Annotated in this window: 49 protein-coding genes, 1 tRNA gene and 1 pseudogene (1 of these 51 cut by a window edge); 32 read left to right on the top strand and 19 right to left on the bottom strand. The window is 61.4% G+C overall.

Features of this window, described 5'->3' with window-relative positions; all coding sequences use genetic code 11:
- Positions 1-149: 149 nt before the first annotated feature.
- Complete coding sequence (locus PTE30175_RS19995; protein WP_150698823.1) at positions 150-1,478, bottom strand: C4-dicarboxylate transporter DctA; 1,329 nt, start codon at positions 1,476-1,478, stop codon at positions 150-152.
- A gap of 284 nt (positions 1,479-1,762) precedes the next feature.
- Between PTE30175_RS19995 and PTE30175_RS19990 the strand changes: the two genes are divergently transcribed.
- The 6 genes from PTE30175_RS19990 to PTE30175_RS19965 all read left to right on the top strand — a co-directional run bounded on the left by PTE30175_RS19990 (position 1,763) and on the right by PTE30175_RS19965 (position 9,030).
- Positions 1,763-2,533: a FadR/GntR family transcriptional regulator gene (locus PTE30175_RS19990; RefSeq protein ID WP_150698822.1), complete on the top strand. Its 771-nt coding sequence runs from the start codon at positions 1,763-1,765 to the stop codon at positions 2,531-2,533.
- Positions 2,534-2,736: 203 nt separating this feature from the next.
- Positions 2,737-3,879 carry a glutamine-hydrolyzing carbamoyl-phosphate synthase small subunit gene (gene carA / locus PTE30175_RS19985; protein ID WP_150698821.1) on the top strand — a complete coding sequence of 381 codons (1,143 nt, stop codon included), beginning with the start codon at positions 2,737-2,739 and terminating at the stop codon, positions 3,877-3,879.
- A 60-nt stretch (positions 3,880-3,939) separates the two neighbouring features.
- Positions 3,940-4,608, top strand: coding sequence for a leucine efflux protein LeuE (gene leuE / locus PTE30175_RS19980; protein ID WP_150698820.1), 669 nt, complete (start codon positions 3,940-3,942; stop codon positions 4,606-4,608).
- Between the two features lie 17 nt (positions 4,609-4,625).
- Entirely contained in the window at positions 4,626-7,868 is a 3,243-nt protein-coding gene (carB, locus tag PTE30175_RS19975; RefSeq protein ID WP_150698819.1) for a carbamoyl-phosphate synthase large subunit, read from the top strand.
- A 198-nt stretch (positions 7,869-8,066) separates the two neighbouring features.
- Positions 8,067-8,543 (top strand): transcription elongation factor GreA, encoded by a 477-nt coding sequence (gene greA / locus PTE30175_RS19970; protein ID WP_150698818.1) that lies wholly within the window; start codon positions 8,067-8,069, stop codon positions 8,541-8,543.
- Positions 8,527-9,030, top strand: a complete 504-nt coding sequence (locus PTE30175_RS19965; protein ID WP_150698817.1) for a DUF4149 domain-containing protein — start codon at positions 8,527-8,529, stop codon at positions 9,028-9,030. The genes greA and PTE30175_RS19965 overlap by 17 nt, the downstream gene beginning before the upstream one ends.
- 117 nt (positions 9,031-9,147) lie before the next feature.
- On the opposite strand, the gene PTE30175_RS19960 is transcribed toward PTE30175_RS19965, so the two are convergent.
- Positions 9,148-9,630, bottom strand: a complete 483-nt coding sequence (locus tag PTE30175_RS19960; RefSeq protein WP_150698816.1) for a YhbY family RNA-binding protein — start codon at positions 9,628-9,630, stop codon at positions 9,148-9,150.
- Positions 9,631-9,796: 166 nt separating this feature from the next.
- On the opposite strand from PTE30175_RS19960, the gene PTE30175_RS19955 reads away from it, so the two are divergent.
- The 11 genes from PTE30175_RS19955 to phoR all read left to right on the top strand — a co-directional run bounded on the left by PTE30175_RS19955 (position 9,797) and on the right by phoR (position 21,999).
- Positions 9,797-10,441 carry an RlmE family RNA methyltransferase gene (locus PTE30175_RS19955; RefSeq protein ID WP_150698815.1) on the top strand — a complete coding sequence of 215 codons (645 nt, stop codon included), beginning with the start codon at positions 9,797-9,799 and terminating at the stop codon, positions 10,439-10,441.
- A 118-nt stretch (positions 10,442-10,559) separates the two neighbouring features.
- On the top strand, positions 10,560-12,434 hold the full coding sequence (ftsH, locus tag PTE30175_RS19950; protein WP_150698814.1) for an ATP-dependent zinc metalloprotease FtsH: 1,875 nt from the start codon (positions 10,560-10,562) through the stop codon (positions 12,432-12,434).
- A gap of 339 nt (positions 12,435-12,773) precedes the next feature.
- Positions 12,774-13,553, top strand: coding sequence for a dihydropteroate synthase (gene folP / locus PTE30175_RS19945; RefSeq protein ID WP_224788884.1), 780 nt, complete (start codon positions 12,774-12,776; stop codon positions 13,551-13,553).
- A 105-nt stretch (positions 13,554-13,658) separates the two neighbouring features.
- A complete protein-coding gene (glmM, locus tag PTE30175_RS19940) occupies positions 13,659-14,996 on the top strand; it encodes a phosphoglucosamine mutase (RefSeq protein ID WP_150698812.1) in 1,338 nt (445 codons plus the stop codon).
- Between the two features lie 241 nt (positions 14,997-15,237).
- On the top strand, positions 15,238-16,266 hold the full coding sequence (gene pstS, locus PTE30175_RS19935) for a phosphate ABC transporter substrate-binding protein PstS (protein WP_150698811.1): 1,029 nt from the start codon (positions 15,238-15,240) through the stop codon (positions 16,264-16,266).
- 97 nt (positions 16,267-16,363) lie between these two features.
- Positions 16,364-17,353: a phosphate ABC transporter permease PstC gene (gene pstC, locus PTE30175_RS19930; RefSeq protein WP_150698810.1), complete on the top strand. Its 990-nt coding sequence runs from the start codon at positions 16,364-16,366 to the stop codon at positions 17,351-17,353.
- On the top strand, positions 17,350-18,246 hold the full coding sequence (gene pstA, locus PTE30175_RS19925) for a phosphate ABC transporter permease PstA (RefSeq protein ID WP_150698809.1): 897 nt from the start codon (positions 17,350-17,352) through the stop codon (positions 18,244-18,246). Before pstC ends, pstA begins: the two co-directional genes overlap by 4 nt.
- A 45-nt stretch (positions 18,247-18,291) precedes the next feature.
- On the top strand, positions 18,292-19,074 hold the full coding sequence (gene pstB, locus PTE30175_RS19920) for a phosphate ABC transporter ATP-binding protein PstB (protein WP_150698808.1): 783 nt from the start codon (positions 18,292-18,294) through the stop codon (positions 19,072-19,074).
- A 30-nt stretch (positions 19,075-19,104) separates the two neighbouring features.
- Complete coding sequence (gene phoU, locus PTE30175_RS19915; protein WP_150698807.1) at positions 19,105-19,812, top strand: phosphate signaling complex protein PhoU; 708 nt, start codon at positions 19,105-19,107, stop codon at positions 19,810-19,812.
- A gap of 35 nt (positions 19,813-19,847) precedes the next feature.
- Complete coding sequence (gene phoB / locus PTE30175_RS19910) at positions 19,848-20,552, top strand: phosphate regulon transcriptional regulator PhoB (RefSeq protein WP_150698806.1); 705 nt, start codon at positions 19,848-19,850, stop codon at positions 20,550-20,552.
- Positions 20,553-20,661: 109 nt separating this feature from the next.
- The gene (gene phoR / locus PTE30175_RS19905; RefSeq protein ID WP_150698805.1) at positions 20,662-21,999 is read left to right on the top strand and encodes a phosphate regulon sensor histidine kinase PhoR; all 1,338 of its coding nucleotides are present in this window, start codon (positions 20,662-20,664) and stop codon (positions 21,997-21,999) included.
- A 42-nt stretch (positions 22,000-22,041) separates the two neighbouring features.
- Here the strand turns inward: phoR and ppk1 are convergent, their stop codons facing one another.
- On the bottom strand, positions 22,042-24,141 hold the full coding sequence (ppk1, locus tag PTE30175_RS19900) for a polyphosphate kinase 1 (RefSeq protein ID WP_150698804.1): 2,100 nt from the start codon (positions 24,139-24,141) through the stop codon (positions 22,042-22,044).
- Between the two features lie 152 nt (positions 24,142-24,293).
- On the opposite strand from ppk1, the gene ppx reads away from it, so the two are divergent.
- Positions 24,294-25,799, top strand: a complete 1,506-nt coding sequence (gene ppx, locus PTE30175_RS19895) for an exopolyphosphatase (RefSeq protein WP_420819662.1) — start codon at positions 24,294-24,296, stop codon at positions 25,797-25,799.
- Between the two features lie 90 nt (positions 25,800-25,889).
- Here the strand turns inward: ppx and PTE30175_RS19890 are convergent, their stop codons facing one another.
- The gene (locus PTE30175_RS19890) at positions 25,890-26,714 is read right to left on the bottom strand and encodes a GNAT family N-acetyltransferase (RefSeq protein WP_150698802.1); all 825 of its coding nucleotides are present in this window, start codon (positions 26,712-26,714) and stop codon (positions 25,890-25,892) included.
- A gap of 143 nt (positions 26,715-26,857) precedes the next feature.
- Entirely contained in the window at positions 26,858-27,334 is a 477-nt protein-coding gene (locus PTE30175_RS19885; RefSeq protein WP_150698831.1) for a SixA phosphatase family protein, read from the bottom strand.
- Positions 27,335-27,600: 266 nt separating this feature from the next.
- Between PTE30175_RS19885 and PTE30175_RS19880 the strand changes: the two genes are divergently transcribed.
- Together PTE30175_RS19880 and rpsU are read left to right on the top strand one after the other, a co-directional pair.
- A tRNA-Pro gene (locus tag PTE30175_RS19880) sits at positions 27,601-27,677 on the top strand.
- 590 nt (positions 27,678-28,267) lie between these two features.
- The gene (rpsU, locus tag PTE30175_RS19875) at positions 28,268-28,480 is read left to right on the top strand and encodes a 30S ribosomal protein S21 (RefSeq protein WP_150698801.1); all 213 of its coding nucleotides are present in this window, start codon (positions 28,268-28,270) and stop codon (positions 28,478-28,480) included.
- Positions 28,481-28,627: 147 nt separating this feature from the next.
- Here the strand turns inward: rpsU and PTE30175_RS19870 are convergent, their stop codons facing one another.
- A complete protein-coding gene (locus PTE30175_RS19870) occupies positions 28,628-28,888 on the bottom strand; it encodes a DUF4148 domain-containing protein (RefSeq protein WP_150698800.1) in 261 nt (86 codons plus the stop codon).
- A 198-nt stretch (positions 28,889-29,086) separates the two neighbouring features.
- Here PTE30175_RS19870 and PTE30175_RS19865 point away from each other — a divergent pair, with 198 nt between their 5' ends.
- Positions 29,087-29,560 (top strand): WbuC family cupin fold metalloprotein, encoded by a 474-nt coding sequence (locus tag PTE30175_RS19865; protein ID WP_150698799.1) that lies wholly within the window; start codon positions 29,087-29,089, stop codon positions 29,558-29,560.
- A 45-nt stretch (positions 29,561-29,605) separates the two neighbouring features.
- Here PTE30175_RS19865 and PTE30175_RS19860 read toward each other — a convergent pair whose 3' ends face one another.
- From PTE30175_RS19860 to PTE30175_RS19835, 6 genes are all read right to left on the bottom strand, one after another.
- Entirely contained in the window at positions 29,606-30,262 is a 657-nt protein-coding gene (locus PTE30175_RS19860) for a GntR family transcriptional regulator (protein ID WP_150698798.1), read from the bottom strand.
- A gap of 112 nt (positions 30,263-30,374) precedes the next feature.
- Complete coding sequence (locus PTE30175_RS19855; protein ID WP_224788882.1) at positions 30,375-31,175, bottom strand: ABC transporter ATP-binding protein; 801 nt, start codon at positions 31,173-31,175, stop codon at positions 30,375-30,377.
- Positions 31,176-31,222: 47 nt separating this feature from the next.
- Entirely contained in the window at positions 31,223-31,966 is a 744-nt protein-coding gene (locus PTE30175_RS19850; protein ID WP_150698796.1) for an ABC transporter permease, read from the bottom strand.
- Positions 31,967-31,990: 24 nt separating this feature from the next.
- Positions 31,991-32,533 carry a VOC family protein gene (locus PTE30175_RS19845; protein ID WP_150698795.1) on the bottom strand — a complete coding sequence of 181 codons (543 nt, stop codon included), beginning with the start codon at positions 32,531-32,533 and terminating at the stop codon, positions 31,991-31,993.
- A 51-nt stretch (positions 32,534-32,584) separates the two neighbouring features.
- Positions 32,585-33,586 carry an ABC transporter substrate-binding protein gene (locus tag PTE30175_RS19840; RefSeq protein WP_150698794.1) on the bottom strand — a complete coding sequence of 334 codons (1,002 nt, stop codon included), beginning with the start codon at positions 33,584-33,586 and terminating at the stop codon, positions 32,585-32,587.
- A gap of 56 nt (positions 33,587-33,642) precedes the next feature.
- Positions 33,643-34,566 (bottom strand): fumarylacetoacetate hydrolase family protein, encoded by a 924-nt coding sequence (locus tag PTE30175_RS19835; RefSeq protein ID WP_150698793.1) that lies wholly within the window; start codon positions 34,564-34,566, stop codon positions 33,643-33,645.
- 293 nt (positions 34,567-34,859) lie between these two features.
- Between PTE30175_RS19835 and PTE30175_RS19830 the strand changes: the two genes are divergently transcribed.
- The gene (locus tag PTE30175_RS19830) at positions 34,860-35,528 is read left to right on the top strand and encodes a GntR family transcriptional regulator (protein ID WP_150698792.1); all 669 of its coding nucleotides are present in this window, start codon (positions 34,860-34,862) and stop codon (positions 35,526-35,528) included.
- On the opposite strand, the gene PTE30175_RS19825 is transcribed toward PTE30175_RS19830, so the two are convergent.
- Positions 35,461-36,441: a dihydrodipicolinate synthase family protein gene (locus PTE30175_RS19825; RefSeq protein WP_150698791.1), complete on the bottom strand. Its 981-nt coding sequence runs from the start codon at positions 36,439-36,441 to the stop codon at positions 35,461-35,463. The genes PTE30175_RS19830 and PTE30175_RS19825 overlap by 68 nt on opposite strands.
- Positions 36,442-36,471: 30 nt before the next feature.
- On the bottom strand, positions 36,472-37,431 hold the full coding sequence (locus tag PTE30175_RS19820; RefSeq protein WP_150698790.1) for an alpha/beta hydrolase: 960 nt from the start codon (positions 37,429-37,431) through the stop codon (positions 36,472-36,474).
- A gap of 182 nt (positions 37,432-37,613) precedes the next feature.
- On the opposite strand from PTE30175_RS19820, the gene PTE30175_RS19815 reads away from it, so the two are divergent.
- From PTE30175_RS19815 to PTE30175_RS19795, 5 genes are all read left to right on the top strand, one after another.
- Complete coding sequence (locus PTE30175_RS19815) at positions 37,614-38,045, top strand: VOC family protein (protein WP_150698789.1); 432 nt, start codon at positions 37,614-37,616, stop codon at positions 38,043-38,045.
- The gene (locus PTE30175_RS19810; protein WP_150698788.1) at positions 38,042-39,001 is read left to right on the top strand and encodes a 2-hydroxyacid dehydrogenase; all 960 of its coding nucleotides are present in this window, start codon (positions 38,042-38,044) and stop codon (positions 38,999-39,001) included. The genes PTE30175_RS19815 and PTE30175_RS19810 overlap by 4 nt, the downstream gene beginning before the upstream one ends.
- A gap of 248 nt (positions 39,002-39,249) precedes the next feature.
- On the top strand, positions 39,250-40,290 hold the full coding sequence (locus PTE30175_RS19805; protein ID WP_150698787.1) for a porin: 1,041 nt from the start codon (positions 39,250-39,252) through the stop codon (positions 40,288-40,290).
- 120 nt (positions 40,291-40,410) lie between these two features.
- Positions 40,411-42,204, top strand: a complete 1,794-nt coding sequence (locus PTE30175_RS19800; RefSeq protein WP_150698786.1) for an LVIVD repeat-containing protein — start codon at positions 40,411-40,413, stop codon at positions 42,202-42,204.
- A gap of 159 nt (positions 42,205-42,363) precedes the next feature.
- Positions 42,364-44,070 carry an LVIVD repeat-containing protein gene (locus PTE30175_RS19795; RefSeq protein ID WP_150698785.1) on the top strand — a complete coding sequence of 569 codons (1,707 nt, stop codon included), beginning with the start codon at positions 42,364-42,366 and terminating at the stop codon, positions 44,068-44,070.
- A gap of 65 nt (positions 44,071-44,135) precedes the next feature.
- Here PTE30175_RS19795 and PTE30175_RS19790 read toward each other — a convergent pair whose 3' ends face one another.
- From PTE30175_RS19790 to PTE30175_RS19775, 4 genes are all read right to left on the bottom strand, one after another.
- Positions 44,136-45,539, bottom strand: coding sequence for an amino acid permease (locus PTE30175_RS19790; protein WP_150698784.1), 1,404 nt, complete (start codon positions 45,537-45,539; stop codon positions 44,136-44,138).
- A gap of 506 nt (positions 45,540-46,045) precedes the next feature.
- Positions 46,046-46,402, bottom strand: coding sequence for a hypothetical protein (locus tag PTE30175_RS19785; RefSeq protein WP_191629150.1), 357 nt, complete (start codon positions 46,400-46,402; stop codon positions 46,046-46,048).
- 126 nt (positions 46,403-46,528) lie between these two features.
- Positions 46,529-47,566 (bottom strand): CDF family Co(II)/Ni(II) efflux transporter DmeF, encoded by a 1,038-nt coding sequence (dmeF, locus tag PTE30175_RS19780; RefSeq protein ID WP_150698830.1) that lies wholly within the window; start codon positions 47,564-47,566, stop codon positions 46,529-46,531.
- A gap of 8 nt (positions 47,567-47,574) precedes the next feature.
- A complete protein-coding gene (locus PTE30175_RS19775) occupies positions 47,575-47,853 on the bottom strand; it encodes a metal/formaldehyde-sensitive transcriptional repressor (RefSeq protein WP_150698783.1) in 279 nt (92 codons plus the stop codon).
- A gap of 63 nt (positions 47,854-47,916) precedes the next feature.
- Here PTE30175_RS19775 and PTE30175_RS19770 point away from each other — a divergent pair.
- Positions 47,917-48,246, top strand: a pseudogene (locus PTE30175_RS19770) (SDR family oxidoreductase); the annotation flags it as partial.
- 104 nt (positions 48,247-48,350) lie between these two features.
- Here the strand turns inward: PTE30175_RS19770 and PTE30175_RS19765 are convergent.
- Positions 48,351-49,115, bottom strand: a complete 765-nt coding sequence (locus PTE30175_RS19765) for an SDR family oxidoreductase (protein WP_263596292.1) — start codon at positions 49,113-49,115, stop codon at positions 48,351-48,353.
- 21 nt (positions 49,116-49,136) lie between these two features.
- On the opposite strand from PTE30175_RS19765, the gene PTE30175_RS19760 reads away from it, so the two are divergent.
- The 4 genes in view from PTE30175_RS19760 to lhpI are tightly spaced (at most 53 nt apart) and all read left to right on the top strand, a layout consistent with a single transcriptional unit that may run on beyond the window.
- A complete protein-coding gene (locus PTE30175_RS19760) occupies positions 49,137-50,012 on the top strand; it encodes an MFS transporter (protein ID WP_263596291.1) in 876 nt (291 codons plus the stop codon).
- A gap of 5 nt (positions 50,013-50,017) precedes the next feature.
- Positions 50,018-51,274: a metal-dependent hydrolase family protein gene (locus tag PTE30175_RS19755; protein ID WP_150698780.1), complete on the top strand. Its 1,257-nt coding sequence runs from the start codon at positions 50,018-50,020 to the stop codon at positions 51,272-51,274.
- 53 nt (positions 51,275-51,327) lie between these two features.
- Complete coding sequence (lhpH, locus tag PTE30175_RS19750; RefSeq protein ID WP_150698779.1) at positions 51,328-52,335, top strand: trans-3-hydroxy-L-proline dehydratase; 1,008 nt, start codon at positions 51,328-51,330, stop codon at positions 52,333-52,335.
- Positions 52,336-52,372: 37 nt separating this feature from the next.
- A protein-coding gene (gene lhpI / locus PTE30175_RS19745) for a bifunctional Delta(1)-pyrroline-2-carboxylate/Delta(1)-piperideine-2-carboxylate reductase (protein WP_150698778.1) crosses the window boundary here: on the top strand, positions 52,373-52,557 show its beginning. The gene runs 772 nt beyond the window's last position; the window shows 185 of its 957 coding nt (coding positions 1-185); it begins with the start codon at positions 52,373-52,375; its stop codon lies off the right edge, out of view.

Below are 52,557 nucleotides of genomic sequence, written 5' to 3'. Positions count from 1 at the left end.
CCAGGCGCGGGTCCGCCAGATTCACGTAGCGGCGCACGAAATCCGGTGCGTTCGGGTCTTGAGGGGCGATGGCCATGCAAATTCTCCTAAAGCTGATGATCACAGGGTAATCGATACGAAATGCTGCCGTATCGGGTAAGCGTTGCAGCTCAATGCGTGGCCGGCGCTGCGCCAACCGACGCAACCGTGCCGTTTTCCGTCAGGACGAGACCCGGCTCGAACGGCAGTGCGCCGTCCAGCACGCGATGCGCACGGGCCTTGTCGACGTCGTTCTCCCATGCGGCCACGACGATCGTCGCCACGCAGTTGCCCAGAAGATTGGTCAGTGCACGGGCGATGCCGACGAACCAGTCCACCGGCAGGATCAGCACCAGCCCGATCACCGGAATCGCCGGGATCGCGGCCAGCGTGGCGGCCAGGATCACAATGGCCGAACCGGGAATGCCGTGCGCGCCCTTGGACGTCAGCAGCGACACCAGCACCACCAGGATCAGGTCATGCATCGACAACGGCGTATTCGTGGCTTGCGCGATAAACAGCACCGCCAGCGTCAGATAGATCGAGAACCCGTCGAGATTGAACGAATAGCCGGTCGGAATCACGAGGCCGACGGTCGAATCCTTGACGCCCATCCACTCCAGCTTGCGCATCACTTGCGGCAGCACGGCGTCCGACGATGCCGTGCCGAGCACGATCGACAACTCTTCGCGGAAGTACTTGATGAACTTGAAGATATTGAAGCCGGCCAGGCGCAGCACGCTGCCGAGCACCACCACCACGAACACCACGCAGCTTGCATAGAACACCAGCACCAGGAGCCCCAGCTGCTTGAGCGATGTCACGCCGTACTTGGCCGTCGTGAACGCTACCGCACCGAGCACGCCGAGCGGGGCAAGCTTGATGATGAAGCCCATCACACGGAAGAACACCTGGCCGAGATCGTCGATGAAGCGCGCCACCGGGCGCCCCTTCTCGCCGATCAACGACAGGGCGCAGCCGAACAGCACCGAGAACACCAGAATCTGCAGGATGTCGCCCTTGGCGAAAGCATCGACCACCGTGTCCGGAATGATCTTCAGCAGGAATCCGGCCGTGTCCTTGAGGCTCTTTGCGTGCTCCGTATACGTGGCCATGGAGGAAGCATCGAGTGAACGGATGTCGATGTTCATGCCGGCGCCCGGCTGGATCAGATACGCCAGCGCCGCGCCGATCACCAGCGCGAAGGTGGTGATGATCTCGAAATACACGACTGCCTTGACGCCGACGCGCCCGACTTTCTTCAAGTCGCCCGCGCTGGCCATGCCGCCGACCACCACGCAAAACACGATCGGGCCGATCACCATCTTGATCAGCTTGAGGAAGCCATCGCCGAGCGGGCGCAGCGCCTCACCGAGATGGGGGAACCAGACGCCGAGGGCGACGCCGATCACCAAGGCGATCACGACGCGGCCGAATAGCGATTTGAACAGCTTGGGCATGGCTTGTCTCCTGTCCTGTAGTTTGACACATCATACCGGTCTGACCAGTGATGTTATATGGGATATTAGGAAGTCAATATACTGGGGTCAAGGACTACGTTGTGAGGGGATTCCCTAGGCGGGGGCGGGCACGATCGATGCCGGATTGACGGACGGTATTGTGTCCGGCGAACGTCGCATGGGTCCGGACAGGGCCGGTCAGGCTCCGCTGGACCAACGGACAACCAGCGCGGGGCAGGGGCGTCGTACAATGCCGTAAAGCATTCAAGGAACAGCGAGGACTCATGAAGCATTCGGCGCATGCCGTCACCGACGCGGCGGTCGCGACCATTCGTGAACGCATTGAACGTCAGGTCTACCCGACGGGCGCGATGCTGCCGTCGCAGCGCCAGTTGGCGGAGGAGCTGTCCATCAGCCGCGCGTCCCTGCGCGAGGCCCTGTCGACGCTCGAAGCGCTGGGCATGGTTGCCATCCGGCCCGGCAAGGGCGTGTATGTCAGCGATGCCTCGGCCCGCGTGGGCGTGGCGTGGCGTTTCGCCGACCAGATCTCGCTTGCCGACACCTACCAACTGCGTTATGCCCTCGAAGGCTTTTCCGCGCGGCTGGCCGCTCTGGCATCAAGCGCCGACGAGATCGCCTGGCTGGCCGACAATATCGAGTCAATGAGAACCGCCCTGATCGATGGCGACGTCGATTCGGCCGCGCAGCTCGACTTCGCGTTCCACCTGCGCATCGTGGGGCTGGCCGGCAACGGCGCCATCGCCGACATCCTGCGCGGCAGCACCGAAATCGTGATGGAAAGCCAGCGGCTGCCGTTTTACCAGCGCGAGCTCGTCCTTTCCACCTATCATGAACATCTGGATATTCTCGAGGCCCTGCGCCGGCGCGACGGCGCGGCGGCGGGCGCGGCGATGGAGCACCATATCGTGATGGCCGCCCAGCGGGCCGGCATTCACTTTCCGGTGCCGAATGTCCCCTCTGCGTATTTGTCAAGGGATGCGCAAAGCGGGCATGAGGACGCAGAGCGTACTTCCACCCAAGACTTTCGGCTTTGAGAATATCCCGTTTTGCGCTATACTTTGAAGGTTTAAGTCATTCAACCCTCACCCTAGCGCCTACCCGCCCTGACATCTCGTCCGCAGCCCGACCTCTGTTGCGCGCCGCTTTTGCGTGCGCGCCGAGACAGACAAGTCGGCGCTGATGTCATCGCGAGCGGACGATGGGCTGGCAGCCGGGGTGAATCCTTCAGGAGTTTCCCGTGCTGCCGTCTTTCCCACCCGCCATTCTCGCGCTTGCCGACGGCACGGTCTTTCGTGGCTACGCCATCGGCGCAGCCGGCCACACCATCGGCGAAGTGGTGTTCAACACGGCCATTACCGGTTATCAAGAGATCCTCACCGACCCGAGCTATGCGCGCCAGATCGTCACCCTGACGTATCCGCACATCGGCAACACGGGCGTCAACGGTGAAGACGTCGAAGCCACGAAAGTCCATGCCGCCGGCCTGATCATCCGTGATCTGCCGCTTCTCTCGTCGAATTTCCGCGAAGAAAAAACGTTGTCGGAGTATCTGGTGGCCGAGGGCATCGTCGCCATCGCCGGCATCGATACCCGCCGCCTGACCCGCCTCCTGCGTGACAAGGGCGCCCAGAACGGCTGCATTCTCGCCGGCGAGGAAGTCGACGAAGCCAAGGCCGTCGCACTGGCCAAATCCTTCCCCGGCCTGGCCGGCATGGATCTGGCCAAGGTCGTGTCAACGGCTGAGCGCTACAGCTGGACCGAAACCGAATGGACGCTGGGCGAGGGCTACGGCGAGCAGACCGCGCCCAAGTATCACGTGGTCGCATTCGACTACGGCGTGAAGCGCAACATCCTGCGCATGCTGGCCGAGCGCGGCTGCAAGGTCACCGTCCTGCCGGCCCAGGCGAGCGCCGAGGACGCGCTGGCGCTGAATCCGGACGGCGTGTTCCTGTCGAACGGCCCGGGCGACCCGGAGCCTTGCGACTACGCAATCGCGGCGACCAAGGTTTTCCTCGAGCGCCGTATTCCGACCTTCGGCATTTGCCTGGGGCACCAGATCATGGGCCTCGCCGTCGGCGCCAAGACCCTCAAGATGAAAACGGGCCATCACGGCGCGAATCATCCGGTCAAGGATCTGGAAACGGGCCGTGTCGTGATCACGTCGCAGAACCACGGTTTCGCCGTCGATGCCAACAGCCTGCCCGCCAATGCGCGCGTCTCGCACGTGTCGCTGTTCGACGGCACGCTGCAAGGCTTCGAGCTGACGGATCGCCCGGCATTCTGCTTCCAGGGTCACCCGGAAGCCTCGCCGGGCCCGAGCGACATCGGTTATCTGTTCGACCGTTTCGTGAAGTCCATGGGCGAGACGCGTGCCGCGTAAGCGTGCACTGCTGCAAGACAGAAGAGAACTGCAAGGCACTGAGGAATAAGGGAGCGCGCCATGTTCGTGGAATCGCTGGGCGTCATCAACATCTGGACCTATCTGGCCGGGGTGATCGTGATCATCCTGTTGCCGGGCCCGAACTCGCTGTACGTCCTGTCGGTCGCCGCCCAGCGTGGCGTGCGTCAGGGCTACGCGGGAGCGTGCGGCGTGTTCCTGGGCGACACGGTGCTGATGGTGCTGTCGGCGGCGGGCGTCGCATCGCTGCTGCACACGAACCCGGCCCTGTTCATGGGCGTCAAGTCCCTGGGCGCGGCTTACCTGTTCTGGATGGGGTTCAACATGCTGCGCGGCGCCATTCGCCGTGCGCGCCAGCGTGGTGAAGACGCCGAGGCGCAGGCGGCGGTGACGAAGCGTGTCGATGCCGACACGCCATTTCGCCGCGCGCTTACGATCAGCCTGCTCAATCCGAAGGCGATCCTGTTCTGCGTGTCGTTCTTCATCCAGTTTGTCGATCCCGACTACGCCCATCCGGCCGTGTCGTTTGCGGTGTTGGGCGCGATCGTGCAGTTTTTCAGTTTCCTGTATCTGAGCACGCTGATCCTGGCCGGTTCCCGTCTGGCTGAGCACTTCCGGCGCCGCCGCCGGTTGAGCGCCGGGGCAACCGGTGGCGTGGGCGCGCTGTTCGTCGGCTTCGGTGTGAAGCTGGCGACCGCGACGCTGAATTAATTTTTGTTGAGAACGTTATGCCAAAGCGCACAGACATTAAAAGCATCCTCATCATCGGCGCCGGCCCGATCATCATCGGTCAGGCATGCGAGTTCGACTACTCCGGCGCGCAGGCCTGCAAGGCGCTGCGAGAGGAAGGCTACAAGGTCATCCTGATCAACAGCAACCCGGCCACGATCATGACGGATCCGGATACGGCCGACGTGACCTACATCGAGCCGATCAGTTGGGAAGTCGTCGAACGCATCATCGCCAAGGAGCGTCCGGACGCGATCCTGCCGACCATGGGCGGCCAGACCGCGCTCAATTGCGCGCTCGACCTGCACCGTCATGGCGTGCTCGACAAGTACAAGGTCGAACTGATCGGCGCGTCGCCGGAAGCCATCGACAAGGCCGAAGACCGCCAGAAGTTCAAGGACGCCATGACCAAGATCGGTCTGGGTTCGGCCAGGTCGGGCATCGCGCACTCGATGGAAGAAGCGCTCAGCGTTCAGGCGCAGATCACGGCGGACATCGGCGGCAGCGGTTACCCGATGGTGATCCGTCCGTCGTTCACGCTGGGCGGCTCGGGCGGCGGCATCGCCTACAACCGCGAGGAATTCGAAGAGATCTGCAAGCGCGGTCTCGATCTGTCGCCGACGCGCGAACTGCTGATCGAGGAATCGCTGCTGGGCTGGAAGGAATTCGAAATGGAAGTCGTGCGCGACCGCGCCGACAATTGCATCATCGTCTGCTCCATCGAGAATCTGGATCCGATGGGCGTGCACACCGGCGACTCCATCACCGTCGCACCGGCCCAGACGCTGACCGACAAGGAATACCAGCTGCTGCGTAATGCATCGCTGGCAGTCCTGCGCGAAATCGGCGTGGAAACGGGCGGTTCGAACGTGCAGTTCTCGATCAACCCGAAGGACGGCCGCATGGTCGTCATCGAAATGAACCCGCGCGTGTCGCGTTCGTCGGCCCTGGCCTCGAAGGCTACCGGCTTCCCGATTGCGAAGGTCGCGGCCAAGCTGGCCGTCGGCTACACGCTCGACGAATTGCGCAACGAAATCACGGGCGGCGCCACGCCGGCGTCGTTCGAGCCGACGATCGACTACGTTGTCACCAAGGTGCCGCGTTTCGCATTCGAGAAGTTCCGCGAGGCCGACGCTCGCCTGACGACCCAGATGAAGTCGGTCGGTGAAGTGATGGCCATGGGCCGCACCTTCCAGGAATCGTTCCAGAAAGCCATGCGCGGCCTGGAAGTTGGCGTGGACGGCCTCGACGAAAAGTCGGCCGACCGCGACGAGATCGTTGCGGAAATCCGCGAGCCGGGTCCGGACCGTATCTGGTATGTGGGCGATGCCTTCCGCCTGGGCATGAGCCTGGAAGAAGTGTATGCAGAGACGGCCATCGACCCGTGGTTCCTGGCCCAGCTCGAGGACATCGTCAAGAAGGAAAAGGCGCTGACCGGCCGCACGCTCGCGAGCCTGTCGACGGCCGAACTGCGCTTCCTGAAGCAGAGCGGTTTCTCGGATCGCCGTCTGGGCAAGCTGCTCGGCACGACGCAACATGAGGTGCGCGCCGCGCGTATCGCGCAGAAGGTGCGCCCGGTCTACAAGCGCGTCGACACGTGCGCGGCCGAGTTCAGCACCAACACGGCCTACATGTACTCGACCTACGAGGAGGAGTGCGAAGCGCAGCCGACCAACAAGAAGAAGGTCATGGTGCTGGGCGGCGGCCCGAACCGGATCGGTCAGGGCATCGAGTTCGACTACTGCTGCGTCCACGCCGCGCTCGCTTTGCGCGAAGACGGCTATGAGACCATCATGGTCAACTGCAACCCGGAAACCGTGTCGACCGACTACGATACGTCCGACCGTCTGTATTTCGAGCCGGTGACGCTCGAAGATGTTCTGGAAATCGTCGATCTGGAAAAGCCGTATGGCGTGATCGTGCAGTACGGCGGCCAAACCCCGTTGAAGCTTGCGCTGGATCTGGAAGCCAATGGCGTGCCGATCGTCGGCACCAGCCCGGACATGATCGACGCTGCCGAAGATCGTGAGCGCTTCCAGAAGCTGCTGCAGGACCTCGGCCTGCGCCAGCCGCCGAACCGCACCGCGCGCGCCGAAGACGAAGCCCTCAAGCTGGCCGCCGAAATCGGTTACCCGCTGGTGGTGCGTCCGTCGTACGTGCTCGGCGGCCGCGCCATGGAAATCGTCCATGAGCCGCGCGACCTCGAGCGCTACATGCGTGAGGCCGTCAAGGTGAGCCACGACAGCCCGGTGCTGCTCGACCGCTTCCTCGACGACGCCATCGAGTGCGACGTCGACTGCATCTCCGACGGCACCGACGTCTACATCGGCGGCGTGATGGAGCACATCGAGCAGGCCGGCGTCCATTCGGGTGACTCCGCGTGCTCGCTGCCGCCGTACTCGCTGTCGGCGGAGACCATCGCCGAGCTCAAGCGCCAGACCGCTGCCATGGCCCGTGCGCTGAACGTCGTCGGCCTGATGAACGTCCAGTTCGCGATTCAGCAGGGCAACGGCGTAGATACCATCTACGTCCTGGAAGTCAATCCGCGCGCCTCGCGCACCGTGCCGTACGTCTCGAAGGCGACCGGCCGCCAGCTGGCGAAGATTGCCGCTCGCGCGATGGTCGGCCAGACGCTGAAGGCGCAGGGTATCGAGAAGGAAATCGTGCCGCCGTACTTCAGCGTCAAGGAAGCGGTCTTCCCGTTCGTGAAGTTCCCGGGCGTCGACCCGGTGCTCGGACCGGAAATGCGCTCGACGGGCGAGGTGATGGGGGTGGGCCGCACCTTCGGCGAGGCGTTGTTCAAGTCGCAGCTCGCGGCGGGTTCGCGCCTGCCGGAATCGGGCACGGTGTTGCTGACGGTCAAGGATGCGGACAAGCCACGCGCGGTCGAAGTGGCGCGCATGCTGCACGCGCTGGGGTACCCGATCGTGGCGACCCGCGGCACTGCTGCGGCGATCGAGGCGGCGGGCATTCCGGTGCGCGTGGTCAACAAGGTCAAGGATGGACGTCCGCACATCGTCGACATGATCAAGAACGGCGAGATCGCGCTGGTCTTCACGACGGTCGACGAGACCCGCACGGCGATTGCCGACTCGCGCTCGATCCGCATGTCCGCACAGGCGCACAAGGTCACGTATTACACGACGATCTCGGGCGCGCGTGCCGCCGTGGAAGGGCTGAAGTACCTGCAGGACCTCGAAGTTTATGACCTGCAAGGTTTGCACGCCCAACTGACGGCATAAGCGAAAACCGATAATGGCGGCCGGCGGGACCTGTTCGCGATCCCGATATGCGGGTGAGCAGGCCCTGGGCCGCCTTATCTATTAACAACTCTGCTACACTAACGACACACTGTTGTCACAGCCGCGGTCGAGCGGCGTTCGCATAAATGCGAATGCGGCTTCCCTGCGGCAATTTTTTTGTCTTTTGGAATAACGCGCATGAGTACCATTCCTCTGACCAAACGGGGCGCCGAGCAGCTCAGGGAAGAGCTGCACCGCCTGAAGACCGTCGAACGTCCGAGCGTGATCACTGCGATTGCCGAAGCCCGTGCGCAGGGTGATCTCTCGGAAAATGCCGAATACGATGCTGCCAAGGAAAAACAGGGCTTCATCGAAGGCCGTATTCAGGACCTCGAGTCCAAGCTGTCTGCCGCACAGATCATCGACCCGTCCTCGCTCGAGGCCGATGGCCGTGTCGTGTTCGCGGCGACCGTCGAGCTCGAGGATCTCGAGAACGGCGGCAAGGTGAACTACCAGATCGTCGGCGACGACGAGGCCGATCTTGACCTGGGCAAGGTATCCGTCAGCTCGCCGATCGCGCGCGCGCTGATCGGCAAGTATGCCGGCGATGTTGCCGAAGTGCAGGCGCCGGGCGGCATTCGCGAGTACGAGATCATCGATGTCCGCTACGTCTGACACGACGTTGGCCACTCGCTCGGCGCAGCGGCCCGAACGCGTGTTTCGGCTGTTGGCGACCGTCTGGTGTGGCAGCCAGTGGGCGATCGGTTACCTGGTCGCCCCGACCCTGTTCGCGGTGCTCGAGTCGCGCGCCGTGGCAGGCAGCGTCGCGGGCCATCTCTTTCGTACGCAGGCATGGCTCGGCCTCGTATGCGGCGTGATCCTGCTGCTGCTCGCGAATTCGCTCGTGCGCCGTTCGGTCGATGGCTATCGCGGCTTGCGCTGGCTCGTGCTCGGCATGCTTGCCTGCGTGCTGGTCGGGTATTTCGCGCTGCAGCCGTGGATGGCGCAACTGCGTGCGGCCGCTGAAGCGGCCGGCACGGAAGTGGGGCACTCGCCCCAGGCCGCGCGTTTCGGCATGCTGCACGGCGTGTCGAGCGGCTTCTATCTGTTGCAGAGCCTGCTGGGACTGGCGCTGATCTGGCGTCAGCCGGTCCGCGGCTGATTCGCGGCTGATTCATGCGCTGCGTCGCCAACACCTGCGGCATATTGCCGCGGGGTGGACGTAAAAACGGCCCCGGGCATCGCCACGGGGCCGTGCGGTCAGCGCTGAGGCGCCGGGTCAGGTATTGCGCTGACGCTTGACGCTGGTCTGGCGTTTTTTCGCCTTCTTGAGAATCCCGCCGCTGGTCATGCGTTCGTTGCCGCGCACCGTGACGCGGGAAACCTTCGGGCGGCGTCCCGGGGCGCCTTGTTTCACGACCGTGACCGTACGCGGGGCGAGACCGCCCTTGGTGGACGTGGGGCGGCCGACCGTTTCCTGCTCGGTGGGCGCGGGGCGGAACAGTACGAGCAGCTTGCCGATATGTTGCACGGGGGCTGCGCCGAGTTGATCGCAGATCGACTCGTAGATGGCGATGCGGGCATCGCGCTCGTCACCGAAGACGCGCACCTTGATCAGTTCATGAGATTTCAGCGCGCCGTCGATTTCTTTGAGCACCGCCGCGCTCAAGCCATCGCCGCCAATCAGCACGACGGGGTTGAGCGCATGGGCGGCGGCGCGCAGTTCGGCGCGACGGGCCGGGGTGAGGGTCAAAGCGGGCATAGGAAACGGACGAGACAAACAAGATTGAAGAGGCCCCATGCGCCTGCCGGCGCGCTCGAATCGAGCGGATCCGGTCAGTAGCGGGCGTGAATCATTGAATACGCCGGCGCATTTTGGGCACGCAAGGGCGTATTATCCTGCAAAATCGCAGTGTTTTTGAAAAACCATGGCAAAAAACCGTTTCAGCCACGCTTGGCTGCACGATCACATCAACGATCCCTACGTCAAAATGGCGCAGCGCGAGGGGTATCGCGCGCGCGCAGCGTATAAACTCAAGGAGATCGACGAGCAGGACCGGCTCATCAAGCCGGGTCAGGTGATTGTCGATCTGGGTGCCACGCCTGGCAGCTGGAGCCAATATGCCCGCAACAAGCTGGCGGCGGGCAAGGCCGGAGGCATCGACGGCACCATCATCGCGCTCGATCTGCTGCCGATGGAGCCGATCTCCGACGTCACCTTCTTGCAGGGCGACTTCCGCGAGGACAGCGTTCTGCACCAACTGGAAGAAATCGTCGGTGATCGCCGCGTGGACCTTGTACTTTCCGATATGGCCCCCAACTTATCCGGTGTGGCCTCGGCGGACGCGGCCCGGATCGAACATATCTGCGACCTGGCCCTCGATTTCGCGCAGCGCCACCTGAAACCGGATGGCGCCTTGCTGGTCAAATGTTTTCATGGCAGCGGCTATAGTCAGATTGTCGAGAAGTTCAAACAACAGTTCAAGGTAGTGGCACCGCGCAAGCCGAAGGCGTCCCGAGACAAGTCGTCTGAAACGTTTATCTTGGGAAAACATTTGAAAAAACCCACGTGAAACCCGTCAAAACCGCGGTTTTCAGCTATGGTGGCGGTAAAGAATCACTATGGCGGTGCGCACCGGAGTGGATTAGAATGAATCTTGGCGCGAAGCGAATTCATCAAGGAGTAACGCTTTGAACAATAATATGTTTTCCAAAGCGGCGGTGTGGTTAGTCATCGCGCTGGTCTTGTTTACTGTTTTTAAACAGTTCGACAAGCCGCACGTCCAGGAAGGCGTGACGTACTCCCAGTTCATGGACGATGCCAAGAACGGCAAGATCAAGAATGTGGTGGTGCAAGGGCGTAGCCTTCAGGTGACGCCCAGCGACGGCCAGAAGTACACCATTGTGTCGCCCGGCGACATCTGGATGGTCGGCGACCTCATGAAGTACGGCGTGCAAGTCTCGGGTAAGGCCGACGACGAACCGAACGTGCTGATGTCCGCGCTGTATTACCTCGGGCCGACGCTGTTGATCATCGGCTTCTGGTTCTACATGATGCGACAGATGCAGGGCGGGGGCAAAGGCGGCGCGTTTTCCTTTGGCAAGTCGCGCGCGCGTCTCATCGACGAGAATGCCAATCCGGTCACATTTGCCGACGTCGCAGGCTGCGACGAAGCCAAATATGAAGTCGGCGAGCTGGTCGACTTCCTGAAAGATCCTCAGAAATTCCAGAAGCTGGGCGGGCGCATCCCGCGCGGCGTGCTGCTGGTCGGCCCGCCGGGTACGGGCAAGACGCTGCTGGCGCGGGCCATCGCCGGTGAAGCGAAAGTACCGTTCTTCAGCATCTCCGGTTCGGATTTCGTCGAAATGTTCGTTGGCGTGGGCGCTGCCCGCGTGCGCGACATGTTCGAGAATGCCAAGAAGCAATCGCCGTGTATCGTGTTCATCGATGAAATCGACGCGGTCGGCCGCCATCGTGGCGCCGGCATGGGCGGCGGGAACGACGAGCGCGAACAGACCCTCAACCAGATGCTGGTCGAGATGGACGGCTTCGAAGCCAATTCGGGCGTGATCGTGATTGCCGCGACCAACCGTTCCGACGTGCTGGACAAGGCGCTGCTGCGTCCGGGGCGCTTCGACCGTCAGGTCTATGTCGGTTTGCCGGACATCCGCGGCCGCGAACAGATCCTGAAGGTGCATCTGCGCAAGGTGCCGATCGCCAATGACGTCGATGCATCGGTGATCGCACGCGGCACGCCGGGCATGTCGGGCGCCGACCTGGCGAATCTGGTGAACGAAGCGGCGCTGTTCGCCGCCCGCCGTAACAAGCGCATCGTCGAAATGCTCGATTTCGAAGACGCGAAGGACAAGATCTTCATGGGTCCGGAGCGCAAGTCCGCTGTCATGCGCGACGAAGAACGCCGCGCCACGGCCTATCACGAGTCGGGGCACGCAGTGGTGGCGATGTTGTTGCCGGGCGCCGACCCTGTGCACAAGGTCACGATCATTCCGCGCGGCTGGGCTTTGGGCGTGACGATGCAGTTGCCGGAGCACGACAAGTATTCGGAGTACCGCGACACGATGTTGGTCCAGATCGCCATGCTGTTCGGCGGCCGGGCGGCGGAAGAGGTGTTCCTCAACAAGATGTCGACGGGCGCCTCGAACGACTTTGAGCGTGCCACCAAGCTGGCGCGCGATATGGTGACCCGCTACGGTATGTCTGATGCCTTGGGACCGATGGTCTACGTCGATACCGAGCAGGATTCGATGTTCGGCCGGATGTCGGCCAAGTCTGTATCGGAAGCGACGCAGCAGAAGGTCGACGGCGAGGTGCGCCGCATCCTCGACGAGCAGTATGCGCTGGCGCGCAAGCTGCTCGAAGACAACCGCGACAAGGTCGAAACCATGACCCAGGCGCTGATGGACTGGGAAACGATCGACGCGGAACAGGTCAAGGACATCATGGAAGATCGTCCGCCCCGTCCGCCGAAAAGCGGTCCGACGAATGGCGGCGCCTCGGGTGGCAACCCACCGCTCAAGCCGAGCAGCGCGCCGGCGACCGTCTGAGCGCCAGGGCAATACCGCAGTACCGAAGGCCGGCGCAAGCCGGCCTTTTCATTGGGACCCCGGCGGCAAATCCGTTACCATAGCGCCAATGATTACAAAGCCCGGCGTTCAGGAACATACCGGGCTCGGGGTTTGGCGAGGCCGGCTTCTCGCAGTGCCGCCGTCCTGGAAGCGGGGCGGCATGTCCGCTCAATCACGCGATCTTATGGTCGTCATTGCAAGTGTTGCCGTATGTCATCTTCCGTTGTCACCCCCAATGCCGATCCGCGAGAGCCGTCCGATCGGACATCGACTTTCGCTTTCGGCCGGTTTCGCCTCGACGCCGGGCGCCCGCAGGTCATGGGCATTTTGAACATCACGCCCGACTCCTTTTCGGACGGCGGGCATTTCCTTGGCCGCGATGCCGCGCTCAGGCGCGCCGAGCAGATGATCGGCGAAGGTGCGGATATTCTGGACATCGGCGGCGAGTCGACGCGGCCGGGCGCCCAGGCATTGCCGCTCGACGAGGAATTGGCGCGTGTCGTGCCGATCGTCGAGGCGCTGAGGGGCTGTGGCAAGCCGTTGTCCGTCGATACTTACAAGCCGGCAGTGATGCAGGCGGTGCTGGCGGCGGGGGCGGACATGATCAACGACATCTGGGGTTTCCAGTTGCCGGGGGCGATCGATGCGGTCAAGGGGGCGGATGCCGCGTTGTGCGTGATGCATATGCTGCATGACCCCAAGACGATGCAGGACGCGCCGTCGTACGCCGATGTCGTGGCCGAAGTCGGCGCGTTTCTCGATGCGCGCGTGGCGGCCTTGCGCGAGGCCGGCGTAGCGCGGGCGCGCATTTTTCTGGATCCGGGCTACGGCTTCGGCAAGAACCTGGCGCACAATCTGTCGCTGTTGAAGCACCTGCCGGCATTGTCACGCGACGGGTTGCCGCTGTTGGTCGGGATGTCGCGCAAGCGCATGCTGGGCGAAATCACGGGACGGCAGACGCCGGTGGAGCGTCGCGCCGCCAGCGTGGCGGCGGCGTTGTGTGCGGCAGAACGTGGCGCGGCGATCATTCGCGTGCACGATGTCGCGGAAACGGTCGATGCATTGAAGGTTTGGCAAGCGGTGCGCATGGCCGATTGATAACGTCCATGCGCGCGGCAGCGATCGATTACGAATAACGGATGGCCCGCTTCGTGGCGTGCATTGGGCGCGCGTCACGAAGCCGGGCTGCAATTTGAGGTCACGATGAAACGACGTTACTTTGGCACCGACGGCGTGCGCGGTACGGTGGGCGAGGGTGTGATTACCCCGGAATTTGTCTTGCGGCTCGGATACGCGGCGGGGCGCGTGCTCGCCGGCAATCAAACGAGTGGGCGCCCGACGGTGTTGATCGGCAAGGACACGCGCGTATCGGGCTACATGCTGGAAGCGGCCCTTGAGGCCGGTTTCGCGGCGGCGGGCGTGGACACGATGCTGGCCGGCCCGATGCCGACGCCGGCGGTCGCCTATCTGACGCGCGCCTTGCGTCTTGCTGCGGGCGTGGTGATCAGCGCATCCCACAATCCGTATCAGGACAACGGCATCAAGTTCTTCTCTGCCGACGGCAACAAGTTGCCTGACGCAACCGAAATCGCGATTGAGAACGAACTCGACAATCCGCTGGCATGCGTGCGCTCGGAGCAGCTTGGCAAGGCGCGGCGCCTTGACGACGCCGCGGGCCGTTATATCGAGTTCTGCAAGAGCACGTTTCCGAACGAATTCGACTTGCGCGGCATGAAGCTGGTTGTCGATTGCGCTCACGGCGCCGCCTATCACATAGCGCCGCACGTGTTCCACGAACTTGGCGCAGAGGTGATTGCGATCGGCAATCAGCCGAACGGGTTCAACATCAACCAGGACTGCGGCGCAACCGCGCCGGATGCCCTCATGCGCGCCGTGCGGGCTAATCATGCGGACATCGGCGTCGCCCTCGACGGGGATGCGGATCGTCTGCAGATCGTCGACGGCGCCGGCCGCCTCTACAACGGCGACGAATTGCTCTATGTGCTGGTCAAGGACCGCCTGGCGCAAGGTGGCGTGGGTGGCGCCGTCGGCACGCTCATGACCAACATGGCGATCGAAGTGGCGCTGAAGGCCCTCGACGTTCCCTTCGTGCGCGCCAAGGTCGGCGACCGGTATGTCCTCGAACAACTCATGAAACACGGTTGGCAACTGGGCGCGGAAGGCTCCGGCCATATTCTGTGCCTCGACAAGCACACGACGGGCGACGGCATCGTGTCGGCGCTGCAAGTGCTCGCCGCCGTCAAGCGCGCCGGCAAGCCGCTGGCGCAACTGCTCGACAGTGTCCGCTTGTTCCCGCAGCACATGATCAACGTCCGTACGCCGGCTGACTACGATTGGCAGGCGGATCAGCGACTCTCGGCCGAACGCGAAGCCGTCGAGCAGGAACTCGGGGACAGTGGCCGCGTGCTGATCCGCGCGTCCGGCACGGAGCCGGTGCTGCGTGTGATGGTCGAGGCGCGCCACGCCGACCAGGCGATCAAGAGCGCCGAACGGCTGGCCGGCATCGTCAAGGTCGGCTGAATCGGCCCCCGTTTTGGTGCTTGAAACGAGCGCCGGTCTCTCGCTTTCTCGTGGTCGACCGGGCGGAATACCCCGTTCCGCCTGGTTTTTGCCGGTGTTCACGGGTTGTCGCAACGTGTCATTTCCGTGACGATTTCATGACGCCAATATTGTGAACGTCCGAATGTGACATATTACTGTCACATTCCGCTTCTATCCTTCGGGGCATCCACACGCTGTTCCACACACCTCGGAGAGATACATGAAGCTGATGAAGACTGCGATTGCCGGCCTGGCTGGCGTTCTGTTCGCCACCGGCGCAATTGCGGGCGAAATTACCGGCGCAGGCAGCACGTTCGCTGCCCCGATCTACACCAAGTGGGCCGACGCGTATCAAAAGGCCACGAGCAGCAAGGTCAACTACCAAGGTATCGGTTCGTCGGGCGGCATCAAGCAAATCGATGCCAAGACCGTCGACTTCGCCGGCTCGGACGCGCCGCTGACCGACGACGAACTTGCCAAGAAGGGTCTGTTCCAGTTTCCCACGGTCGTCGGCGGCATCGTGCCGGTGGTCAATGTCCCGGGCGTCAAGGCCGGTGAGTTGGTACTGACGGGCGAAGTGCTCGGCGAGATCTACCTCGGCAAGATCAAGAAGTGGAACGATCCGGCCATCGCCAAGCTCAACCCGAAGGTCAAGCTGCCGGATACGGACATCGCCGTGGTCCGCCGCGCCGACGGTTCGGGTACCAGCTTCGTGTTCACGAACTATCTGTCGAAGGTCAACGCCGAGTGGAAGAGCAAGGTCGGCGAAGGCACCTCGGTCAACTGGCCGACCGGTACGGGCGGTAAGGGCAACGACGGCGTCGCCGCCTTCGTGCAACGTCTGCCGGGCGCCATCGGCTATGTCGAATCGGCCTACGCCAAGCAGAACAAGCTGACTTACACGGCGCTGAAGAACGCCGACGGCGCAGTGGTCGAGCCGACCGACACGACGTTCAAGGCCGCTGCCAGCAAGGCCGAGTGGACCAAGTCGTTCTACCAGATCCTGACCAACGAACCGGGCAAGGATTCCTGGCCGATCGTTGCCGCCACGTTTGTCCTGGTGCACTCGAAGCAAGACAAGCCGCAGCAGGGCGCTGAAGTCCTGAAGTTCTTCGACTGGTCGTTCAAGTCGGGCACGAAGATGGCTGTGGACCTCGACTATGTGCCGCTGCCGGAATCGGTGCTGAATCAAATCCGCACGGCCTGGAAGACGAAGGTCACGGATACGTCGGGTAAGGCTGTTCAGTAAGCAAGCCCACGCTGGGGCGGGATCTCTCGATCCGGCCCCATGCGCGCCGCCGCAGGCATGTGTTTTGCTGCGGCGCGTCCTCGAATGAGATGACACCATGGCAGAAGCCACCTCCACGAACTCCATCGCCGCCTCCGGCGCCAGCGCCCAGCGCGCGCCGTCTCCGACGGGCGATATCCTGTTCGCGCTCCTGACTCGCGCTGCCGCACTTGTCACGCTGCTGCTGCTCGGCGGCATCATCGTGTCGCTGCTCGTCAGCGCTTTGCCGAGCATCAAACACTTCGGTTTCTCGTTTCTCTGGACCCGTGAATGGGATCCGGTCGCCGAGCAATTCGGTGCGCTCGTGCCCATTTACGGCACGATCGTCACGTCGATCATTGCACTGCTCATTGCTGTGCCCGTCAGTTTCGGCATTGCGCTGTTCCTGACCGAACTCTCGCCGGTGTGGCTGCGCCGTCCGCTCGGCACCGCGATCGAGTTGCTGGCCGCCATTCCCAGCATCGTCTACGGGATGTGGGGCCTGCTGGTCTTTGCCCCGATCTTCAGTACATATTTCCAGAAGCCGCTGGCGGCGCTGCTCGGCAATGTGCCGGTGATCGGCGCGCTGTTCCAGGGCCCGCCGCTCGGCATCGGCATCCTGCCCGCCGGCGTGATCCTCGCGATCATGATCATCCCGTACATCGCCTCGGTCATGCGCGACGTATTCGAAGTGACGCCCGTGCTGCTCAAGGAGTCGGCCTACGGGATCGGTTGCACGACGTGGGAAGTGATGTGGCACGTCGTCCTGCCGTTCACGAAGACCGGCGTGATCGGCGGCGTCATGCTTGGCCTGGGCCGCGCGCTCGGTGAAACGATGGCCGTGACGTTCGTGATCGGCAATACGAACCTGCTTGACAATATCTCGCTCTACTCGCCCGGCAACAGCATCACGTCGGCGCTCGCGAATGAGTTCGCGGAAGCCGGCCCCGGAATGCACACGGCTGCGCTGATGGAATTGGGCCTGATCCTCTTCTTCATCACGTTCGTGGTGCTCGCGCTGTCGAAGCTGATGCTGATGCGCCTCGAGCAGAACGAAGGTAAAAAATGACCCAACAAGCCATCGAAGTCGAATTGCCCGCCATGAAGCCCCGCGATGTTGCCACCAAGGTCCGCCTGCAGGCGTATCGCCGTCGCAAGAACATACTCGCGATCGCGTTGTCGATGCTCGCGATGGCGTTTGGCCTGGTCTGGCTGTTGTGGATTCTGTACACGACGCTGAGCCTGGGCGTCGGCGGTCTGTCGATGAGCCTCTTCACGGAAATGACGCCGCCGCCGAACACGGCCGGCGGGGGCCTCGCCAACGCCATTGCCGGCAGTCTGATCATGGTCGGCGTGGCCACCGTGATCGGCACACCGCTCGGCATTCTGGCCGGAGTGTTCCTGGCCGAGTACGGCCAGAAGTCGTGGCTCGCCAGCGTGACGCGTTTCATCAACGATATCCTTCTGTCGGCGCCGTCGATCGTGATCGGCCTGTTCGTATACGCCGTCGTGGTGACCAGGATGGGGCACTTTTCGGCCTGGGCCGGCATCGTCTCGCTGGCGCTGCTGCAAATCCCGATCGTGATCCGGACCACGGAAAACATGCTCAAGCTCGTGCCGAACGCGTTGCGCGAAGCCGCGTTCGCATTGGGCACGCCGAAGTGGCGCATTGTGCTTGCGATCACCCTGAAGGCGTCGATTGCCGGCATCGTGACCGGGGTGCTGCTCGCCGTGGCGCGGATCGCCGGTGAAACGGCGCCGCTGCTGTTCACGGCGCTGTCGAACCAGTTCTGGAGCGTCGATCTGAACCAGCCGATGGCCAACTTGCCCGTGACCATCTTCAAGTTCGCCATGAGCCCGTTCGCTGAATGGCAAGCGCTGGCCTGGGCGGGCGTGTTCATCATCACCCTCGGTGTGCTGGCGCTCAATATCCTGGCGCGCACGCTGTTCGCGAAGAAGTAACGCCGACCATCGCCGAATACCGCCGCTACCCCGGTTGAAAAGATCATGACGAATTCAAGCCAACAGATCCAGCTGCCCTCGAAAATCGAGGTCAAGAACCTGAACTTCTTTTACGATCGCTACCACGCGCTCAAGAACATCAACCTGCACATCCCCGACCGCAAGGTCACGGCCTTCATCGGCCCGTCGGGCTGCGGCAAGTCGACGCTGCTGCGCACGTTCAACAAGATGTACGCCCTGTACCCGGAGCAGCGCGCCGAGGGCGAGATCAACATGGACGGCGAAAACCTGCTGCAATCGAAGCAGGACATCGCATTGCTGCGGGCCAAGGTCGGCATGGTGTTCCAGAAGCCGACGCCGTTCCCGATGTCGATCTACGACAACATCGCCTTCGGCGTGCGTCTGTTCGAAAAGCTCTCGCGTTCGGAAATGGACGACCGCGTGGAATGGGCATTGACAAAGGCCGCATTGTGGAGCGAAGTAAAGGATAAGCTGCAGCAAAGCGGCTACGGCCTCTCGGGCGGTCAGCAACAGCGCCTGTGCATTGCGCGCGGCATCGCGATTCGCCCCGAAGTGCTGCTGCTCGACGAACCGTGCTCGGCACTCGATCCGATCTCGACCGGCCGCATTGAAGAGCTGATCGCGGAATTGAAGAATGATTACACCGTCGTCATCGTGACGCACAATATGCAGCAAGCCGCGCGCTGTTCCGATTACACCGCCTATATGTATCTGGGCGAGCTGATCGAATTCGGCGAGACGGAAAAGATCTTCATCAAGCCGGACCGCAAGGAAACCGAAGATTACATCACCGGCCGCTTTGGTTGATCTGCGCTGACCCCTTTCAGGAAAAACGCCATGCCCGAAAAACATCTCTCCAGCCAGTTTGATTCCGATCTGAATCAAGTGTGCTCGCGCGTGCTTGAAATGGGCGGCCTCGTCGAGTCCCAGATCGTCACGGCGATGGAAGCGCTCAACAAGTTCGATCGCGCATTGATTGAGCAGGTGATCACGCAGGAAAAGAAGCTCAATTCGATGGAAATCGAAATTGACGGCGAGTGCAGCAACATCATCGCGCGCCGCCAGCCGGCCGCCCGCGATCTTCGTTTACTGATCTCGATTTCGAAGACGATTACCAACCTTGAGCGCGCTGGCGATGAAGCCGAAAAAATCGCCAAACGCACGCGTCATCTGCTTGAAGACGGCGCCGCCCACAGCCTGAATTTCTCGGAAATCAAGGTCTCCGGCGAGATGGCGGCGCAACTGCTGCGCCGCACGCTTGACGCCTTCGCGCGCCTGGATGTGGTCGCGGCGGCGGAAATCGTGCGCGACGACAAGGCGATCGACGAGGAATTCCGCGGCTTCGTGCGAAAGTTGGTCACATACATGATGGAAGACCCCCGCACGATTTCGGCCGGCCTGGATTTCCTCTTTATCGCCAAGGCGATCGAGCGGATTGGCGACCACGCCAAGAACATTGCCGAATTCATCATCTACATCGTCAAGGGCACCGACGTCCGGCATGCATCGCGCGAGGATCTCGAGCGCGAAGCCTTGGGCAAATAAGTGGTCCGACATTACTGAAGGTTTGAGAGGAATCGATGCCCAGCAGCATTCTGATTGTCGAAGACGAGCCCGCGATTTCGGAGCTGATTTCCGTCAATCTCCAACACGCGGGTCATTACCCGATTCGCGCGTACAACGCCGAACAGGCGCTGACGCTGATCAGCGATGTCCTGCCGGACCTGGTTCTGCTCGACTGGATGTTGCCCGGCAAGTCCGGTGTGACGTTCGCGCGCGAGTTGCGCGCGAATGAGCGTACCAAGCACGTGCCGATCATCATGCTGACCGCCCGCAGCGAGGAGCAGGACAAGGTGATGGGGCTCGAGATCGGCGCCGACGATTACGTGACCAAGCCGTTCTCGCCCAAGGAACTGATGGCGCGTATCAAGGCGGTGCTGCGCCGCCGCGCACCGCAATTGACGGAAGACGTGGTCAGCGTCAGCGGACTCAAGCTCGACCCGGCGACGCATCGCGTGACGAGCCACCAGGAAGGCAACGAGATCAAGCTGGATCTGGGGCCGACCGAGTTCCGCCTGCTGCACTTCTTCATGACGCACCCCGAGCGCGTGCATAGCCGCTCGCAATTGCTCGATCAGGTGTGGGGCGATCACGTATTCGTGGAAGAGCGCACCGTCGACGTCCATATCAAGCGCCTGCGTGCGGCGCTCAAACCGGCCGGCTTCGATGCTATGATCGAAACCGTGCGCGGCAGCGGCTATCGCCTGACGAAGTCGCCGATGTGAATGCGGGGCGCCACCGGCGCCCCGGCCGCCGCGCGCCGTTCCCGCATCGGGCGGCGCGTCCGGCAGCCGCCCACGCAGAGGTGGCAGGACATCTTACTGTGCATTGCATATGAACATCATCTGGGCGCGTGCGCTGGCCATCCTCCTCCTGCAAGCGGCCATCGCGGCAGCCGTGGGCTGGCTGCTCGGCGTACGCGCAGGCTTCATCACGGCGATCGTGCTGCTGGTGATCCAAGCGTTTTTCAATGTCCACCACGCCCAACGCCTGTGGCGGCTGCTCGACGCGCCCGTCTATGGCGAGGTCCCGAGCGCACTCGGCCTGTGGGGGGAAATCTACTACCGGCTGCACAAGCTCGCCAAGCGCTGGCACAGTCAGGTCAAGCAGGTCGAGCAGCAGCACGCGCGCTTCATCCAGGCCATTCAGGCCTCGCCGAACGGCGTCATCATGCTCGATGAGCAGAACCAGATCGAGTGGTGCAACGCCATCGCCGAGCATCACTTCGGCATCGACGCCAAGCGCGACCTCCGGCAACAGATCACGCATCTGCTGCGCCAACCGACCTTCGTTCACTACCTCGCGGCCGAGCGCTACGACGAGGCGCTCATCATGTATCACATGGGCGATCGCCGGCAGAATGTCCTGTCCGTGCAGGCATTCCCGTATGGCGATAACCGTAAGCTCGTCATCTCGCTCGACGTGACTGATATCGAACGCACGGATGCCATGCGGCGTGATTTCGTTGCCAATGTCTCACACGAACTGAAGACACCGCTCACGGTATTGAGCGGCTTTCTCGAGACGGTGGGCGAACTGCCGCTGTCGGCCGAAGACATTCAGCGTTACGTCGAAATCATGCGCCAGCAGGCCTCGCGCATGCAGAACATCGTCAATGATCTGTTGACCCTGGCGAAGCTTGAAGGCAACGCCAAGCCGGCAGGCGACGAACGGCTCGACATGGGCCAGCAGATCCGCTCGCTCAGGGACGATGCGCAGGGACTGTCGCAGGGCAAACATGTCGTCGAAGTCGACGCCGTGGGCGGACTCGACCTGCGCGGCGCCGAGAGCGAGCTGCACAGCGCGTTTTCGAATCTGGTCAGCAATGCCGTGCGCTACACGCCGGCCGGCGGCACGATCCGTATCGAATGGGCGCCCGACGCCGGTGGCGGCGCCCGCTTCTCAGTGATCGATTCGGGACTGGGGATTCCGCCGGAACATATCCCGCGCCTGACGGAACGCTTCTATCGCATCGACCGCAGCCGGTCGCGCGATACCGGCGGCACCGGACTGGGACTGGCGATTGTCAAGCATGTTCTGACACGCCACCAGGCCCAATTGCAGATCAAAAGCGAGGAGGGCAAGGGCAGTACGTTCACGATCCGCTTCCCGTCCACGCGCGTCATGCATGGCGAGATCAAGGCCCCGGCGGGCCTGGCAGCCAACGGATAGGGTGCGCCGGCCGCCGGGTCAAAAGACTCAGGTTCAAAAGACTCAATTCCGGGTCGCCTCGCTCAACAGTGCGATCTGGCTGTTGAACGGCGTCTTGCCGGGACGCCGCCGGGCGTAGGTGCCGTCGGGTTGCATCAGCCAGGCCAACTGATTGTCGCGCAGGTGCACCATCAGGCCCTCGCGAACCACACGTGCCTTGAGCTTGCTGTCGTTTACCGGAAACGCCACCTCCACGCGCCGGAAGAAGTTCCGTTCCATCCAGTCGGCGCTCGACAGCATCACGCGTTCGTTGCCGCCCGCATAGAAGTAGTAGATGCGGTGGTGTTCGAGAAAGCGGCCGACCAGCGAGCGTACAGTAATGTTCTCGGACAACCCGCGCACGCCCGCACGCAGCGAGCACACGCCGCGCACGATCAGATCGATCTTCACGCCGGCGCGCGAGGCCTTGTAAAGCTCGGCGATGATCGACGGTTCGAGCAGCGCATTCATCTTCGCGATAACGCGCGCCTTTTGGCCGGCTTGGGCCGCTTCCGTCTCCCGGCGAATGGCTTCGAGCAGATTCGTGTGCATCGTGAACGGCGACTGCCACAGACCCTGCAGCGGCGTTTGCCCGCCGATCCCCGTCAGTTGCTGGAACACCAGATGGACGTCATGACAGAGCTTCTCGTCGGCCGTTATCAGCCCGAAATCGGTGTAAATCCGCGCCGTGCGCGGATGATAGTTGCCGGTACCGAGGTGGACGTAGCGCTTGAGCTGGGTCTTCTTGCCGGAACGGTTGCGGCGCACCACGAGGAGCATCTTCGCGTGGCACTTGTGGCCCACCACGCCGTAGACGACATGGGCGCCCACGGCTTCGAGCTGCGCGGCCCAGTTGATATTCGTCTCCTCGTCGAAGCGGGCGAGAAGCTCCACGACGACGGTCACCTCCTTGCCGTTGCGTGCCGCTTCCATCAGCGCGTCCATCAGCGCCGACTCGATGCCGGTACGGTAGATGGTCTGCTTGATGGCGAGGACGTCGGGGTCGCGCGCTGCCTGCAGCAACAGTTCGAGGACCGGCTGGAAGCTGTCGTACGGGTGATGCAGCAGCAGATCGCCCTGATCGATCACATCGAAGATCACGTGCGACGACGCGAGCCGTTTGGGCTGCGCCGGGACGAACGGTGCAAACTTGAGGTCGGCGCGGTCCACCATTTCCGGCAACGACATCAAGCGGACCAGATTGACGGGGCCCTTGACGCGGTAGCAGTCCACGTCACTCAGCCCGCATTCGACCTGCAGGCGGCGCACCAGCCGGCCGGGCGCACCGGCATCGACTTCGAGGCGCACCGCATCGCCGAGATGGCGTGCAGGCAATTCGCCTTGCAGCGCGGTGCGCAGATTGGTGATTTCGTCTTCGTCGACGAACAGATCGCTGTTACGGGTTACGCGGAACTGGTGGCAACCCTTGGCGGTGAGTCCCGGAAACAGTTCGCTTGCAAAGCGCAGCATGAACGAGCTGAGCAACACGAACGAGTTCGCGTACGGCGCGATTTCCGGGGGCATGCGCACAAGCCGCGGCAACGCGCGCGGCGCCTGCACGATCGCCATGTCCGCTTCGCGGCCGAAGGCGTCCTTGCCTTCCAGTTCCACGGCAAAATTCAAGCTCTTGTTCAGCACGCGCGGGAACGGATGCGCCGGGTCGAGCCCGATCGGCGTCAGTACCGGCACCAGTTCGCGCAGGAAGTAGTCGCGCGCCCACGCCACCTGGGCGTCGTTCCACTGGCCTGACGGATGGAACGCAATGCCTTCTTTTTCCAGCAACGGCAACAGCGCGTCGAGCAGGGCGTACTGTTTCTCGACAAGCCCCTGTGCCCGTGCCGAAACTTGCGTGTAGACTTGCTGGAATGTCATGCCGTCCGGCGTCAACATGCCGGGGTTTTCCCGCATCTGCTCCTTCAGGCCGGCAACGCGGATTTCGAAGAATTCGTCGAGATTGCTGCTGACGATGCAGACGAACCGCAGGCGTTCGAGGAGGGGCGTGGCTGCGTCGGTTGCTTGTGCCAGGACGCGTTCATTGAACGCAAGGATGCCAAGCTCGCGGTTGAGCAGCGGATAATTCATATTGAAAGAACGGTAAACATTGGCTTGGCGTGAATTCTTCATCTGCTCTGTTACATTCTTGTGACATTCACAATTGTCACCTTCATGTCATATTCGCTTTGTAACGTATTCGTCATTTCCCTGTCGAGCACGCGCCGCTGTTGGATGTCGTCCGGCAGTGCGAGCGGCGACGGGTCTTTTGCATGCGCCCGCCCATGAGTATGCCATCGCCCTTGCTTGCGGCCGTCGATCTCGGCTCCAATAGTTTTCGCCTGATCATCGGCCGCGTCGAAGAAACGCCTGCCGGCAGCCAGATCTATCAGGTCGACGCCTTGCGCGAGCCAGTCCGTTTGGCTGCCGGCCTCAATACCGACAAATACCTCGATCACCCGTCGCAACAGCGCGGCTGGGACGTGCTCAAACGTTTCGGAGAGCGTCTGCGTGACTTTCATCCCGATCATGTCCGGGCCGTCGCCACGAACACCCTGCGTGTCGCCAAGAATGCCAGCGATTTTCTCGTCGAAGCCGAACGCGCGCTCGGGTTTCCGATCGAGGTGATCGCCGGGCGGGAAGAGGCGCGCCTGATCTACGCGGGGGCTGCGCATTCGGTGCCGACCTGTGCAGGGAATCGTCTGGTGGTCGACATCGGGGGCGGCTCGACCGAGTTCATTATCGGACAGGATTACGACCCGCAGATCATGGAGAGTCTCTATATCGGCTGCGTGAGCCACAGCCGGCAGTTCTTTCCGAGCGGCAACGTCGACGAATACGCCATGAAACAGGCCGAACTGGCTGCACGGCGGGAAATTCAGATCATTGCCGGCCCGTATCGCGATGCCGGGTGGTCGCAGGCAATCGGATCGTCCGGCACGGCGCGTGCGCTGGCCGAATTGATCGAGGCGAACGGCTTCAATGACGGCGGCGGCCATGGATTGACCCGCAACGGCCTCGAGCGATTGAAGCGCGCACTCATCAAGGCGGAGAACGCCAACCGCGCGAAGCTTGCCGGACTCAAGCAGGATCGTATCCCGGTGTTGCCGGGCGGTTTATCGATCATGCTGGCCGTCTTCAACGAACTGGAAATCGAGTCGATGGAGACAACCGACGCCGCATTGCGGCTCGGCGTCCTCTACGACCTGCTCGGCCGCTCCCACCATCAGGATATGCGGGCGGTGACGGTCGAGCAGTTCATGCGGCGCTACGGTGTCGATCGCGCCCAGGCGGAGCGCGTCGGGAACCTCGCGATCGGTTTGTGCGGGCAAATCGCGGCGGAGGACGAAGACCAGCGGGAAGAGGACGAGGCCTTGTTGAGCTGGGCGTCGTCGCTGCACGAGATGGGGTTGTCGATTTCACATAGCGCCTATCACAAGCATTCGGCATATATCGGCAGCAATGCCGACATGCCTGGCTTCTCGCGTCCCGATCAGGCGCGCCTGGCAGAGCTGCTGCTCGGGCACGTCGGCAAGCTGGGCAAGCTGGCGGCGCAACCGCGCAAAGTCGGCTGGCACCTGCTGTTCTGCCTGCGTCTGGCCGTGCTGTTTTGCCGCCGCCGCACCGACGCGTTGCCGGCAGACATCGAAATCAGCGCCCTCGACGATGGGTTCCAGGTGCAGGTCGAACGCGCGTGGGTCGAAGCGAATCCGTTGACCGAGTACAGTTTGCAACGCGAGGCGGCCGAATGGGAGAAGATCGGGATGCGTTACAAGGTGGTCTACGCGTGAGCCCCTGCTGACGGACGTCTGTTCGGCAGGCACGTCACCATGAAAAACGCCCGGCATTGCCGGGCGTTTGCGCATCCGATGCGAAGCGGGTCATCCGCCAAGGCGTTCGGCGATCGCCGCGCCGAGGAAGTGGCGAGCGTAGCGCGGATTGATGTCGGACAGTCGGAAGAACGTGAGGAAGTCCGCCGTATTGAAGTCGGGGTCCCAAGCCGGTGCGCCGCAGATACGGGCGCCCAGTCGCAGATAACCCTTCACGAGCGCGGGCGGCTCGACTTCCAGCGTCGCGTTCAGTTCGTCGACGGGCAGCGCGATACGCGGCACCGCGTGGTATTCGGACGGTGCCATCGCGCTCGCCTGCAGCTTGCGGTAAAGGCTGGCTGCGTAGTGGCCACCGTCGGCCATCGGCACGCTGGCGCAGCCAAGCATCGTTTCCAGGCCGTGGCGCAGCATGTAGTCGGCCAGGCCGCTCCACAGGGCCATGATCACTGCGCCGCCACGATAGCTCGGGTGCACGCACGAGCGGCCCGTTTCGAGCATTTTCGGCCGCAGATGCTCGAGGCGCGACAGGTCGAATTCGCTTTCCGAGTAAAGCCGCCCGAGGCGCTTGGCCTGTTCCGGCGGCAGGACGCGGTAGGTGCCGACGACCTTGAGCGTGTCTTGATCGCGCACGAGCAAGTGGTCGCAGTACTCGTCGAATTCATCGACGTCCAGACCGGCGGGGCCCTTGAGCGTTGCCCCCATTTCCTCGGCGAAGACTTCGAATCTCAGGCGCTGTGCTTCGCGAAGTTCGTTTTCGTTGCGCGCCCACGCCACGGCCAGATTCGGCTTGAGAGTGTCTTCAGGGCGTAGAAGCCGCCTCCGGGACGTAGGGGTGAGAGTGGACAGCGGCATTGTGGGGGTCGGCAATTCGCGCATACAAGCCCTTTTTTTGACAGTCGCATTGCGACGTACTTTAAAAAGCATCAATGTCGATTCCGTGAACAGGAAGTGACAATTCTATGACAAAACGCGTTTGGTCACGGTTCAGCCCCTGTGGGCGGGGCTGAGCGACGGTTGGGCTAGACAAGATCCGGGTTGATGACGGCGCGCAGGACCACTTGGCTTTCGTCTTCACGGCGCCGGGAGGCGAGCCACCACAGGCCGCCTTTCTTGAGGGTCCAATAGGCTTCCTGGCCTGACATCAGCAAGCTGGCGAGCTGGCCGAGGGCGGGCTGGTGGCCGACGATGACGATGGTCTGGTTATTGTTCGGCCAGTCGATGGTGCCGAGCAGCGTCATGGCGGTGGCGCCGGGCGCGAGATCACGGACGATGCGCGGGCTGTCGGTCAGGGCTTCGGCGGTCTGTATGGCGCGGCGGGCCGGGCTGGAGAGGATGAGGGCATCCTTGGGCAGGCGGCGGCGCAGCCACTCCGCAACGTCTGCGGCCTGTTTGTGGCCGCGCTCGGTCAATTCGCGCTGCAGGTCGGCTTGCGCATTCATTGCGAGCGTGGAGGGAAGGTTTTCGGCGTCGGCGTGACGCCACAAAATCAGGTTCATCGGATCTCGTTCGGACATGGGCGGTCTCCACTATGCCGGCGTTTCATGGCGGGAGGATGAAACGCGCGAAAGGACGGAACTTACATCGAAGCAACGCATATGACGGCGAATTCATGCCAAAAAGAGGAGTTTGCCCAAAGTGGCGGACTCGATGCCTCGCCCGGCCTGCGTGACCGCCTCCGAAGCGGTCCCGACAATAATATGACCGCACATCACCGCTATCCGTTGACGCAGACACCGTCACCCACTAGAATAGCCCCCTTCGTCGGAGCGTAGCGCAGCCTGGTAGCGCATCTGATTTGGGATCAGAGGGTCGTAGGTTCGAATCCTATCGCTCCGACCAGTATTTGCAATAAACTCCATTGCTTGTAAAACGCCCCCTCTGAACTGCACCCCAAAGGTTGGATTGATGTCCAACTTTACGGGGTCAGTTCACTCAGGGGCGTTTTTTCATTTGGCCGGTCAAGGGCAAGCGGGGCAAGCGGGGCAAGCGGGGCAAGCGAACGGGCACAGTGGGCTGTCGTCACGATGGCGAGCGGATTTTCCGGGGGCCGGCGTCATTCTCGTGGGGGATGCCAAATTCGTGTACAATGTCGCCCGTGCCGGGGTATGTGGCACATCCCGGGGAATTCCTTGGGGAATGTCTTGGTATGGGGCGAACTGCCGCAAATGCGCGGTGTCGTCACATTGATCAATCTTGTCAGCCAGGCTGGAAGGTGCGGGCGGCGGCTTATGGAATGAGCCGGCCGGTCGAATGCCAATCGGGAGTTCGCAGAGGAGGTGAGTCGCGGTCCCGCCAGTCATGGTGTTGTGAAGTCCGTTTCAGCGCAGTTGCGTGTCATGCCGGGAGACCCGTTACGGAGATCCGGTTTCGCATGCGCGGGCGGTATTTATAATTCCGGGTTTCGTACCCGCAAATATTTTGGATATTGCATGACCAAGATCGTTATCAAAGACGGTGAACCCGTTGAAGTTGCACTGCGTCGTTTCCGCCGCGCTATCGACGGCACGGGCCTGATCAAGGAAATCAAGGCACGTGGCGCTTACGAAAAGCCGACGGCTGAGCGCAAGCGCAAGAAGGCGGCCGCCGTATCGCGTCTGCGCAAGCGCCTGCGCAGCATGACGCTGAAGAAGAAGATGTATTAAGCACGACGTGCGCACCAACGGGTGCGTAGCTTGCTGAAGAAAAACCCGCCAAATGGCGGGTTTTTCTTTTGGCGGGCGGGAACAAGCGGTGACCGGATATGGCTTGGCGGCGGGGCGTGAGCGCCGGGCCCAGGCCTCGCCATCCGGTCAATGGGTAATACCTTGCTGCGACTTGATCTGTTCGGCGCGGGCGGCCAGTTGTTGCGCCTGGCCGGGCGTATACGGGTAGTTGAATTCAGTGATTGGGGCGAGGCCGAGTTCGATGGCGGCCTGCAGCTCGGCGCGCACGGCTGCACGGGTTTTCCCGCCCGGCGACGGTTGGGTCGTGGCGGACGATTGTGCCAGCGCAGGCAGCGCGGCGAGGGCAAATCCGAGGGCACAAAGTGTATTCTTCAGAACGTGTTGCATGATCCACTCCTTCGTGGCGCATTTCGCCACGGTCGGTTCCCGGCCCGTTGATTCATTATATGCACGCCATTTCCCGGCCGGATTTCGGCGGCGTGACACCGGATTCGGCGCAAATGTGCAAGGTCGCCATCGGGCGCGTGATGGGCGCCGGCCGGTTTGCTACACTACGCGTCTCCCAGAATTCAAATTCATTCCCACGTGAAAACGCTGACGTACGCCCAACTTGACGCACTGACCCAGCAGGCAGAGACCTCGCCGCGCCTGCGCATGAACCAGAATCTCCACGAAGCGCTCGACGAACCGATTCAGCGCCTGGCCATTGCGATGGAGCCGGCGACCTATATCCGTCCGCACTGGCACCGTCATACGTGGGAACTGCTCTCCACGTTGCGCGGGCGCTTCGTCGTACTGACTTTCGATGCCGATGGCGTCGTGTCGCAACGTGCCGTTCTCGGTGAGGACGCGCCGGTGCTTGAATCGCCGCAAAACGTGCATCACATGGTCGTGTCGCTCGATCCGGGTGCCGTGATCTTCGAAGTCAAGCACGGTCCATACCGCCCGTTCGTCGAAGCTGACTACGCCGATTGGTCGCCGGCAGCCGACACGCCGGAAGCCGCCGCGCTCATGGCGTGGGCATTGACGGCGCAAGTCGGAGACCGCTGGCAGGCATGATGCCCGGGCGAGCGGGTAATTTTTGCGACAATTGCCCCAGACCGCCTAGTTCCTGGATGCTGAATCGCGATTCTTGATGAGCCGGAGGACGGTCGTTGACAGTCGCGCGTTATGGCTGCGCATGGCGTTATAGGCGGCTTCGGAATCACTGGCGAGGATTGCGGCGACAACTGCCTGATGCTCGGCATGCGACACGGCGAACCGGTCTTCGATCTGTGATTGGGCCTGCCTGAATGGCGCGAGCCGTTCGCGCAGGTCGGCGACCATCGTGGCTATCACATCGTTGTGTGCGCCCGCACAAATCAGTGAGTGGAATTGACGGTTCACTTCCAGATAGCCATCGATGTCGTCAGCGGCGACCAGGTTGGCGCTTTGTTCGTGAAGGAATTCGAGCTCCTTCTTTTCCATTGCGGTCATGCACTCGGCGGCGCGGCGTGCGCATAGCGCCTCGAGTTCGCAATCGGCCTCCAGCAGAACCGAAAGGCGTTCGGCGCCGATTTTTGCGACCACCACGCCGCGGCGCGGAACCACCTCGACCAGACCGCGCGCACCCAGTTCACGCAGCGCCTCCCGGATCGGGGTGCGCGAAACCTCGAAGCGCTCGGCGACTACCCGCTCGTCCAGCTTTTCGCCGGGCTGTAGCGTGCCGTCGATGATCTGGTCGGCCAGGCTTTTATAAATGCGTGCTGCAATAGTCGGCATAGATGATACGAGATTCATGTAGTAATGGAACGCGCACGTCGCGCCGTCCCTCAGCGGCGCTTGCGGCGATTGTAACGCAGCCCGTCCTGGTGTATCCGGGCATGCGCAGTGTTCAGAACACCCCCATCATTCGCGACAATTCGGACACATACTCACCGTAGCGGGGATCCGCTTTGATCGCCTCCGGATCACGTGGCCGAGGCAGATCGATCTGCACTTCGTGAATCACGCGCCCCGGTCGGGGCGACATCACGAGCACACGATCGGACAGGAAAACCGCCTCCTGAATGCTGTGCGTGACGAGCAGGACCGTCAGCATGTTGTGCTGCCAAATGCGTAATAATTCCACATTGAGCCGGTCGCGCGTCAGTGCGTCGAGCGCGCCAAATGGCTCGTCCATGAGCAGCACTTTGGGGTTCAGCAGCAAAATCTGGCCGAGCGCGGCGCGCTGACGCATCCCCCCCGACAGTTCATGCGGGTAGTGGCTGGCGAATTGCTCCAGGCCGAGCATTTCCAGCAGCGCTGGCAGGCGCGCGTCGATCTGTGCGCGCGGCATCTTGCGGAGTTTGGCGCCAAGCCGGATGTTGGCCTGTACCGTCAGCCACGGCAGCATGTTGCTGGTCTGGAAGACGACCCCGATGTCGGGTATGGGGGCGCTGATCGGCTGGCCGCCGTTGACCTGAATCTGGCCATTGTCGTAAGACACCAACCCCGCGACCATGCGCAACAATGTGCTCTTGCCGCAACCGCTCGGCCCCAGGATCGACACGAATTCGCTTTCTCGGATGTCAAGCGAGACATTGTCCAGAACCTGGACTTGCTGCCTTCCATCGAAACGTTTGCCGACGCCACCCACGTGAACCATCCCCACCGGGCTGCTGTCGTTGCTCGCTGATTTGTCGGCGTTTGTCATGATGGGAGTGATGGATTGGGCCGAACGCAATTGACTTGAACGAATCATCAGGCCGTCACTCCTCTCCACCAGACACCACGCGACAAAAGGTCTACGAGCCAATAGAACATCATCGCCAGCAGCGTCACCGCGATGATGGCGGCGAACGATAGCGACGTTTGCGCGTTCGACGTTGCAAAAACGATCAGATGTCCCAGGCCGGCCTCCGCGCCGATGAACTCGCCGACGATGGCGCCAATGACGGCTAGCGGAATGGCAATCTTCAGACCGTCAATGAACGAGGGCAATGCGGCTGGCAGTTGCAATTGCCAGAACGTGTCCCAGCGCGAAGCGCCGAGGGCGCGGAAATGCTCGTCCAGATTGCGGGATACCCCGGCGATGCCACCCATCGTCGCGACCACGATCGGAAAGAATGCGAACAGGACCGCCGCCGCGAGTTTCGATGCGAATCCGTAGCCGAACCAGACGATCATCAGCGGCGCCAAGGCAATCTTCGGCATGCTTTGCAGTGCCATCACGAGCGGATACAAGAGACGTCGCGCCGCCTTCGAGAAACTGACGAGCAGTCCCAAGGCCAGTCCGCTGCCGACGGCCAGAATGAAGCCGGTCACGACTTCCCAGGCCGTGGTCAGCGTATCGCTCAATAGCTGGGCGCGTGTTTCGTAGGCGGCGCTCAGCACATGGGACAGCGGCGGCAACAAATATTCCCGTGTGCCGGACCAGCGCACGCCGAACTCCCAAACGAGCGCGAGTCCGATCCAGAAAACGATGGTTTCGATCCAATGCTTCATGGCATTCTCCCGTTGACGCGCACGTTATTTCTGTCCGCTTTTGGTGGCGACGACATGCGCCGGCGGCGGTACGACGAAGCGCTCGAAGCGGTATTGGTCGAACGATTCGATATTGCGTTCCCAGACCACTGGCGTGTGCTGCGAATTCTCGTCGATCTGGGTCATATCGCAATAGAGTTCAACGTTATTGCCATCGGGATCCTTGAAGACCAGGAAGAAATTATCGCCAGGGCCATGACGCCCGATGCCGCGCACGATCTCCACGCCGTGCTCCTGTAACACGGTCACGGAGCGCTCCATTTCTTCGACGCTGTCGATCAGATACGAGAAATGTTCGAGGCCGGGTCGGGAGTAACGCGGCAGATCATCCAGGTCTGGAGAGTCCTTCGGGAGTTGCGATAGCGCGAGGTCATGGTGATCGGTACCGGCTCGCAAGAAGACCATCTGGTCGCTGATCCAGTCCGATACCTTGAGGCCTAGCACCTCCGTGTAGAACTTCACCGACTTTTGAATATCGCGGACCATCAGCACCATGTGGCCGAGTCGGCGCGGTTTCAACGTGTTCATCTGCTTGTCTCCTGAGCGCGATGCGCCGACCGGCGCACCGTCGCGGCTTTTTTATTCTGTGAATTGATTACTGTAGATGTCGCTTGCCTTGACCGTGCTGCCCAGGTTGAAAGCGCGCGACACGAAATCGACAGTCGCGGTCATGCGTTCAGGGCGCAGCCATCCCGGTTTATGGTGTTCCGGGTCGTCCCTGAGCAGGCCGTTGGTTTGCGTGATCTGTTGCAGAAGGATGGTTTTGTCGAGCAGGGGATATTGCGCCGCGATCACCTCTGCCGCCTCCGCCGGGTGATCGTGCAGGAAGTCATAGCCTTGATACGTCGCTTTGACGAAACGTCGCACGACGTCCGGCTTTGTCGCGATCATGTTGTCAGTCGTCACAATGCCGCTGCCCATCATGTCCAGACCGTAGTCGCGATACCGTATCCAGCCGAGTTGCCGGCCGGCCCGTTGCGCCAGCGCTTGCTGCACAGGCAAACTCGCACCCTCCCAGCACTCCGCCAGGTCGATACGCTTGTCGAGCAAGGCCGTATTGATGACGGCCGGGTCGAACCGGATTGTTTTGATGGCGTCGGGCGGCAAGCCATTTTTCTTGAGCCACGCTGACATGATGTTCTGTACGGGCGACGCACCGCCCCCGCCGAGGGTCATGCCTGCCAGGTCCTTGATGGAATGGATTTTCAGATCAGGCCGCAACAGGTAGCACAGCGCGCCAGGCCAGCGCGTGTTGATGGCGCCGACCATGACGGTCTTGCCACCATGCGAGCGGTTCAAGATGACACTGACCGGGTCGCCATAACCGAGTTCGAATTGCCCCTGATCGATTTCGTTGACGGTACGCTGCCCACCATAGCCGCGCAGGAGCGTGACATCGAGCCCGGCTGCCTTGTAATAGCCCTTTGCCAACGCTACCACTACGCCGCCGGTGCTGCCCTGCGGCAACCACGCCAGGTTAAACCGCACACGATCCGTCGCCTGCGCAGCGGGCAGCACGACAAACGCGGCAGCCACGAGTGCGATGCGCGACAACACGTGGCGTCGCAACGTATTCAACATGTCTTCCTCCAGCGGATGGATCCATTTCTTGGCGATGATACGCAGGCAACGGCAGGTCAGGCAGCAACGACCCGGTTCTCGATCGATCCAATGCCATCGATCGATGCGGTCATGACATCCCCCGGTTTGAGGTACACACCTCGCCCCATGCCGACGCCGGTTGGGGTTCCCGTCGCGATCAGATCGCCGGGCTTGAGCGTGAGGATGCTGGACAAATAGGCAATTTGCTCCGCGATATTGAAGATCATGCCGGCCGTCGTCGCATCTTGCATCATCTCGCCGTTGACCGCCAAGCGCATGCGCAGATTTTGCGGCTCGGCGATGCACTCGCGCGGCACGAACCAGGGCCCGAGCGGACCGAACGTATCGAAGCTTTTGCCCCGGAACCAGTCATGCTTGAACGGATAGTCGGTGCGGCGGTTCAGGTCGCGCGCGCTGACATCGTTGATGACGGTGTAGCCGGCCACATGGTCGTAGGCATTGTCGACGGTTACATGGCGGCCATGCTTGCCGATAACGACCGCGAGTTCCACCTCCCAATCCACGCGCTCGGCGTTGGCCGGAATCACGACGTCGGACAACGTCGGCACAACGCTCGACTCGGCCTTCATGAACATGTACGGCGAGCTTTCGCTGCGTGGCGCCAGCTCAGTCCCCATTTCCTGGGCGTGCTCGTAGTAGTTGGACGCCGTCGCGAAGATGCGCCGCGGGGTATACGGCAGCAACAGCCGATATTCTGTCTGCGGCACCGCGGACAATTTCCCGCTGGCGATGTCGGCCGCAGCGCAGCGCAGCGCCTGCAGCGCCTTTGCGCCAATGTCCTGCCAGTCGTCAATGAGCAGGTTCAGTCCGCCGTCGATGGTACGGCTGAGTCCCGCATCCCGGAGAATCGCGTCTGCGTCATACAGCGCGTCGCCGACGACGAGCCCCGTGCTTGCCGCGCCGCCAATTTCATAGCTTGCTATGCCGAACCAGGTCACTTGCTGCTCCTATATCTCGTTTGCTTGTTATGGATGTCGCCGCGATCAGCGATGTTTGTGGTGTACATTGAATCAAAATAATATCCACTACACAATATGTGTATACACGAATGACAAATAATTTTCGAGGTTAGGTCCTCGCGTATTAAATTTCATCACGATAGATACGCAAGCCTCGCATTGAACACTCAGTCTTGAAGAGGCATAATATTTGACGCGCCCAGAAGGCCAAATGCCGGGGTGCCAAGTTCCAATGCTTTCCCAAACGACTTCCAAAATTCGACGGACGCCCAATGACCACGCTTTCCGCCAAGATTCATCAAATGCTTTCGGAAGAGATCATCGACGGCACGCTCAAGCCCGGGCAGAAACTCGAAGAGGCTGTGCTGGCCGAGCGCTTTAACGCGTCGCGCACGCCGATACGTGAGGCGCTGCGCGAATTGAACGCACGCGGCCTGGTGGAACTGACACCGCGTAAGGGCGTGGTGGTAGCGCGCATCAGCGTCGACGAGTTGGCCGATATGCTTGAAGCGATGTGCGAACTTGAGGCGCTTTGCTGCCGTTTGAGTGCCCAGCGGATGAGCGTTGTCGAGAAGAAACAGCTCGAAGCATTGCAGCGGCAGATGAACGAATGCGTCGAGCGCGGCGACGCCGCGGGGTATTTGCCGCTCAACCACGAATTTCACGACGCGATCACCAAAGGCTCGCAAAGCAAGACGCTGGCGACCATCGTTGACGGCCAGCGTCAACGACTCGCGGCATTTCGTTCGGCGCAGCCGGATGGCGAGCGGCGCTTTGCCGCGGCGATCGACGAGCATAACCAGATCGTTGCGGCCATTCTTCGCTCCGATCCGGAAGAGGCATATCGCGCCATGCGAGACCATACTGCCCGCCTCAGCATCCAGGTGCTGGCGCGCTTGCGGCAGCAGCGCAGTCTCGAGGCTGGCGGCAAACTGCGCTGAGTCGTTCCGCCGCTGGCATGCTGAAATCAAGTGCCGTCAATTGTGCGATGAGTGCCGCACCTTCCGCGTCGCCGAGACACGTGAGTGGCGGGCGCACCGTGCGCCACGCCGCGTCGAGCGTGAAATGGGCGACTACGTGTTTCAACGCAGCAATCATCGGCTGGCGCTGCGCGACCGCGCGAATCGCCGAGACGCGAGCCTGCCGCCCGGCGTCGCCTGGCGTACCCCATTCGTGCAACAGGGTAGCGATTCCGCCGGGTTGAATGTTGGCCGTCGCGGAAATGCAGCCCGCCGCGCCCAGCGGCAGAGCGCGTTCCAGCAACGCCTCCGACGCGGGGAAAATCTGAAATCCCGGAAAGCGTTGCAGCATCGTCTCCGTGTTCGACCAGTCGCCCGAACTGTCCTTGATGCCGACCACGGTGCGGGGATAGGCGGCGACCAAGCGCTCGATCAAAGCGTGACTGATCGGCACGCCGGTGAACTGCGGAATGTGGTACAGGAACACGCGCAAACGCGATGAGCCGACCGCCTCGATGACTTCCGCGTAGTAACGAAAGAGCCCGTCATCGCTAATGCTCGTGTAATAAAAGGGCGGCAGCATCAAAACGCCGTAACAGTTCAGCTTTGCCGCGTGCGCGGTCAATTCGATAGCGTCCGGCAAGGCGCAGGCCCCCGTGCCGGGGAGCAGGCGGAAAGGGTCGATGCCATCCTGAATGAGGTAATCGAGGAGTTCGCGGCGTTCGGCGAGCGAGAGCGAATTTGCCTCGCTATTGGTGCCGAACACGGCAAGACCGGCGCCCTGGCCGATCAACCAGCGACAGAACGCGGCGAAGCGTGGCGTGTCGATCGCCAGGCTGCCTTTGAATGGTGTGATGACTGGCGCAAAAACACGGCGCTCGTAGGTATGGGACATGGCGTCTCCTGCTTGAACGTGGTCGCTGCGTCAGCGCCGGATAAATTGAACGATTGCGTCGCCGAGCAAGGTCTCGCCAGAATTGAAATGGGCGACGATCGACGTATGGTTGTGCTTCATCATCTGAAAGAAGCGTGGCCGGTAACGTCCCGGCAAATGCCGCCGTGCGGCCAGTGTCCGAGCGAAGAACTCGGCACCGTATTGGTCCAGATAGGGGTTTTCGAATTCAGCCACGGCGACCATCAACGGAACGTCCGAGCATGCGGCGTGCGTGATGGGTGAACGCGCTTCGTAGCATGCCGGGTCCTCACCGAAATAGGCCCTTACGCCAGCCGCGTTGGGGTTATCCGAGTGCACGTCCGCACGCAAGCGCGCACTGATCAGCACGGCACCGCAGACTTCGGGGCCGGGGCGGGCTGCGAAGACCGGGTCGAACAGGCAGGTCGCGACGTGCGTGCCGCCCGCGGAATGGCCGATCAGAAAAATCCGCTGCGGATTACCGCCGAAACCGGCGACGTGCTGCCGTACCCAGCCCAACGCGAGCGCGACGTCTTCGGCGCCGGACGGATACGGCGCCTCGGGCGCAAGGCGGTATTCAATGTTCAGCGCCACGAAACCTTGCCGGGCGAACCAATGGGCAACGTTGTCGTAAATCTCCCCGTTGAAGCTCTTGCGGCCCCGAATGAACGCGCCGCCATGGACGAAGAGCACCACGTCCGCGCCGCCGGACGCCCGCACTTCGTCTGCCACGAACAGGTCGAGCACCTGTCGCGCGTGGGGGCCGTAGGCAAGGTCCCGTGTCACGCACAGCCCCTCCTTGGGCGCTAACGCGACGAGCGGCGTGTAGGCCTCCACCACCTCATCGCGATGCCGGCCAATGTCGCTCGCCCACGCCATTCCCATCTGCGCAAAACGTTGCGCCGTCTCTGCCGAAAGGTTGCCCAGCGGCACCTGGGGCGCCTGCGTCTGGTGATTTGTCGTCTCTGACATTGGAAGGAAGTCGGCATGCCATTCTGCGGCGGCCTCGGGGTTTGTGTTTTTCTATTCTGGTGTACTTTTGTTTTGATTAGTATGTTTATATTGTAGGTGGTATACCTAGTTAGAAAATAAAAATACATAAGCGACATTGACGTCTATCCGTCGAACCACAGCTTTTCAGGAAGGGGAAAAACATGGACAAGCTGCGTCACATTGCACTTTCGGTTGAGGATCCTGAGAGTGCCGCGCAATTCTTCGAGCAGGCGTTCGGCATGCGCCGGGCGGGCAATGCGATGCGGGGCATCTATATGACGGACGGCGTCATGAACGTCGCGTTGCTCAACTTCAAAGACGAGACCGTGCCCGGATACGCCGGGCTGAAGGACGTGCGGGGTGTCATTCATTTCGGTATGTGGGTGGACGACATCGCACAAACCGAGGCGCGGGTGAAGGCGGCCGGTGGCACCTATCTGACGGGCCGTCATGAGACCAGCCCGAACGTTTTTTACGAGGTGAAGTACCGGATGCCGGACGGCACGGTGTTCGACATCACGGAAAACGGCTGGACGGGGGCAGTCAAGGAAGTCGAACCGGTAACGCCGGATCCGGCGGCGGGTGCCAAATGAGCCTGGCCCGTTCAGCGCCCAGAGCGTTGGTGCTCGCAGTCATCCCATTGCCTACCGGGACCGTTGCCGCGCTGGAAGCCAGATACGACCTGCATTACCTGCCTGCCGGCCTGCGCGAAGGGATTGACGCTGCGCTTGCGCGACGGGTCAGCGCGGTGGTTACCAATGGTTCGACCGGACTGAGCGATGCGCAGATGGCGGACCTGCCTGCCCTTGAAATCATTTGCGCATTAGGTGCGGGCCATGAAAACGTCGATGTGGGTGCAGCGGCGGCGCGCGGCATCGTCGTCACCCATGCGCCCGGCGCCAATGCGGCGACGGTCGCTGACCATGCGCTCGGCCTCATGCTGGCATTGTCACGCGGTTACGCGCCGTTGACCGAGGCAGTGCGCCGGGGTGCGTGGCAGGCCTCGCGGGCCGAACGGCCGACGTTGCACGGGGCGGCGCTGGGCATCATCGGGATGGGCAGGGTTGGCCGCTTGATCGCAACTCGCGCTGCCGGATTTTCGATGCGGTTGGGCTACTACGGCCCCAGCGCCTGTGCCGACGTTGACGGTACCTATTACGCCGATCTCACCGCGCTTGCCAGGGCCAGCGATTTTCTTGTCGCGTGTTGTCCGGGCGGCAGCGCGACCCGCCACCTGATCAACCGCGATGTGCTGCGGGCGCTCGGCCCCCAGGGGTTCGTGGTCAACGTGTCACGTGGTTCCGTGCTGGCCACGGACGAGCTGATCGGCGCGCTTCGACACAACGAAATCGCGGGCGCCGGGCTCGATGTGCTGGAAAGCGAGCCGGATGTCCCCGCCACCCTGTCCCGATTCGACAACGTATTGCTGACGCCGCACATCGCCGGACGGTCGCCGGCTTCGTTGCTCGCCCAGCGCGATACCTTGCTGACGAGTCTTGCCGAGCACTTCGCGGGGCACCCCATAGCGCTTCAGGTGCACGTCGGGTGAGGGGGGCTGAGATCGGTGCGTCCCGGCAAATGCGGAAATCGGTGCGGCACTCGCAGCTAGGGTCTACCCGGCATAACCAAGTCGTTGTTTTGTATAAAAAAATAGTCATTGAAATTCATTTGTTCTGTGAAGCATAATTTTTATGAAAATTGTATATTTACATGAATGCTTGTATCCAAAAAGGCGATGAGCGTCTGAAGGCGCGGCGAGCTAACACACCACAAGATTGACAAATGTCTGGAGACTGCATGAAAAGGAAAGCAATCGTGTCAGGCGCCATGCTGCTCGCATGCGCCGGGGCAAACGCTCAGTCGAGCGTCTCGTTGTCGGGGTTCATCGACCTGAACATCGAACACCTGGTTTCATCCGGCGCCGGTGGCCCGGTGACGCGCATATCGAGCGGCGGCCTGAACAACTCGCGCTTCAACCTGAGCGGCGTCGAGGATCTGGGGGGCGGCAACAAGGCGGTGTTCACGATCGAGCCGACGTTCTCCGCCAATAATGGCGCGCAGGCCGCGCAGTTTCGCCAGTCGTTCGTCGGCATCAAGAGCAACTGGGGTGATGTGACGCTCGGTCGGCAATTCACGCCGTCGTACTGGATTGCCGGCTATGCCGATCCGAGCTGGGCCGCCGACTTCAGCCTGGTCAACAACATGGAGTTCTTCTACGCGTCGTACCGCGAGGACAATTCGATTCAGTACAAGACGCCGACGTTCTACGGATTCACTGGACGGGTCATGTACTCGACCGGTCTGGGCGATACCACGAAGGCAGGGCGCTTCATCAGCACCGGTTTCGACTATCGTAATGGTCCCATTTACTTCGGGGCCGTGAGCGAGCTGCAGTACACGCGCGATATTTTCAACGCGTCGCAACTCCATTCGTCGCGGGATAACTATTTCTCGGCGGCGTACAAATTCGGCGGTTTCGAACCGACCTTGATCTATCACACGTACAACGGCTATTACGCGTACCCGCCATATGTCGCCTTTAGTTCGCAAGGCTGGGACGCGCAGATCGGGGCGCGCTGGAACATCGACGGCCGCAATCGACTGTTTGCCAGCGTGGTGCACCGACACGACAGCAACAACACGAAGATCACCAGTGCAACCGGCTGGTTGCTCGGCTACCTCCATGGCCTGTCCAAGCGGACCGATTTGTATGCGACGTACGCCCACGTGCAGAACCAGAACGTCGTGCCTGTCGCTTACCCGGTGACGTTCCAGGTCAATCCGGCCAGCGGACAGAATCCAAGTGGCTTCCAGCTCGGGATCCGTCACGCGTTCTAGCGCGGCATCGCGTCGGTGACATAAGCAAGTGCTTTGTCCTGCCGCAGTCTTCGTTTGGCGGGGTACTCTCTCGCACGCATAGGCGGCTCACGAGGGAATTGCGTATATAAAGAGGAAACCATGCTTCGGAATCGAAATCTCAGATCAGTCCTTGCGACAGGTTCGGCGTTGTCGGCCATCCTGATGACGACTTGGGCGAATGTGGCTCCTGTGCAAGCCGCGCCGGCGCCGGATGCGGCGGCACCTGCCGTTCAGGCGACGCCGGAGGCGCCCAAGGTTCAGGACCCGTATCTTGCCGCCTGGCTGCGCCTGACACCTGATCGTCGGCCCGCGCCGCTCGTTCCGGGTGTCGACTACGGGATGGATACGACGACCGGTCACTTCGTCTGGCCGAAAGCGACACCTGAAGCGCATAACGGGCAACGCTTCCCCGGCGAAATGCAGACTTGGGACAAGACCACCTTTACCAAGAATGTCGAGGTTCTGGCCTTCTATCCCGGCGTCGGTTCGCCGTTCCATGCCTGGAACAATATCGCCGACTTCAACGGACATCGTTACCTCTATATCCATGACCGGGATTATCTGCGGATCATGGACGTGACCGACCCCGCCCACGGCAAGGTCGTCTATTCCCAAGGCGGCGTTTGGGGGCCGAAAGGACCGAGTGAAAAATTCGATCCCAACAACGTCTCCGACTACCTGGGCGGCGCCACCATTGCCTGGAGCAGGAAGCTCGGCAAGCCAGTGCTCGTCGCCTCGTTCGAAATCGGTCGCTACGGTTTGATGACCGAAAAGATGGCGCAGCCGGAGAAGGTCGCGGCGCAGCGTCACTACAATTCGCTCAAAGGGTTCAAGGTCTTCGTCATGGACGGCCCGCTGCCCAGCGAGTGGCGACTGCTGGCGACCCGCACTACCGACTACAAGCATCCTGATGCACCGATCGGGCAGCAGCAGGGATCCGGATCGCTGGATGCGCCCGAGTACTACGGCGGCAAGTACATGATCCTGTCGGCCGCACCGGACGACACCTACGGTCTGACCGAGTATCCGAACTATCTGTATTCACCGGGCTATCAGGTTTGGGATATGTCCGATCCGGCAAATCCGACCTTTGTTTCCCAGATTTCGGTCCCGGGACAGATTCTCGGCAACGCCGGCCACGAGCACGCCTATCTGCAGAACCCGCGCGCCGGTAACCGCACCTCGTGGATGGGGTCGCGTATCCCGATCTTCTTGCCGAAGCCGTTGGAAAACGGTGGCAAGATCGGCTTCGGTGCGATGGGTGGCCTGGGCCTATGGTCGTTCGATCTTTCCGACCCGAGGCATCCGAAGGTGATGGGCAACATCAATACGCCGCCCAGCTTCGCCGGCACCGAGTTCGACAACGCCGACGTCAGCCAGTACGCGCGCACTGGCTTTGTCATGACCAGCGGCTATCCGATGAACCGCGATTGCTACGAGCCCTACAAGGACATTTTTGTCGTTGACGCACGCGATCCGTCGCACATGAGGGTCGCGACCAAGCTGCCCAGGCCGACGCCGCCCGAGGGCGCGCCCTACACGAGCTTCTGCCAGCGTGGTGGCAACTTTGGTCCGAAGCGTTCGAATGCGATCGGCCAACCCGGCGGCTGGCGTCAGGGGATCATTCCGTATTCGTTCTATAACGCCGGTGTGCAGATCTTCGACGTCAAGAATCCGGAGAAGCCGACCATTGCCGGCTATTTCGTGCCTGCACTGGCAGATGAGACGGAACTCCCGGGTTATACGCTGGGCAAGGGGGTACTTGCGATGTACACCGAGTACGACCGCAACATCATGTGGGCCTTTACGGAAAACGGCGCGTACGCGCTGGCGTCGCCCCTGCTGGGCAAGCCGGTCATGGGTGCCCCCGCCAAACCTTGGCCGCTGCGTTAACGCGTCAGTAGGCCTAGTCTGAGCGCTACGCCCTCGTGTGAGGACAAAAAACTAAATCTGCATGCCCCTATGCAGCGGTTATCGCTGCGTAGGGGCTTTTATTTCTGACGGGCAGCACGGGCGCCCGTCGTCGCATCACGCATCGAAGGAGAATGGACAGTGAAAACATTGCGTTTGCAGGCCGTGCCGGCCCTCGCCGGTGTCGCGTTGTCGGTCTGGATGTCGCTGGCCGATGGCCAGACGGTCATCAGCAAGGAGCGCCCGCCGCTCCCGACAAATATGATGCAGGCGCCGCCGCCCGCCGAACGAGTGCCGGGCGAGCCGGCGGACCCCGATCCCTCGACATGGGGCATGGATGCGACGACGGGCGTGTTTCGCCATCCGGGGGCGACGCCTGAAACCAGCGGGCCGCATCCTTTCAAGGGCAGCCTGAACTATCTCGATTTGAACCAGTACGCGAAAAACACGAAAGTCGAAGCGTTTTACCCGGTGCTGGTTTCCAGCGGCCATACCTGGCAGACAATTTTCGATCTGGATGGCCACCGGTACATGTATGACTACTATCGCGACCACTTCCAGGTGTACGACATTACCGACCCGCGCAAGCTGACGATGGTGGGCGAGCGCCGCTTCGACACGAAAAACGGCGATCACCCGTTCGGCCCTTTCAATATCCAGTACAACCGGAAGCTGGAAAAGTTGATCGCGGTGCAATGCTACGAAACACCGCGCTTCGGCATCCTGAAGAACAAGTATGCGCAGCCTGAGAAAGAGAAAATCATTCGCGAGATGAAATTCCTGCGCGGCTTTCGCGTATTCGAGGTCGTCACTCCGACCGAATGGAAAATGCTCTCCGAAGTCACGCTCGATCCACATGCCAACGCACAGCAGATGCCTCAACAGGGATCAGGCTGTCTGGATGTGCCGTTCTATATCGGCGATAAATTTGTATTCGTCGCCGGTGCCCCAGACGATACCTACTCGCTGCAGGAATACAAAAGCTATTTGTACTCGGCGGCCCAACTGGCTTACGACATTTCCGACCCCTATCATCCGAAACTGATGTCGGTGTGGTCGGTGCCGGGCCAACGCATCGGCGAGGAGGCCGCATACCGCGAAAATCCGCGTCACGGCAACAAGACCTCATGGATGGGCGCGCGCATGCCGCTTTTCATCCCGCGGCCAGTTGAGCAAGGCGGCAAATATGGCTATGCCGCGATGGGCGGGCTGGGCTTCTATGTGGTTGACATTTCCGACCCTGCCAATATGAAGACAGTCGGTCATCTTGACCTACCCGTCAGTGTGGCGGGAAACGAGGGTGACAACATCGATGTGACCAAGGCGGAAATCACCGGCATGGTGTATTTCAGCGGGTATCCGATGAGCGACGATTGCTATGAGCCATACAAGGATATTTACCAGATCGACGTGCGCGATCCGGCGCACCCCAAAATTACGGGTGTGTTGCCGCGGCCCACACCGCCCAAGGAAGCGGGATTCACGGATTATTGCGAGCGGCGGGCCAGCTTCGGGCCAAAACGCAGCGGTTATCTGAACCAGCCGGGCACACCGTCGAAGCAATACATTCCCTATTCGTTCTATAACGCGGGATTGCAGATTTTCGATGTGTCGAATCCTGCGCATCCCTTCATCGCGGCGTATTTCGTGCCCAAGATGGCTGATCCCAAAACCAGCACGAATTCCGGACTGTTTCGGACGGCAGGCTACGGTAATCCGACGCACGGCATTTTCGTGGAGTGGGATCGCCATCTGATCTGGGTCTTCACCAATCATGGCGTGTATGCCATATCGAGCCCGTTGCTGGGCACGCCGGTGTTCGGTCTGCCCAAATCAGGTTCCAGCTAATTGATGCGCGGCCATCTGCACATGTACGAATGCGGATGGCCCGCATCCCGTCCGGGAAAGCCGGATTACGCGAGGCGGTTCTCTTCGGTGGTGGCCGTCGGCCTTTGGCGATAACGCAGCCAATAGGCGATTGACAACGCGGCAATGAACGGAAGGCCGCACACGAGCGTCATCTGGAATTCGCGAGTGAAGAACGTCGTAATTAGCGTAGCTGTCATCAGCGTAGCGCCCGCAATGCTGGTGTATGGGTGTCCCCACATTTTGAACGTCAGTGACATCCCGTCATGGCGTCTGCGGAAAAAAAGATGAGTCACGAAGATCATCAACCACGTGAACATTGCGCCGAACATCGAAATCGACATCATCAGCGTGAAGGCGGCATCCGGACGCAGCACATACAGGACGGCAGCGAGCGTGATCCCGACGGTCGACAGCAACAGCGCCGCAACCGGTACGCCCTTTGCGTTCAGTTGGCCCAAACGGCGTGGTGCGTAGCCGGCGCGAGACAGGCTGAACATCATCCGGGTCGTGATATAGAGTTGACTGTTCATGGCAGAAAGCGCGGCAACCAGGATCACGAAATTGATCACTCCCGCGGCGCCCGGCACATGCGTGGCTGCCATCACCTTGACGAACGGGCTCGCATCCGTTCCCGCAGCATCCCAGGGCACGATTGCGAGCATCAACGCCAAGGTCAGGAGATAGAAAATCACAAGCCGGAACATGGTCGCGCGAAATGCCCGTGTAATGGCCCGTTGCGGGTCGCGAGCTTCGCCAGCCGCCACGGCGATCATTTCAATACTCAGATAACTGAAGATCGAAACGATAACGGCGACCCACATTCCCCAACCGCCCTTCGGAAAGAATCCGCCATGCGACGTGTAGTTGGCGAAGCCGATGCCCGATGACGCAGGTGGATTGAACACGACATAGCCGCCCAGGCCGATGAACGCGACGATGGCGACGATCTTCAGCATTGAGAAGCTGTACTCGACCACACCAAATACTTTGACGCTGACCGAATTGATGGCGATCAGCGTGGCTGAAAATCCCACGATCCATAGCCATCCCGGCACGGTCGGATACCAGTACTTCATATAAACCGCAATGGCGGTCACCTCGGTGCCGACGGCGAACACGATCGAAGCCCAGTAGGCGTACCGCACCAGAAAACCGGCCCAGGGGCTAATGTAATGTTCGGCATACGCTCCGAACGATCCGGAGGTCGGGTGAGCGACGGTCATCTCCGCCAGGCACCCCATCAAAAGCAGGGCAATCAGTGCGCCGATCGCGTAGCTCAGCAGGACGCTGGGCCCGGCGAAGCCAATGGCGAAACCGCTACCGAGGAACAAGCCGGTACCAATGGCGCCGCCAATCGCAATCATTGACAACTGGCCTGTCGATAATCCGCGGTGTAGTCCTTTTTCACGTGCGACGATGTCGTCGAAGCGCTGGTTCTGTGCTGTCAATTTTGTCTCCTTGTCATTGCTTGATTGGTGCGGGGAGCCGGAAATTGTCGTTCCGAAATCCTGCGACGACGCCGATGCAAAATCAGGCCAGAAGTTGCCTTCGTGTATACATAAAGTAAATAATGTATCCCCATGATGATGTTATTTGAGCGCATAGATAAAAAATAGTGAAAAAATAGATGTTATGTATTCTATTTTGGAATGTATAAATGCATTTTTTGCGATTGCGTACAAGCACCCGCGGCTGCGTGAGGATGGCGCTTCAGCGGCTGGGAAAGCCCATGGAATCATCGATTGCCACATTGCCGGCGGGCCGCTCTGGCAAAACGGGGTGAGATGCGCTGGCAGTTGTTGCAGAATTGCGAATGGCGCAATGATGACGATCGTGCCGGTGGTTGACGATCTGAAGGAGGGGGCGTTGACTTCGTGAACAGAAAAGGGCGCCAAGGCGCCCTTTGATGACTTGCGGTTCTCTGCTTGCGACGTGCCGCCGCGCGCGATAGTGCTTACTTGCCGGTCCTGTCCTCGGCACGTTGCAGGCCATGGTCACGGTCCACCGCGTGCAATCCGTTGGAATTCAGCGCGCTTCTGCTCGTGTGGTGAGCGTGATGCTTGCCGGCCTGTTTGTGCGACATACCTTCGCGACTCATCCGGTCGCCGGCGCGCGCCTGGCCTTTGTCACGGTCACCGGCGTTGAGGCCGTTGGAATTCGTGAAGCCGCCGGAATGACCGGGGGTCATGCCGATACCATGTCCACCGCTCATTCCCCCACCGCCATGTCCGCCGGCGGCATAGGCACCGGCGCTAAGGATGGCAAGTCCGATCCCCGCGATGATCGCGAGTTCCCGTTTCAGCTTCAGCATGGTCGTCTCCGAAAATTGTGCGGCGCCGGATGCTCAACATGCGCGTCCTCGTCGCCACGCATGCAATCTAGGCACTTCGAACGTGGGCTGCTGTAAGAAAGGGTAAATATTTGTAAGGATTGCGTGTCAGGCCATCGCTTGAGCGGGAAGCACCTCGACAGTGACGTGCGACAGCCCCTTGAAGCGTTTGAGCATCGCGTGATAGAAGCGCGGGTCGCGGTGTGCTTCGTTGGTGACCAAGGAAACCACTGCGCTCATGTGCCCCGGCCCCAGTCGCCACACATGCAAGTCAAGAATCTTGTCGCCTTGTTGCTCAATCGCTTGGCGCACCTTTTCCGCCATGCTTTTATCGGGGCTCATGTCGAGCAGAATCGCTCCCGTATCGCGCATCAGGCCGTAGGACCAATTCGCAATCACCAGTGCACCGATAACGCCGGCGAGCGGGTCCATCCACAGCCAGCCAAAGGCTCGCGCCAACACAAGTCCAATGATGGCAAGAACAGACACGGCGGCATCCGCCATCACGTGAATGTAAGCGGAGCGGATATTGTGGTCGCGGGTGTCAGCAGCATGCGCGTCGTCATGACCGTGCGCATGCGCTTCTTGCTGAACTTCTTCTTCGTGGTCGTGTTCCTCGTGACCATGCCCGTGACTATGCCCGTGACTATGCCCGTGACTATGCCCATGGCTGTGGCCGTGATGGTCGCCGCTCAGCAGCCAAACACTGGCGATATTGACGAGTAACCCGACCACGGCGATGGGAATCGCCTCGCTGAAATGGATTGGCACGGGCGAGAGGAAGCGGGAGACTGCCTCGTAACCAATCAGCAGCGCAATCATCGCAAGCGCAATGGCACTGGTAAATCCCGCCAAGTCGCCGAGCTTGCCGGTGCCGAAGACAAAGCGTGAATCGGTGGCATGTTTGCGCGCGTAGGTGTATGCCATCGCGGCGATGAGCATCGCACCCGCGTGCGTTGACATATGAAGGCCGTCGGCCACCAGCGCAAGCGAGCCGAACAAACTGCCACCAACGATTTCAACGAGCATCATCGCACTACAGAGCGCAATCACTGCCCATGTTTTGCGCTCATTACTTTCATGACCCGCGCCAAGAAAGATGTGGTCATGCCCTGCGCCGAAGGCGGAATCCTGGAAACTTTGCATCATGGGCTCTACTTGAAATAGCTATGTACGACGTCGATGAGCTGCGCTTTTGCGCTACCGCCGTGATGTCCATCGTCGGAATCGGCATCGACCAGATGGGTTTGGATATGGTCCTCGAGAACGACGGCCAACAAGCCGTTCATCGCCCCCCGGCAACTGGTGATTTGCTGCAGTATTTCCATGCAGTCGTGCTCGCCGTCGAGGGCGCGCTCAAGCGCTTCGACCTGCCCCTTGATTCGACGAACCCGATTGAGCAACTTTTGCTTTTCGCGAACAGTGTGGCTCATACTCGCCTTGTCGTGATGGTATAGGGGGGTATAGTACCAGAATTCTGACGACGTTTTCTATACCAAAAGGCCCTGGCCCGCTATGGCGTTCCGTATATCGCCCAAGGCGGCTCAATCACACTCACCAGTGGCCTGCTCGCGCAGCATCCAATGCGGGGTAGCGCTGCTGTGAGCACGGTGAACGCCGGCATCGAGGCGTTTGGTCGGGCGGCCGCACTTGAATTGCAAGGCAAGATTCGAGTGAATGTCGTGAGCCCGGGGTGGGTATCGGAAGCGCTTGAGGCGATGGGACGCGACCCCAACAAGGGCGTTCGAGCGGCGGTAGTCGCACAAGTTTTCCGAAAATGTTTGACGGAAGACATTTCAGGTCAAGTGGTGTCGGTGACCCACTGAATCGAGCCTGCAAGCAGCTGACTCGCGGGTGCTTCACAAGATTGGAAGGCCGGCCGTATGAGCGGCAGCAGGCTGCCGCAATCGACGCAAGTCAGCGCGCTGTGTTAAAGCGGTGCCAGCGATCCGAACCAGTATGATGCGGTGACGCCTCCATCCATCAGGATGTCGCTCCCCGTGATGAAGCCGCCTTCCGGCCCCATGAGCAGCGCCGCGACATTTGCCACCTCGTCTGGCGTACCCGCGCGCTTGGCAGGGCAACCATCGATCATCCGCCGATAGCCAGCGCCGCGCGGCCCGGACAGTTCGTCCTTTGCCAAAGGGGTGATTATGATACCCGGGCTGATGGTATTGACGCGGGCACCGCGATCACCCCAACGACCAGCTTCAAACATTACGCGCAGGGCGTTTCCGCGCTTGGACAACTGATAGGCGTGTAGCGTGTCCTTGATCTGGTCCAACTGAAGCATCTGCAGGTTCAGCAGCTGGTCGACAGGCGTTGTCGCGAGGGCCTTGTTCTCTTCTAACGTGAGCGGCGGCAGACGATGGCCGGACTGCGATGCGATGACAACACCGGAGCCTCCTTCCGCGACGACCTTGCCAAACGCTTCGAGGACCAGTGCCGTGCCGTAAAGATCGACTTTCAGAATGGTTTGCGGCGAAGCCTGCGACGGCGAGACGCCGGCTGCATGGATAAGTCCATGCACCGCGCCCAGTGACGTTGCCATTGCAACCAACGCTTCGACGGATGGGCGCGACGAAACATCAACACTTGCTGTTGTCACTTCAAAACCCGCCTCGCTCAGCGTCTTGGGTACGAATCGATCGGGATCGCCGCACCGTGCCTGATCGTGCTGGCGCGCATGTTGCAGGGCCTGTCCGCAGGCGGCGAAATGGGCGGCGCCACCGCATTCCTGACGGAGCACGCACCCGCGGACAAGCGCGCGTTCTATTCGAGCTGGATCCAGACCAGCGTCGGTTTCGCCGTCGTCATCGGCAGCTTGGTCGGTACGCTCATCGTGTCGGTCATGCCCACCGAATCGCTGATCCAATGGGGCTGGCGCATTCCGTTCGTGGTTGGCATGCTGGTCGCGCCGGTGGGCTACTACATCCGCCTGAAGATCGACGAGACGCCGGAATTCGCCACGGAAACCGTGCGGGCCGACACGCCGCTGCGCGACGTCATTCGCCAGTACCCGAGCCAGGTCGTGTCGAGCCTGATGATGGTAGTGCTGTGGACGGTGTGCACGTACGTCATTCTGTTCTACGTGCCGACGTATGCCACCCGCACGCTCCACATGCCTCAGCAACAGGGCTTCATCTCCGGCATCGTGAGCGGCGCCGTGCTTATGATCATGGCGCCGGTGTTCGGCGCGCTCTCCGATCGCATCGGCAAGGCGCGCGTGCTGCGCGTGGCGGCAGTCGCCATTCTCGTCCTGACCTATCCGCTTTTCTCCTACCTGAACAACGCGCCGACCTTCGCGACGCTGTTGACGTTCCAGGTCGTTTTCGGGGTGCTCATCGCCGGCTATACGGGCCCCATCCTCGCGTTGTTTACCGAGATGTTCCCGAGCCGCGTACGCACCACCGGCCTGTCGCTGGCCTATAACGGCGCGGTCACGATCTTTGGCGGATTTGCGTCGTTCATCATCACGTGGCTCATGCAGCTCACGGGTGACCCGAAATCCGCTGCCTACTACATCATCTCCGCGGCCGTCGTCAGCCTGTTCGGCACGCTGCTGATGAAGCCGTATTCCACTCGAGGTTGATTTTCATGAGCATACTGGTTATTGAGGGCGTCGACGTCTTCGATCCGGCCAGCCGTACGCGGCAGGAGGGCGTCGATGTCGTTGTTCAGGACGGTGTCATCGCCGCCATCGGCAAGGTTCCCGCAGGCGTTGCCCCTGATATCCGGCTTCGCCTGCCAGGTCACACGGTGCTGCCGGGCTTCATCGATCTTCACGTACATGTGGTGGCGTCGAGTACGAATCTCGGTGCCAACGCAGTCTTGCCGAACTTTCTTGCCGCCTTGCGCACGCTGCCGATTCTGCGCGGCATGCTCAATCGGGGATTTACGACGGTGCGCGATGCGGGCGGCGCCGACTTCGGCATGTGCGAAGCGGTCAATTCCGGTGCCTTGGCCGGCCCGCGCATCCTGTCGTCGGGCAAGGCACTGTCACAGACGGGAGGCCACGGCGATTTCCGTCAACGCAGCGACCAGCTCGGCGACGCCTGCGGCTGTCTCGGACGGCAAGGCGCCATCGCACGCGTTGTGGACGGCGCCGACGCGATACGGCTCGCCGTGCGTGAAGAAATCCTCAAGGGAGCGGCGCAGATCAAGGTCATGGCGTCCGGCGGCGTGGCCTCTCCCAACGATCCGATCACGAACACGCAATACTCCGACGCAGAGCTGCGCGCTGCCGTGGAAGAAGCAGCTGCGGCGGGCACTTACGTCATGGCCCATGCCTACACGGCGCGCGCTATCCGCCGCGCCGTCGAAGCCGGGGTGAAATGCATCGAGCATGGCAATCTCGTCGACGAGGACACCGCTCGCCTGATGCTCGAGCGCGACGTTGCCATGGTGCCGACACTCGCCACGCTCGACCATCTTTTGGAATACGGCCCGAAACTGGGCTTCCCGGCAGCATCGCTCGCGAAGATCGACGCGGCCCGTTCAGTGGGGCGCGAGGCGCTGGCCCTGCTGGCGCGCATCGGCGTGAAGACGGGCTTCGGCTCGGACATGCTCGGCGAGGCGCTTCATCAGCACCAGTCGGACGAGTTTCTGGCGCGCGCCAAGGTGGTCGGCAACGAGGCGGCCATCTGTTCGGCGACGTCGGTGGCTGCGGACATCGTCGGCGAAGCCGGCACGCGCGGCACCATGGCCGTGGGCGCGGTGGCAGATCTGGTCGTCGTCGACGGGGATCCGGTGCGGGACATCAGCTTGCTGCTGGGGCAGGGCGAGCATATCCCCGTCGTCGTCAAGGCAGGCGTCTGCGTCAAGACGGACGGCCGTCTGCACGAACCTATGTAAAGCGCGCCGCCTTCGCGGCAACGTGCTCGTTCCATCGATTACCGGAAAATTCCATGCAAATCACTCGTACGATCGGCACCGTAGAAATGCACACGGGCGGCGAACCGTTCCGCATTGTCACATCCGGATTGCCGCGTCTGCCCGGCGACACGATCGTCGCGCGCCGCGCATGGCTCGTCGACAATCTCGATGAGGTTCGCCGCTCGCTGATGTGGGAACCGCGAGGTCACGCGGACATGTACGGCGGCTACCTGACGTCGCCCGTGTCTCCGGCGGCGGATTTCGGCGTCATCTTCATGCATAACGAAGGCTATAGCGACCATTGCGGCCATGGCGTCATTGCATTGGCCACGGCGGCTGTCGAGCTGGGCTGGGTCACGCGGAAATCACCGGAAACGCGCGTCGGGATCGATGCGCCCTGCGGCTTTATCGAGGCGTTCGTACAGTGGGACGGCGCCCATGCCGGCAAGGTCCGGTTCATCAATGTGCCGTCGTTCATCTATCTGCGAGACGTGAGCGTCGATACCCCGAGCTTCGGTCGAGTCGCCGGCGATATCGCCTTCGGCGGCGCTTTCTATTTCTATACAGACGGTGCGCCTTTCGGGCTGGCCATTCGAGAATCGGAAGTGGAGGCGCTCAAGCGCTTCGGTGCCGAAGTCAAAGCTGCCGCCAACCTGGCCGTGAAAGTCATGCATCCGAGAATCCCTGAAATCAACCACATTTACGGCACGATCATTCACGGTGCACCACGCTTCGCAGATTCTACGCAAGCGAACTGCTGCGTTTTCGCGGATCGCGAAGTGGACCGGTCGCCCACGGGTTCGGGTACCGCGGGCCGGGTCGCACAACTGTTCCTGCGGGGCGAAATCGCGCTTGGCGAATCTATCGTCAACGAATCGCTGGTTGGATCGGTATTCGGTGCAAAAGTCATCTCGCGTACGCAAGAGGGCGAGTTCGATGCCGTCATTCCGGAAGTTGAAGGCACCGCGCATCTCTGCGGCTTTGCCAACTGGGTCATCGATGAACGCGATCCGATGAAGCACGGCTTCCTCGTGCGTTGAGACGCGACAAGCCAGACTTCAAGGAAAACGAAGGAAAATGCTTCATATCGACAAAGGCGACGTTGAACGTCTGCTGCCTTTTCCCGCGCTGATCACCAAGTTGCGCGACGCCTTCTGCGCGGATATTTCCGTGCCACTGCGCCTGACGCTAAAGCTGCCCGACGATACCGCGCCAATCGGCACATCGCTGCTGATGCCCGCCTGGAATCGCACAGGGTACTA

The sequence above is a fragment of the Pandoraea terrae genome, assembly GCF_902459695.1.
Taxonomy (GTDB): Bacteria; Pseudomonadota; Gammaproteobacteria; order Burkholderiales; family Burkholderiaceae; genus Pandoraea; species Pandoraea terrae.
This window is presented reverse-complemented; position numbering and strand designations above follow the sequence as displayed.

Excerpts from the sequence above, each read along its gene's own strand:
- PTE30175_RS19995 (WP_150698823.1), bottom strand. The coding sequence starts at position 1,478 with ATGCCCAAGCTGTTCAAATCGCTATTCGGCCGCGTCGTGATCGCCTTG.
- PTE30175_RS19990 (WP_150698822.1), top strand. The coding sequence starts at position 1,763 with ATGAAGCATTCGGCGCATGCCGTCACCGACGCGGCGGTCGCGACCATT.
- leuE (WP_150698820.1), top strand. The coding sequence starts at position 3,940 with ATGTTCGTGGAATCGCTGGGCGTCATCAACATCTGGACCTATCTGGCC.
- carB (WP_150698819.1), top strand. The coding sequence starts at position 4,626 with ATGCCAAAGCGCACAGACATTAAAAGCATCCTCATCATCGGCGCCGGC.
- greA (WP_150698818.1), top strand. The coding sequence starts at position 8,067 with ATGAGTACCATTCCTCTGACCAAACGGGGCGCCGAGCAGCTCAGGGAA.
- PTE30175_RS19965 (WP_150698817.1), top strand. The coding sequence starts at position 8,527 with ATGTCCGCTACGTCTGACACGACGTTGGCCACTCGCTCGGCGCAGCGG.
- PTE30175_RS19960 (WP_150698816.1), bottom strand. The coding sequence starts at position 9,630 with ATGCCCGCTTTGACCCTCACCCCGGCCCGTCGCGCCGAACTGCGCGCC.
- PTE30175_RS19955 (WP_150698815.1), top strand. The coding sequence starts at position 9,797 with ATGGCAAAAAACCGTTTCAGCCACGCTTGGCTGCACGATCACATCAAC.
- folP (WP_224788884.1), top strand. The coding sequence starts at position 12,774 with ATGGGCATTTTGAACATCACGCCCGACTCCTTTTCGGACGGCGGGCAT.
- glmM (WP_150698812.1), top strand. The coding sequence starts at position 13,659 with ATGAAACGACGTTACTTTGGCACCGACGGCGTGCGCGGTACGGTGGGC.
- pstS (WP_150698811.1), top strand. The coding sequence starts at position 15,238 with ATGAAGCTGATGAAGACTGCGATTGCCGGCCTGGCTGGCGTTCTGTTC.
- pstC (WP_150698810.1), top strand. The coding sequence starts at position 16,364 with ATGGCAGAAGCCACCTCCACGAACTCCATCGCCGCCTCCGGCGCCAGC.
- pstA (WP_150698809.1), top strand. The coding sequence starts at position 17,350 with ATGACCCAACAAGCCATCGAAGTCGAATTGCCCGCCATGAAGCCCCGC.
- pstB (WP_150698808.1), top strand. The coding sequence starts at position 18,292 with ATGACGAATTCAAGCCAACAGATCCAGCTGCCCTCGAAAATCGAGGTC.
- phoU (WP_150698807.1), top strand. The coding sequence starts at position 19,105 with ATGCCCGAAAAACATCTCTCCAGCCAGTTTGATTCCGATCTGAATCAA.
- phoB (WP_150698806.1), top strand. The coding sequence starts at position 19,848 with ATGCCCAGCAGCATTCTGATTGTCGAAGACGAGCCCGCGATTTCGGAG.
- phoR (WP_150698805.1), top strand. The coding sequence starts at position 20,662 with ATGAACATCATCTGGGCGCGTGCGCTGGCCATCCTCCTCCTGCAAGCG.
- ppk1 (WP_150698804.1), bottom strand. The coding sequence starts at position 24,141 with ATGAAGAATTCACGCCAAGCCAATGTTTACCGTTCTTTCAATATGAAT.
- ppx (WP_420819662.1), top strand. The coding sequence starts at position 24,294 with ATGAGTATGCCATCGCCCTTGCTTGCGGCCGTCGATCTCGGCTCCAAT.
- PTE30175_RS19890 (WP_150698802.1), bottom strand. The coding sequence starts at position 26,714 with ATGCGCGAATTGCCGACCCCCACAATGCCGCTGTCCACTCTCACCCCT.
- PTE30175_RS19885 (WP_150698831.1), bottom strand. The coding sequence starts at position 27,334 with ATGAACCTGATTTTGTGGCGTCACGCCGACGCCGAAAACCTTCCCTCC.
- rpsU (WP_150698801.1), top strand. The coding sequence starts at position 28,268 with ATGACCAAGATCGTTATCAAAGACGGTGAACCCGTTGAAGTTGCACTG.
- PTE30175_RS19870 (WP_150698800.1), bottom strand. The coding sequence starts at position 28,888 with ATGCAACACGTTCTGAAGAATACACTTTGTGCCCTCGGATTTGCCCTC.
- PTE30175_RS19860 (WP_150698798.1), bottom strand. The coding sequence starts at position 30,262 with ATGCCGACTATTGCAGCACGCATTTATAAAAGCCTGGCCGACCAGATC.
- PTE30175_RS19855 (WP_224788882.1), bottom strand. The coding sequence starts at position 31,175 with ATGACAAACGCCGACAAATCAGCGAGCAACGACAGCAGCCCGGTGGGG.
- PTE30175_RS19850 (WP_150698796.1), bottom strand. The coding sequence starts at position 31,966 with ATGAAGCATTGGATCGAAACCATCGTTTTCTGGATCGGACTCGCGCTC.
- PTE30175_RS19845 (WP_150698795.1), bottom strand. The coding sequence starts at position 32,533 with ATGAACACGTTGAAACCGCGCCGACTCGGCCACATGGTGCTGATGGTC.
- PTE30175_RS19840 (WP_150698794.1), bottom strand. The coding sequence starts at position 33,586 with ATGTTGAATACGTTGCGACGCCACGTGTTGTCGCGCATCGCACTCGTG.
- PTE30175_RS19830 (WP_150698792.1), top strand. The coding sequence starts at position 34,860 with ATGACCACGCTTTCCGCCAAGATTCATCAAATGCTTTCGGAAGAGATC.
- PTE30175_RS19825 (WP_150698791.1), bottom strand. The coding sequence starts at position 36,441 with ATGTCCCATACCTACGAGCGCCGTGTTTTTGCGCCAGTCATCACACCA.
- PTE30175_RS19820 (WP_150698790.1), bottom strand. The coding sequence starts at position 37,431 with ATGTCAGAGACGACAAATCACCAGACGCAGGCGCCCCAGGTGCCGCTG.
- PTE30175_RS19815 (WP_150698789.1), top strand. The coding sequence starts at position 37,614 with ATGGACAAGCTGCGTCACATTGCACTTTCGGTTGAGGATCCTGAGAGT.
- PTE30175_RS19810 (WP_150698788.1), top strand. The coding sequence starts at position 38,042 with ATGAGCCTGGCCCGTTCAGCGCCCAGAGCGTTGGTGCTCGCAGTCATC.
- PTE30175_RS19805 (WP_150698787.1), top strand. The coding sequence starts at position 39,250 with ATGAAAAGGAAAGCAATCGTGTCAGGCGCCATGCTGCTCGCATGCGCC.
- PTE30175_RS19800 (WP_150698786.1), top strand. The coding sequence starts at position 40,411 with ATGCTTCGGAATCGAAATCTCAGATCAGTCCTTGCGACAGGTTCGGCG.
- PTE30175_RS19785 (WP_191629150.1), bottom strand. The coding sequence starts at position 46,402 with ATGCTGAAGCTGAAACGGGAACTCGCGATCATCGCGGGGATCGGACTT.
- dmeF (WP_150698830.1), bottom strand. The coding sequence starts at position 47,566 with ATGCAAAGTTTCCAGGATTCCGCCTTCGGCGCAGGGCATGACCACATC.
- PTE30175_RS19775 (WP_150698783.1), bottom strand. The coding sequence starts at position 47,853 with ATGAGCCACACTGTTCGCGAAAAGCAAAAGTTGCTCAATCGGGTTCGT.
- PTE30175_RS19760 (WP_263596291.1), top strand. The coding sequence starts at position 49,137 with ATGGGCGGCGCCACCGCATTCCTGACGGAGCACGCACCCGCGGACAAG.
- PTE30175_RS19755 (WP_150698780.1), top strand. The coding sequence starts at position 50,018 with ATGAGCATACTGGTTATTGAGGGCGTCGACGTCTTCGATCCGGCCAGC.
- lhpH (WP_150698779.1), top strand. The coding sequence starts at position 51,328 with ATGCAAATCACTCGTACGATCGGCACCGTAGAAATGCACACGGGCGGC.